General features: G+C 63.0%; 35 protein-coding genes. 26 read left to right on the top strand and 9 right to left on the bottom strand.

Features of this window, described 5'->3' with window-relative positions:
* Nucleotides 1-58: 58 nt before the first annotated feature.
* From ACFXN1_RS14340 to ACFXN1_RS14400, 13 genes are all read left to right on the top strand, one after another.
* Nucleotides 59-1,123, top strand: coding sequence for a C40 family peptidase (locus ACFXN1_RS14340; RefSeq protein WP_379463590.1), 1,065 nt, complete (start codon nucleotides 59-61; stop codon nucleotides 1,121-1,123).
* A 264-nt stretch (nucleotides 1,124-1,387) separates the two neighbouring features.
* Nucleotides 1,388-1,930, top strand: coding sequence for a hypothetical protein (locus ACFXN1_RS14345; RefSeq protein ID WP_379439943.1), 543 nt, complete (start codon nucleotides 1,388-1,390; stop codon nucleotides 1,928-1,930).
* Complete coding sequence (locus ACFXN1_RS14350; protein ID WP_379439945.1) at nucleotides 1,927-2,493, top strand: hypothetical protein; 567 nt, start codon at nucleotides 1,927-1,929, stop codon at nucleotides 2,491-2,493. Before ACFXN1_RS14345 ends, ACFXN1_RS14350 begins: the two co-directional genes overlap by 4 nt.
* The gene (locus ACFXN1_RS14355; RefSeq protein ID WP_379439946.1) at nucleotides 2,490-3,479 is read left to right on the top strand and encodes a hypothetical protein; all 990 of its coding nucleotides are present in this window, start codon (nucleotides 2,490-2,492) and stop codon (nucleotides 3,477-3,479) included. Before ACFXN1_RS14350 ends, ACFXN1_RS14355 begins: the two co-directional genes overlap by 4 nt.
* Before the next feature lie 61 nt (nucleotides 3,480-3,540).
* Entirely contained in the window at nucleotides 3,541-4,416 is an 876-nt protein-coding gene (locus ACFXN1_RS14360) for a hypothetical protein (RefSeq protein ID WP_379439948.1), read from the top strand.
* Between the two features lie 283 nt (nucleotides 4,417-4,699).
* Nucleotides 4,700-5,608 carry a hypothetical protein gene (locus ACFXN1_RS14365; protein ID WP_379439949.1) on the top strand — a complete coding sequence of 303 codons (909 nt, stop codon included), beginning with the start codon at nucleotides 4,700-4,702 and terminating at the stop codon, nucleotides 5,606-5,608.
* A gap of 55 nt (nucleotides 5,609-5,663) precedes the next feature.
* Nucleotides 5,664-6,599, top strand: a complete 936-nt coding sequence (locus tag ACFXN1_RS14370; protein WP_379439951.1) for a hypothetical protein — start codon at nucleotides 5,664-5,666, stop codon at nucleotides 6,597-6,599.
* Nucleotides 6,600-6,657: 58 nt separating this feature from the next.
* Nucleotides 6,658-7,584 (top strand): hypothetical protein, encoded by a 927-nt coding sequence (locus tag ACFXN1_RS14375; RefSeq protein WP_379439952.1) that lies wholly within the window; start codon nucleotides 6,658-6,660, stop codon nucleotides 7,582-7,584.
* Nucleotides 7,585-7,884: 300 nt separating this feature from the next.
* Nucleotides 7,885-8,691 (top strand): hypothetical protein, encoded by an 807-nt coding sequence (locus tag ACFXN1_RS14380; protein WP_379439954.1) that lies wholly within the window; start codon nucleotides 7,885-7,887, stop codon nucleotides 8,689-8,691.
* Entirely contained in the window at nucleotides 8,688-9,974 is a 1,287-nt protein-coding gene (locus ACFXN1_RS14385) for a hypothetical protein (RefSeq protein ID WP_379439955.1), read from the top strand. The genes ACFXN1_RS14380 and ACFXN1_RS14385 overlap by 4 nt, the downstream gene beginning before the upstream one ends.
* Before the next feature lie 64 nt (nucleotides 9,975-10,038).
* Nucleotides 10,039-11,889 (top strand): type IV secretory system conjugative DNA transfer family protein, encoded by a 1,851-nt coding sequence (locus ACFXN1_RS14390; protein ID WP_379463591.1) that lies wholly within the window; start codon nucleotides 10,039-10,041, stop codon nucleotides 11,887-11,889.
* On the top strand, nucleotides 11,886-12,773 hold the full coding sequence (locus tag ACFXN1_RS14395; protein ID WP_379446252.1) for a DUF4913 domain-containing protein: 888 nt from the start codon (nucleotides 11,886-11,888) through the stop codon (nucleotides 12,771-12,773). The genes ACFXN1_RS14390 and ACFXN1_RS14395 overlap by 4 nt, the downstream gene beginning before the upstream one ends.
* 152 nt (nucleotides 12,774-12,925) lie before the next feature.
* Complete coding sequence (locus tag ACFXN1_RS14400; protein ID WP_379446251.1) at nucleotides 12,926-13,327, top strand: hypothetical protein; 402 nt, start codon at nucleotides 12,926-12,928, stop codon at nucleotides 13,325-13,327.
* Between the two features lie 6 nt (nucleotides 13,328-13,333).
* Here ACFXN1_RS14400 and ACFXN1_RS14405 read toward each other — a convergent pair whose 3' ends face one another.
* Nucleotides 13,334-14,533, bottom strand: coding sequence for a helix-turn-helix domain-containing protein (locus ACFXN1_RS14405; protein ID WP_379446250.1), 1,200 nt, complete (start codon nucleotides 14,531-14,533; stop codon nucleotides 13,334-13,336).
* A 734-nt stretch (nucleotides 14,534-15,267) separates the two neighbouring features.
* Here ACFXN1_RS14405 and ACFXN1_RS14410 point away from each other — a divergent pair.
* The 3 genes from ACFXN1_RS14410 (at nucleotide 15,268) to ACFXN1_RS14420 (ending at nucleotide 17,540) form a co-directional block, all read left to right on the top strand.
* Nucleotides 15,268-15,690, top strand: a complete 423-nt coding sequence (locus ACFXN1_RS14410) for a hypothetical protein (RefSeq protein ID WP_379446249.1) — start codon at nucleotides 15,268-15,270, stop codon at nucleotides 15,688-15,690.
* Between the two features lie 133 nt (nucleotides 15,691-15,823).
* Nucleotides 15,824-16,045: a DUF397 domain-containing protein gene (locus tag ACFXN1_RS14415; RefSeq protein WP_379446248.1), complete on the top strand. Its 222-nt coding sequence runs from the start codon at nucleotides 15,824-15,826 to the stop codon at nucleotides 16,043-16,045.
* Between the two features lie 230 nt (nucleotides 16,046-16,275).
* Nucleotides 16,276-17,540 (top strand): IS3 family transposase gene (locus tag ACFXN1_RS14420; protein ID WP_379446247.1). Its coding sequence is split into 2 segments (ribosomal slippage): nucleotides 16,276-16,555 and nucleotides 16,555-17,540, totalling 1,266 coding nucleotides; the frame shifts between segments, so codons are not numbered across the junction.
* A gap of 219 nt (nucleotides 17,541-17,759) precedes the next feature.
* Here ACFXN1_RS14420 and ACFXN1_RS14425 read toward each other — a convergent pair.
* The 4 genes from ACFXN1_RS14425 to ACFXN1_RS14440 form a co-directional block, all read right to left on the bottom strand.
* Complete coding sequence (locus ACFXN1_RS14425; RefSeq protein WP_379405354.1) at nucleotides 17,760-18,977, bottom strand: IS4 family transposase; 1,218 nt, start codon at nucleotides 18,975-18,977, stop codon at nucleotides 17,760-17,762.
* Between the two features lie 69 nt (nucleotides 18,978-19,046).
* Nucleotides 19,047-19,286 carry a hypothetical protein gene (locus tag ACFXN1_RS14430; protein WP_379446245.1) on the bottom strand — a complete coding sequence of 80 codons (240 nt, stop codon included), beginning with the start codon at nucleotides 19,284-19,286 and terminating at the stop codon, nucleotides 19,047-19,049.
* A gap of 969 nt (nucleotides 19,287-20,255) precedes the next feature.
* Nucleotides 20,256-21,836, bottom strand: coding sequence for a tyrosine-type recombinase/integrase (locus ACFXN1_RS14435; RefSeq protein ID WP_379463593.1), 1,581 nt, complete (start codon nucleotides 21,834-21,836; stop codon nucleotides 20,256-20,258).
* Nucleotides 21,837-22,027: 191 nt separating this feature from the next.
* A complete protein-coding gene (locus ACFXN1_RS14440) occupies nucleotides 22,028-22,285 on the bottom strand; it encodes a helix-turn-helix domain-containing protein (protein WP_379444653.1) in 258 nt (85 codons plus the stop codon).
* A 447-nt stretch (nucleotides 22,286-22,732) separates the two neighbouring features.
* On the opposite strand from ACFXN1_RS14440, the gene ACFXN1_RS14445 reads away from it, so the two are divergent.
* The 3 genes from ACFXN1_RS14445 (at nucleotide 22,733) to ACFXN1_RS14455 (ending at nucleotide 26,235) form a co-directional block, all read left to right on the top strand.
* The gene (locus tag ACFXN1_RS14445) at nucleotides 22,733-24,436 is read left to right on the top strand and encodes an IS1634 family transposase (RefSeq protein ID WP_379444654.1); all 1,704 of its coding nucleotides are present in this window, start codon (nucleotides 22,733-22,735) and stop codon (nucleotides 24,434-24,436) included.
* Between the two features lie 124 nt (nucleotides 24,437-24,560).
* The gene (locus ACFXN1_RS14450; protein WP_379444655.1) at nucleotides 24,561-24,704 is read left to right on the top strand and encodes a hypothetical protein; all 144 of its coding nucleotides are present in this window, start codon (nucleotides 24,561-24,563) and stop codon (nucleotides 24,702-24,704) included.
* Nucleotides 24,705-24,852: 148 nt separating this feature from the next.
* Complete coding sequence (locus ACFXN1_RS14455) at nucleotides 24,853-26,235, top strand: serine hydrolase domain-containing protein (protein ID WP_379444657.1); 1,383 nt, start codon at nucleotides 24,853-24,855, stop codon at nucleotides 26,233-26,235.
* Here ACFXN1_RS14455 and ACFXN1_RS14460 read toward each other — a convergent pair.
* The 3 genes from ACFXN1_RS14460 to lysS all read right to left on the bottom strand — a co-directional run bounded on the left by ACFXN1_RS14460 (nucleotide 26,216) and on the right by lysS (nucleotide 29,257).
* On the bottom strand, nucleotides 26,216-26,968 hold the full coding sequence (locus tag ACFXN1_RS14460; protein WP_379444658.1) for a hypothetical protein: 753 nt from the start codon (nucleotides 26,966-26,968) through the stop codon (nucleotides 26,216-26,218). The two genes, ACFXN1_RS14455 and ACFXN1_RS14460, sit on opposite strands and share 20 nt — an antisense overlap.
* Nucleotides 26,969-27,022: 54 nt before the next feature.
* On the bottom strand, nucleotides 27,023-27,415 hold the full coding sequence (locus ACFXN1_RS14465) for a multiprotein-bridging factor 1 family protein (protein ID WP_379444659.1): 393 nt from the start codon (nucleotides 27,413-27,415) through the stop codon (nucleotides 27,023-27,025).
* Nucleotides 27,416-27,559: 144 nt separating this feature from the next.
* Nucleotides 27,560-29,257: a lysine--tRNA ligase gene (gene lysS, locus ACFXN1_RS14470; protein WP_379444661.1), complete on the bottom strand. Its 1,698-nt coding sequence runs from the start codon at nucleotides 29,255-29,257 to the stop codon at nucleotides 27,560-27,562.
* Nucleotides 29,258-29,574: 317 nt separating this feature from the next.
* Between lysS and ACFXN1_RS14475 the strand changes: the two genes are divergently transcribed.
* The 7 genes from ACFXN1_RS14475 to ACFXN1_RS14505 all read left to right on the top strand — a co-directional run bounded on the left by ACFXN1_RS14475 (nucleotide 29,575) and on the right by ACFXN1_RS14505 (nucleotide 45,578).
* On the top strand, nucleotides 29,575-30,207 hold the full coding sequence (locus ACFXN1_RS14475; RefSeq protein WP_379444662.1) for a hypothetical protein: 633 nt from the start codon (nucleotides 29,575-29,577) through the stop codon (nucleotides 30,205-30,207).
* A gap of 227 nt (nucleotides 30,208-30,434) precedes the next feature.
* Complete coding sequence (locus ACFXN1_RS14480; RefSeq protein WP_379444664.1) at nucleotides 30,435-30,650, top strand: helix-turn-helix domain-containing protein; 216 nt, start codon at nucleotides 30,435-30,437, stop codon at nucleotides 30,648-30,650.
* Entirely contained in the window at nucleotides 30,640-32,712 is a 2,073-nt protein-coding gene (locus ACFXN1_RS14485) for a restriction endonuclease subunit M (RefSeq protein WP_379444665.1), read from the top strand. The genes ACFXN1_RS14480 and ACFXN1_RS14485 overlap by 11 nt, the downstream gene beginning before the upstream one ends.
* A gap of 176 nt (nucleotides 32,713-32,888) precedes the next feature.
* Complete coding sequence (locus ACFXN1_RS14490; protein WP_379444666.1) at nucleotides 32,889-34,106, top strand: restriction endonuclease subunit S; 1,218 nt, start codon at nucleotides 32,889-32,891, stop codon at nucleotides 34,104-34,106.
* Nucleotides 34,106-38,293: a protein kinase gene (locus ACFXN1_RS14495; protein WP_379444668.1), complete on the top strand. Its 4,188-nt coding sequence runs from the start codon at nucleotides 34,106-34,108 to the stop codon at nucleotides 38,291-38,293. The genes ACFXN1_RS14490 and ACFXN1_RS14495 overlap by 1 nt, the downstream gene beginning before the upstream one ends.
* Entirely contained in the window at nucleotides 38,293-39,984 is a 1,692-nt protein-coding gene (locus ACFXN1_RS14500) for a hypothetical protein (protein ID WP_379444669.1), read from the top strand. Before ACFXN1_RS14495 ends, ACFXN1_RS14500 begins: the two co-directional genes overlap by 1 nt.
* Nucleotides 39,981-45,578, top strand: a complete 5,598-nt coding sequence (locus ACFXN1_RS14505) for a hypothetical protein (RefSeq protein WP_379444670.1) — start codon at nucleotides 39,981-39,983, stop codon at nucleotides 45,576-45,578. The genes ACFXN1_RS14500 and ACFXN1_RS14505 overlap by 4 nt, the downstream gene beginning before the upstream one ends.
* 481 nt (nucleotides 45,579-46,059) lie before the next feature.
* On the opposite strand, the gene ACFXN1_RS14510 is transcribed toward ACFXN1_RS14505, so the two are convergent.
* A complete protein-coding gene (locus ACFXN1_RS14510; RefSeq protein ID WP_379463592.1) occupies nucleotides 46,060-46,290 on the bottom strand; it encodes a tyrosine-type recombinase/integrase in 231 nt (76 codons plus the stop codon).
* Nucleotides 46,291-46,356: the final 66 nt, after the last annotated feature.

Here is a 46,356-nt window from a genome sequence, read left to right on the forward strand (position 1 = left end):
GAGGAGATGACCGTTGAATCTGTCGAAGTCCTCAGCAGCGGCCGCGTTGTCGCTTCCCATGCTCCTGATCGTGTTCGTTGCGGTGATAGTCGGGGCTACATCCATGTCGTCCTGTGCGACGGCGGTGTCGGGCAGTGGATTGCAGAGTGCGACACGCGTACAGGTCGACGGGTTGACCGAAGCGCAGCTGCAGCTGGCTCGCAACGGGGTCGCGATCGGCAAGCAGCGTGGCGAGCCCGAAGCGGTGATCCTCGCAGAGCTCGCCGCCCAGGCCACCGAATCCACCTTGCGGAACCTGGCGAATCCGGCGGTGCCGGATTCGCTGAACTACAGCAACGACGGACTGGGGTACGACGGAGATTCGGTGGGTCCGCATCAGCTGAGGGCCAGTGTGTGGGGTTCAGTCGGCATCGCCACCCTGATGAACCCGACGTATCAGATCAACTGGTTCTACGACCAGGCCGACCGTATTCCCGCCCGCGACCGGATGGCACCCGCCGACGTGGCGCAAGCCGTCGAGGTGGCCAAGGTCAATGCGTATGCGGGACAAATGGATTTGGCGCGAAACCTGTACGCCAAGTTCGCCAACCTCGACCCGGCCTCGCTGTCGACTGCTCAAGCCGGTCAACCGGCGATCGGATGCGGTCTCAACGGCGCCGGCATGCTGCTGCCGGGGGCGAGCAGCGACTTCGGTTCCGCGATCATCGCCGCGGCGCAGAAGTGGATCGGAACTCCCTACGTCTGGGGCGGCGGCGACCAGAACGGACCGACCGACGGCGGCTTCGACTGCTCGGGATTGACCCTGTATGCGCTGTACCAAGCATCCGGTGGACGCTTGCGGCTGCCGCATTTCACCCAAGCCCAGCAAGACCACCCCGCCGCGCAGGTCGTTCCTTTCGACCAGCGCCAGCCCGGCGATCTGATCTTCTTTACCTCCTCTGGCGAGAGCTCCTCGCATCATGTCGCGATCTATTACGGGCGCAACGACCAAGGTCAAGATCTGGTTCTGCATGCCCCCCAGAGCGGGCAGACGGTCACTATCGCCCCGTTGTGGCACGGCGACCGCCTCGATGTACGCCGCTACTCGATTCCCGCCGACTCCGGTGTAGGTTCTCATGACTGATTGCGCTTTCTCACCAATCTTGCGTCGGCTCTGCGCCATTCAGGTGCGCAGATCGCAAACCGACAGGTCAGCAGCTCGTCATGCGTTGCGCCAGGACGAGTGTGGCCGACGAGGACACCTGCTCGTTGAGGAATGCGCAAAGTCGATAGGAATCCCCGTCGCAAAGTCGATGAGAAACCTCGGCGAATCCAAAGGTCGTGAAGCGCCTGACCGCAAAGTCCGGCGAGAACCTACATCCGGCACTCGTGAAGGAGGGAAAGGCCTGTGACACAACCCAACCCGTCTGCTGCGAGCCGTCGAGTCTCCGACGGCACCGAACTCCCATCTGCTCGACCCGACGCCGGCGGGCGAGATGTCCGGCCGGGCAAGAACACGACGCCGGAAGAGCGCTTGGCTGTCTTGGCCGCGCGCGGACCGCATCTGATGCTGTGGTCGGCGGCGACGCGCCACACCTTCACTGTATGCCGACCCGACAGGGCCGTCATCTGGCACGCCCGATTCCACGCCGACCTCGTCATCGATGACGAGATGATCGCGGCTAAAGTCGCAGCACTGCAGGCGATTTGGATCGCCGCGCGCGCTCGTCAGGAATGGGGCGCCGACATCGCCACGCTTCGATTGACCGTGGCGCAGGCCGGTGTCGAGCGCGGGGTGCTCGAGACCGCCGCGATCAGCAGCGGGCTGATTCTGGACCTCGTCGTCGATGCCTGCGCCAATCCTGCCCTCGATCATCCCGAGGGGCGGGTCATCGACTGGTGGACACGCGATCTCGGTGCCCTGATCCACAACCCCCAGGGGCTGATATGACACCCGAACTCTCCAGTCGACAGGCCGTGAGGACAGTCGCCACGGCGGTCATGTGCGCGATTGCGGCCGTGCTGCAAGGATGCGCCCACACGGAACTGGGCGAAGGTTCGAACGGGACTGGCTGCGGCGCAACCCAATTCGCGAAGCCCTTCGACCAGGTCGATGCCTGCTCGCCAGCACAGGTCACCCTCGCCGCGATACAAACGACGTTCAGCTACCGGCCCGCGCAGCAGGCCGACCAAGGTTCGTCCTTCCGGGCCGCGGCCCCGCTGATGGACGATGCGCTCGCTGCCCGCTGGGGCACCGGCGCCACCGTGCTCGCCCCCATCACGGCCTCGCAATGGCAGTCGTGGCGAGACATCGACATCACGATCACCGCGACCGCGCGGCTGGGTACCGATGACCATCCACCCGATACCAGCGTGAGCTTCGCGCGGGTCGTAGCAGTCACCCTGTTGCCCGATCATGCGGTGGGGGCGATAGCGCTGACGGTCTTTGTCCGGGCTGTCCGTCTGGATTCTTCGGCGGGATGGCGTGTTTCGGCGTTGGAGGTGAGGACGTGAGCGGGGGAGACCCGGTCGAGGAGGGCGGGCAAGCGGTCCGGACCGGATTCGTACAGGCCATGCAAACCTCGGCGATGACGATGAATCTGCTGCAACGCCGCGGCGCCGAATCGAGATCGGCCGCCGAGTTCGAGCGCCGGGCCGAGGAATCAGAGATCCGGCTACAGCAGAACCGCGAAGTCCACGATCTGAAGGTCGCCGGCTATCAGAACCGCGCCGCCCACGAGTCCGAAATCCACACGCTCGAAACAGATTTCAAGGCACGCCAGATCGAACGCGCCGAAGAGCTGCACCTGCTGGAACTGCGGATCAAAGAGCGGATCATCGAACGCGGAGATGCCGACCTCGACCGGCGCGCCGCCGACAGTGCAGCCGACCGCGCGAACAAAGACGAACTCCATCACCTGCAGCGTCAGAATCTTCTCAACCGCGGCGTCTGGGAAGAACAACGCCACGACCTCGACGTCGAGTACAAGCGCCTGCTCATCGAGATCCGCCGTCGTGCAGCTGGTTTCACCGAAACCCTCAACACTCAGGATTCGGACCACGCCGCCGGTTTGCGGTCGGCCGCAGCGTATGCCGCCGCCCACAGTTGCGCCGATCTGTCCGAGGAGCACCGATCACACGCGCAAGCCTTCGACGAGCGACTCACCGAAGACACCAGCATGAACCCCGCCGACCTGCTCGACGCACACTCCGATGACATCGCCGCGGGATCGGCGATGACCCCGGCCGTTTTGCGTGCGACTCGCGGCCTGACCGAAGAATTGAACTTCTACATCGTCGTCAACCACGCGGCCCAGTCCGATCCGACGGGGCCGGTCGGCGAGGTCGTGGACGGCAGCGTGATCGACGCGGCGATCGAGGCGGCCGACGTGCTCGATGTCGAGGTGGTCGAAGAACGCGGTGCGGACCCGGACCCTGTCGTGCCGCCGCAGGTGACGGCGACGCCGCCGATAGCGCCGGACCAGGGGATCGAGCCATGAGCACGAGTCCAAGGGCCGCGCGCCAGCGGTATGCGAGGAGATCGTCGGTCGGGAGCAGGCGATGAGCAAGCCGACCCGGATGCAGATGAAAGTCCTCAAGGCCGTTCACGGTCAGGCCGCGATGGCGCGTGTGATGCGCGATCGCGCGAGGGCCCGGCAGCAGGCGACGGGCAACCCGCCGCCGAGTTCGTGGTATGAGGATTTCCACGGACATGCGCTGCTGCGTCAACAACTCGAAAATGCCGCCGCAGCAGCGGCGATCCCGACGGTGTGGGTCGAGCAGTGCCGCCATCGCGGTGATCTCGGGATGCGATGGCGAGCCGATGTGCACTGGCGTGACCCGGAGCGGGTCGACCGAGAACATTCGTTGGCCGAGCTCGAACAGCAGGTCCGGCATGTACAGGAGATGGCGGCTGTGGCCGCCATGTACGGGGAGCGTGGCGCGGGCGCCGAGGTCGGCACCGCGCAACTGTTCGACCGCAAGTTGCGAGTGCTGGCCCAGCATGCCCGCGCCATGGCCAGCGTGCTCGACCTTTCAGCCGAGGAAGCCGATCGTCTGTGGGGAGAACGCAGCTGGGCATCGGCCACCGCAGCTGTGCGGGATTTCGATGCCGCCGCGCTGGTGACGCGGTGGCGGGCTCACGCCAGTGCCGACACGACCGATTTCGCCCTTCAGGTCAAAGCGCTCGGTGACGCCGGCCTGCCACCGGAGCGCGGCGTGTGGGAGCGGCTGACTCCGGCCCACATGATCGAGGAAGTCCGAACACAGCTGTTAGCGACTCCCCGCGAGCCGGGGGTGGAGCCGCAACCCGGCGCGCAGATCGGTGCAGCGATCGACGCCGCGGGAATCCGTAGCGACGCGAACACCTCGTTCGAACTCGACACCATCCCGGCGCCTGCCCCTGCGGCCGAAACAACGCCGGGAATCGAACCATGAACGAGCCTCCAGACTAGATCCGCACGGCGTCAGCAGAACTGGCTGCTCCGAGCGCCGCGCAGAAGATGCTGTTGCGGGAAATTCGGAACACCGCCAAACAGTGCGCGGACATGCTCGAGGCCCATCGCATCGTCGGTGAGGTCACCGGCACCCTCGCACCTCAATCCTTCTACTCCGCGCTGGAAACGCAGGGACCGCAACCCTGACTTCCCCGAGTGCTCTGGGGTGATCGATCGATGAAAACCATTGCATTGCACGGCAGTACAAGTCGAGAGGAATCTCAATGACCGAACCGAATCCGCCTACGGCGATGGCCGGGGAGCCGCGCTGGCGGCTGCGTTTGCTCGATCGGATTCAGAACCTTGCCGCCAATCGTGCGCGTGTTCTTCAACAGGGATATCAGATCACCAGCATGAACGGGGATGCCCAGGTGCTGGCGTGGCGGACCCAGCTGCATCTGCTGGCCGACGCCCGCGCAGAGGCGGAAGCCCACGCCCACGCGGTGGGCATCGCCGACGCGCACATCGAGGATGCCCGGTTGCTGGGGAACCGAGGGTTTCGCGTGTATTCCGATGCGCGGGCCGGAAATCCGGTGCGTGACAAGATGATCGACGGTGTCGCCGGCGACACTTGGCAGCTGCAGCATATGGCCGCCATCCACATGGTCGGCGCGCTGGGGCCCAGTCCCGTCGGTGCCGGGGCGGATTCGCAGGTGGCCGCTCAATTCGAACGCAACGTGGCGGCGGTGTGGATGCGCGCGTCCGTGGTCTCGCACGCCATCAGCTTGACCGCTGAGGAATACGCGGGAATGTGGGCTACCGACGTGCCCGGCTGGCAGCGGGTGCTGGCCGCCACTGTCGACACTTACGACCACGCGGGGTTGGAACAACGCTGGCGAATCTATGCCTGGCCTGGTCTGGGCGAGGAAGCGCACCGAGACCTGCGCGTGCTCGGCATCGACCCCGCCGAGGCGTTCGCCCCGGACCCTATTCCCTTGCCGCACACCATGTATGAGCAGGCGTCGGCGGCACTCGATGCCGCCGACCATACCGTCATGGCCCTAGTGATCGATCATGCGGTCGACACGGCCCTGCCCACCGAGGCCGCCGAACTGGCGTGGACCACCGAACCGGCCGAGGGTTCCGGCGGATCGGCGCCACCTGTGGATCCCGCCCGTGGAGTCGAGTCATGAGCCGGGGCGCCCCGCACCGGGCCACACCGCCGGTGAACGCAGGGGGTGGGAAGCGATGACGGGGCCGAACCCGCAGTCCCGCGGGCGGGAGATCCCCGGGGACCAGATCGCGCTGCTGCAACGCATCCAAGGGCTGGCACTGCACAGCGGCCGGTTGCTGCAGGCGATGTATGAAGGCGGTGGTGACGCGCGAACATCGATGCGGGCGATCGCGGAAATCAATGCGCTCGACCGTGACCGGGATCTGACCGAGATCAAGGCTCGTGCCGCGGGTGTCCCGGTCGAATGGATCGATCGAGTCCGGACTCTGGGGCAACGTGGTTACCCGTGGCGCGAGGGTCAACCCTTGCCCGATCCCGCGCCCCGCGGGTGGCGGCGCACGATTCGGCGGGTCGCCGACGATGTCGAACAGCTCAAGGACATGGCTGCCGTCCACGCCGCCTACCTGCACACCCGACCCGTCGGTGAGCCTGTCTCGGAGATGGAGCAGGCGGTGACGCAGCAGTTGCATCGCAACATGGCCGCGTTGTGGATGCGTGCTGGACGTACTGCCGAATCGATCGGCATGAGCGCAGGTGAACGGGCCGTGTTGTGGACGGTGGCGCCCGAGGAGTGGGCGCAGCGGGTAGGCCACTACCTCGGCGGTGAGGACCTCGGTGAGCTCCAGACGCGGTGGCGCCGATACGGCGATGCTGCCATCGCGACCGCTGCCCGCAAGTCTTTGGGCAAGTTGCGGCGCGCGGGCGAACACGGCCCCGATATTCCGCTGCCGGACATGCCGATGCGCCCACCTCAGATGCTGCACGAAGCCCACGCCACCGTCGCCGATCTCGACTCCCCGGGCAGCGCGGAGAACAGCGCGATCACCGCCGCCGTCGAGGCCGCACTGCCCGAGGACGTGGCGGCCGACTGGTCCACTCAGGACCACCCGCTGCCGGGCACGTCTGGGCATGGGAGCGAGCAACACGTGAACAGTGAGCTCGAGCCATGACAGACGCGATGCGAATTATGTTGTTGTGTAACACTTTACGTGTCGAGCGGTGGTCACGATGACTGGCCCCGATCGGGAGTCGCCGGCGGTGGCGATCGAGCGGTGGAAGATCGATCTGCTCCGGCAGGTCCACGACTTCGCCGCGGAGTTCCGGCGGATCGACGCTCTCGGGCCCCAAGGCTACGACGGCACCGACGGCGATGCCGAGAAAGATTGGCTCGATCACCTCGACGCGTTGTCCGCTGCGCGGGAAGCAACCGAACGCATCGCGCTGTCGGCGGGGATCCCGCAACCCTGGATCGAACGAGCCCGCACCGTCGGTGCCGAGTACTCGCCGACACCCGCACCGGACATGTCAGAGGAGCCGGTGGGGGAAGCCAAGCAGTTCTATCTCGACATGCTCAGTGTCGAGGTGTGGAACCTGCAACGCATGGCGTATGTGGCCGCCGCCCGGGAACTCCGTACCCGGGAGGGCGCCTACGAATTCGGGACAGACCCGGTCTCGGGCACCGAATACCGCAACAACATGCACCTGCTGTACCTGCGGGTGCAGGCGCTGGCCGACGCCGCGCAACTGAACCATCACGACGCCGAGACGCTGTGGGGTGCAACGGAAACCGCTGGGCTGCGGCAGGTGACAGCGGTCGCGGTGAACAGCTGGGACAACCTGAGCTTGGAATTCGCGTGGCGGCAGTACGCGCGACCCAACCCCGCTTCCGCGGTCCCGCCCTACCTCGGCGACGAACGCTCCGGACGTCGGCTCGCGCGCAGCGCCGTGAGCCCACCGACGCCTGAGCAGCTCATCGCCGACGCCGCGCACGCGTTGCGCGAGCACCCCTTCTGGCCGCCGACCCCACACTGGGACATCGAAATCGCCGTCGACGTGGCGCTGCCGGCCGAAGTCGACTGGCATTGGGGTCCCCAACCGCCTCCGCCCGACACCGCGGCGGGTCAAACCCCACCTACGCCCGGGCCCGAACCCTGACTCGACCCTCATCTTCTGCACGGGTGACCATGCACGCCGCATGAGGACACCGCAGGATATCTGGCTCGTGGTGGCGCTGGCGCCGACCACTGCGAGAACTACTCAGCAACTTCTCCGCGAGGAACATTAGGCGACCGCGAAGGCGGAAACATGGTGTCCGACAAATACTTCGACAATTCTGCTGACCAAGCAGCATCTGGAAAGCTCCCACGCACGTCCGGATCGTCCTGGTCCTTACGTGTACAGGACCCGACCCCGGCGACTACGCCCGCAGGGGATCGGTTGGCGGGTGTGCGTCGGATGTATGGATCGAAATTCGATGTGCCCCAAGCCTTGCGTGAGGGCGCGATTGCTCACCGATTCGGCGCCGGCGACATCGACGCCGTCCACGCCGCGAAACTCAAAGCCGTCCAGAACGCCGCATTCCTGCGCGCGGCATGGATGACCAACGCTGTCGCCAACGATCTCGACATCGGCGATCCCCGACCCCGCTGGGCGATGTTCGTCAACGGGATCGCCGAAGACCTGCACGCGGCACGCATCGACGCCGCGCAGGCAGGAGTCGATTCTGCCGATATCGAGCATGCCGACAAGGTCGGTGCCAGCGGACTCGCCTGGGAACAGCAGCCCGCTCACCGGCTGTTGGGCCGTCTGGAAGACCTCAGTCACGAGCTGTATCACCTCGGCAGCCACAACGCCGAACAAGCCGAACGGATCCGACACCTCACCCAGCGGCTGGACACCGCCGAGGCCGCTCTCGATGCCCTCGGCGACACCGTGGCCCAGCAGGAGGTCTCGCTGCGCGAACTGCTGGGCGAAGTCGTCGACCACCACTGGAACACCAGCCGCCCCGAGGTGGTGAACGCGCCGGGATCGCTGGCGAGGTTGCGTGAGGCCAACACGATCCTCTCCGCCGCCAACACCGTCGACGCTCTCGACCTACCGCAACCTCGAGACAGAGGCGCGCCAGCGGGCGCCGACATCGGTACAGCGGTCGAGGTCGCCATGGCAGGCACCGATCCACCAAACAGCGAGGATCCGGCCCTTCCAGCGCCGCCGGTCACCCCACAGCCTTCTGCCACGACCGAATCGGAGCTCGAGCCATGACCTGGATCGCTGAACCGGTCGGGTACGCCAATCCCGCCTACTACTCCGATTCGGCCGACCGCATCGAACGGCAACTGCGCGCCGATTTCGCCAAGTACTACCAGTTGCGCGAGATCGCACCGTTCGGTGACACACCGGAGGACACCGCCGAAATGACCCAGCAGGCAGACGATCTCGCGATGCGGTGGGGACGCCACGAATCACCGCAACGCCGCCGGATGTGGGAGACGCTGCAGGCCGCGGTGATGGGCTGGGAAGTCCGCCCCGACCTCGCGCGCCGCAACTTCGACCAACTCGCCCTCGCGCGAGCGGCCGGGGATCTCACCGTCGACGACGCCCTGTGGCGCAGCCTTGCGCAGGCCCGCGCGATCACCGGCCACGGCACCGATCTCCCCGTCGCCGGTTCCACCCAGGACGCGGTGCACCGATTCCCGAATCTGGAGCTCGAGCCCGCACTCACCGACCACACGCACCGAGCCGGACCCGAATCCGATTCGCGCACTGCCGTGGAGCGCACCCTCGGCGCACCCCGTGATCGCTCGGCCGACTCGAACATCGCCAGCCTCGAGCAGATCCGAGCCATCATCGCCGCCACCGACGTGGCTCTCGGAGTCGAAGAAGACGCCGGTGATCTCGATACCGGCCGTGACGCCCGCGCCGTGCTGCTGCCCCGCGCTGTGCGTGAGGCGCCGATCAGCTACAACTACGCCCAATCCGGGGTGTGGGAGCTACGCCAGGCCGCGCTGCTGCGCGAGGTCCAAGACCTCGCCTGCGAACACAGCAGCCTCGCCGACGACTTCGACGGACACGACGATCAAGCCCGCATCACCAGACTCGAAGCCTTACGCGACGCGCTGGCCTTGGCGCGCCGGGACGCGCTGCGCGCCGGCGTGCCCGCCCCCGATGTCGACCGCGCCTATGTCCTCGGCCGCGACGGCACCTACTGGAGCACCGAACCCTCCCACCCGCGTCTGGGCCGCATCGCGCAACTGTCCGACGAACGCGACCGCGCCCGCGCCGAGGCCGCCGCCCTACGCAGCCGACACACCAGCCCGCCACAGCACCCCGACGTCATCATGCATCCACCCTCTGAAACAACCAACGGCACAACAGTTTCCACCGACGCCCTAAACCCGATATCCGCTGAGGGCGGCGCTCGGATCGTCGAAGCCATCGACGCCGTTCTCGCCGACACCGACGCCGAGAACTGGACCGAAACCCATCCCGTCACACACGACCCCACCTCAGCGAGCGCGGAGACCGAACTCGGGGTGCAGCCATGAAACCGACTGCACAGCAATTGATCCCACGGTGCCTGATGCGTGAAGCGGGGTCGGTGTCATGCCGGTGAGAGAGACGCGTCGCCGCAAGACCGGCGGCCTCGGCGAGGAAGCATGGCTGCTGTTGCTGTTCCTCGCTGTTGTCTTCGTCGCGCTTCTCGGCTGGGCTGCCTTGTCCGCGGGGAGCTTGATGGCAGGGCTGCCGGTGACGGCGAATCCGGTCGCCGCGCTGCTCGAGATCGCTCTCGGGCGACGGACCTGGCCGTGGCAATCCACGTGCATCGCAATCATTTTCACTGGCGGTGCGATTGCCGGAGCCCTCTCGATTCGGAAGCGGGTGCCCGCGCGTGCCGGTCTCGACTCGGCGGCGCGAACGATGGCCCCACCACGCGCCATCACGCTCGCCCGAGCTCGAGACAACCGCACTGCCGCGACCCGCCTGCTCAAGGACGCACCTGCCGACATACGCCAGCGCCCGGGGCCGCCGCTGGGGCGCACCGTGATCGGCGATGTCGACCTGTTCGTGCCCGCCGAGCTGGGGGTGTTCATCGCCGCCGGTCAACGGACCGGCAAAACCATGGCTTGGGCCATCCCTGGGCTGCTCTCGGCGTGGGGGCCTGCGCTGGCCACCAGCAACAAGCCAGACCTCTACCGGCACACCAGATTCGGGCGCGCGCAGCGTGGCCGCGTGTGGCTGTGTGATCTGCAAGCAGTCACCGGGCGCGCGGAATGCGAGTTCTGGGTCGATCTGCTCGCCCAGGTCAACAGCCTGCCCGCCGCACGGAAGCTGGCGGCCTTCTTCGTCAGCGGATCCTCCGGCTCCGCAGCCCAGCAAGCCAACGCGAAGGTCGATTCGTATTTCGATGGTGGTGCGCAGGAGTTACTGGCCCTGTACATGTTCGCTGCGGCGTGTGTCGGCGGCGATCTGCTGCATGTCGCCGAATGGCTCTCCGGCGACCAAGACCAAGCACCCGCGTTGATCCTGCGCCACCACGGCCACCATCGGCCCGCGCAACGGATCCTCGACGCGCAAAGCCTGTATGCCCGGCAACGAGATGGGTTGTACGACATGGGCAGACGATTCCTCAACGTGCTCAGCGACGCCGACTACGCCCGCATGATCACCCCACCGGCCCGCAAACACTTCACCGTCTACGAAGGCGAAGACACCATCGTCATCGACATCACCCACGAACCCGACACCCACGCACTACCGCAATTCAAACCCGCCCACTTCGTCCACAGCAACGACACCCTCTACGCGCTGTCGATGACCGGCCCCGACTCCGCCGGACCGCTGACCGCCGCGATCGTGGGACAGATCCTCGAAGCCGCCCTCGCCGTGGCACGCTCACGCCTCGACGGCCGGCTCGCGGTACCGCTGCTGGCGGTCCTCGACGAAGCCGCCAACTGCGCCCGCATCGGCGAACTGCCCAGCTACTACACCTACTGCGGCGGCTGCGGCATCATCCTCATGACCATCATCCAAGTCCTCGAACAAGGCGAAGACCTGTGGGGCGTCAACGGCGTGAAAACCATGCGCGCCCAATCGATCGAACTCTACGGCGGCAACATCGCCGCCGTGAACTACCTCGAGGAATGGTCGAAAATGATCGACGAACACGACGTCGCCGACCGCTCCCGCTCCATCGGCCCCGGCGGAGTCAACCGGACCGTGTCATGGCGCGCCGAGCCGATCCTCAACGTCGCCAAACTCGGCGCACTACCTAAAAACCGCGCCCTGATCCGGCTGCCGGGCCACGAACCGATCCTCGTGCGCAAGATCTTCTGGTGGGACCACCCAGAATTCGCGCCGATCGTCCACGCCTCCCTGGCCGAGTTCGAGCCGACCGTTTCACTGGTGAAACAGCCGCGAACGCCCAGTGAGAACGGACGGCAGGGAGGTACCCCACAGTGACCACGACATCGTCCGGGCCGGCCTCATCTCAGAGCGGATCCGGCAAGAAGGCGCCCAAGCCCCCCGCATTTCCCGACTTCGTCGCTTTCGGTGAGAAATGGCTGTTCCCGTTCGTCACGGTCCGGCTGGCCGAAGCCAACCGCGAAAACACCTACACGTGGTGTGCGCAATGGTGGCGGCATCGTCCCGTTTCTGTGCGAATCGCGCACCTGCACAACGCATTCGAAGCCTCACGCCGCAGCCAATCCGGCGGCGCCATCTCGAGCCTTCTCCTCAGCCACATCGACGCCCACATGCGCATCATCCTCGACGCCGCCAACGGCCCCCTACACCGCTGCACCAGAACCAAACACACCGCACTGCCGTCACCGTCCGCGGAACCAGTACCGCCAGGATGGTTCGGGCCGCCACGACGTCCCCCGTCGAGGAACAATGACGGCAAAGACCGTAAGGCCAAACCGCCACGCTTCGCCCACTACTCCACCTTCGTCGACCGATGGCTCCTACCCGTGACCGCGGTACGTGTGGCAGCGAATCATCGTGAAGGCCAATACACGTGGTGTCGGCAATGGTGGGCACACCACGGAGCGGCGGTCCGATTCGCCGCCCTGCACGCCGTGTTCGAAGCAGCGCGCGTCACCGAAGACCTCACGGCCATGAGCACACTGTTCGTCTCGCACATCGACCCGCACATGCGCGTCATCCTCGATGCAGCACAGGGGCCATTACATCGATGCACCCCAACCCGGCACGTCCCTCAGCCCGGACTTCCCTTCGATGCTGTGCCGACGGCATGGTTCGGACCACCAGGAGAAAGCCTTTCGATCGACGAACTCGGATTCGGACCCGACTTCCGGGCACTACGCCATACGGCACCGACCTGACGTCTGCCACCAACGTGAGTGGAACGAGGACAAGCGTACGGTGATCGCAGGCGGGACTGCAGTGATCAGTAGCGGCTACGAGAACCGTCCCATCACAGCGCTCAGGCTCCCTTGGTCCTCCGCATCGCCCTCATCCCCGTATCGTGGTCGATATGGGCGGCATGATCACCGTTGAAGCTCTTCGGGAAGCGCTCGAGCATTCGTGGTCTGCGGATACCAGTAGCTCCGGTTCCTGGAGCGAGCACAACCGTGCAGAGGGGCAATGCGCGGTGACGGCGTGCATCGTCCAGGACTACCTCGGTGGTGAGATCCTCAACTCGGTCGCGACCCTGCCTAGCGGCAAGATCGTGTCGCACTACTTCAACGTCATCGATAGTCAACGTCTCGACCTCACAGCGCAGCAATTCCCCTCTGGCACAACGTTTAGCGAGCCGGCACCGAAGACCAAGGGGTATCCATCGACCCGCGACTACTGCATGTCGTACGAGGACATGGTGCGCAGGTATCGCACGCTCGCGGAACGAACCGCGCGCCACCTGTACGAGACGGCCTAATATGTGTCAGAGCGCAGTCCACAACTCGAGGAACGCGCGCACCTCGGGCACGGCGAGGTGGGGCCTCACATCGGACGCGAACTCGATGATCGCGGTCTGCAGCCGCTCCGAACCCACAGTGCTGACTTCTTCGAAGTTGTCGATCAGCAGAGCGCACCCGCCGGCAACGTCGCCTGCGCGTACGTAGTTCTGCGCCAGGCGAATTTGCCAGGCTGTCCGCTCACGTGGGTACAACGATGTTCCCTTGATCGCCAGCGTCAGATAGTTCGCCGCCTCTGCATAGTCGCCGATCCTCATAAAGGCCAGTCCCGTTAGACCGCTCAGTTGCGCCTCGGACAAGAAGGTCAGATAACCCGGGTCAAAGCCGCGGGTCGACTCAAATGCCCGACGAGCGCGTCGAACCGCCGCCACCATGGCGGCCCGGTCCCCGAGCACGCTGTACGCCTCAGCTTCGCGGATCGCGGCCAGCGCACGTATCTTCGGGCCGCCCTCGCGCCGGGCCGCGAGTTGCGCGGCCTCGGCAAGCTTGACACCTTCCTTCGGACGCGAGCCCTCGCGATACGACAGCAAGCAGGCGTTGATCCAGGCGTGTGCGGCGGCGATGCCGTCGCCGGCGCCTGTCGCGGTCTTGGCGGCGTCGGCGTAGTACCGGTTCGCTTCGGTCCATCTGCCTGCGTCGTAATGAATCCAGCCTGCGGCAGTCATCATCTCAGCGCTTGCGCTCGTCAGTGCCTTACCGACCTTGTCGGTGTAGCTGCCGTGGTCGAGCAGGTGCTCGACGTACCGTGCCTCATTCATAGCCAGCTCACACAGGCGGTCGCCTCCAATCATGAGCTGAATCTTGTGAATCTGGTTGATACCCCGAGTAATTCGCTCGACATCGGTCAGTCCAACGGCGACGCTGTAGCCCGTCGCTGCTGGGGTCTGCCTATGACCTACGGACACGGTCGCGCCCGCCCTCCCTTTCAGGAAAGGGCGGCGCTCGCCGTCGGCCTCCTCGTCCGATTCGAAGATCAGCGCGGATAGTGGCACTTGCAACGCCCTCGCCACCCGTCGCAGAACGCGAACATCGTGCGCGGTTGGCCCGTCATGCTCGAGTTGAGAGACGCCGGGCTGTGTGAGGTGGATCAGCGCGCCGAGCTCGGCCTGAGTCATTCCGTTCGACACTCGTATCCGTCGAATGGCTGCACCGGTCGTCGTATGCATTCGGCACCCCGCTACGTCGGTGTCGCGTTCGTGGTCGACCCGAGATTGACCATTGAGCGCCAGCAAGTTTCGCTATCGCGCGTCACTCTATACCGATTTCCGTATATCGCATCTGGTTCTCAGCATGACGGAGTGAAGAGGCCTCCGTATCTGCCTTACGGTCGGTATCGCACCCGCTGCCAGGCAGTCAGGGCTCCCGCGTCGATTGGCTGTCGTGGTCTACCTGCCTACAGCAGTGGCATTCGCACAACGGGCACGCCGTTGGATTGTCTACAGCCGCACCCTGGCCCTCCAACAGCCGAACCCTCGATCGCGGAAGGGGCAAAGATTGGCGACAAAGCGAGCGATCGGATGTTTCCGATCGGACATATCGGGCTCACTCGAGAAGGTGGGGCGGGTTCCGACTCCTCAGTCTCCCCGCGCAATTCAGGAACACCTGTGCAAGACGTTCATGGCTGGACCTGGCGCCGACCGGAGGGTCCAATGAGCGCGCAGCCGAATCTCGTTGAACTGCCCGCGGATACGGACTCGGGAACGACCGTCGGTCTCTTGTCGCACAGTAGCCCTGGTTGCGCGCAGGCCGACCCACACCGGGCGATGCAAGTCCATCGCGCATGCCAGGTCAGCGTGTGCATTACGAAAACGATCGCGTTCTTGGAGCTGGCGCGCCGTGGTGCACTCGTCCCGGACTCTTGTCGGGTCGGCAGCTATCTGCACGCGCTCGAGGCCGTCCAATGAACATGTACGTCTTCGAACCTGCCACCGACGTCGACCTCAGTTCAGGCAAACCAATCCTTGCCCTGGGGTGGGTCTGGGCGCGGCACAGCGAAAACCTCAACACCGACACCACCAACGTTCGCACCTACATAGGAGGCAACGGGTGGCATGTTCCGCCGACGAGCTACATTTTGCCTCTGCCGGATGTGGTTCAGATCGGCACGTTGGTGCGGCGCGAGAAGGCGCTGAACCAGCTGATGCTCGCCTGCGGCTACTCCGAGGCACAGATCCTCGTTGTGCCCAGCCGTATGCATGTGCCTGACCTCGAAGTTGCCTCGCGCGTGATCAACATTGCCGACATCAGCAATGACGAAATCCTGCTCCGCCGCGCCAGTTCCAGACCCTTACGTCGATCACAGGGAGATGCAGGGCGGCCATGACCGGATGGCCGACGGCCAGGTCGCCGCCCAGACGCGGCGAGGCGCACGTTCGGTCGTCGCGAGACCGGTGCGCCCGCCGCTGAGAACCAGTTGTCATCGATTCCCTAGTCCAGTGTGAAGGAGAACGACCACCATGGACACCAACTCCGAGAATGCAATCGATCTCGCGGCCCTGACGTGGCGCAAGAGTGTGCACTCGAACCCCTCGGGCAACTGCCTGGAGGTCGCCGAGCTGCCTGGTGGCGGCATCGCGCTCCGCAATGGCCGCTATCCGGCCGCTTTCATCACGGCGACCCGCGGTGAACGCGATGCATTCCTCGCCGGCGTGAAGGACGGCGAGTTCGACGCCCAGTAGGTTCCGATATCGGGCACCGCCCCAGATCCGCTGACATCGACTGGGGCGGTGTGCGCATTCCAAACCCAGATCGCCGACGCCGAGTGTGGCAATCCGACAGGAGCGCACCAACTGCAACTTAAGGCCTGTACCCAGACGGCGACTGCGGCCTTCTCCCACCCTTGGACTCGTAGCCAGTGAATCGCCCCGAGTTTCATGCCCACTCCTTTTCTTGAGAGGATGGGCAAGAGATGCCAGCGAAGTACGACGAAGCGACCAAGGCCAAGGCTGTCCGGCTGGTCGTCGATCACCGTGACGACTACGACAGCGAAGGGGCCGCGATCAAGGCGGTGTCGGCTCGGCTGGGCATGACGGCGGAGACGCTGCGGAAATGGATCCGACAGGCCGCGGTCGATCGGGGCGAGGCCGAAGGGACCTCGACGGAGTCGGCCAGGATCATTCGTGAGCAGAAACGGAAGATCGCCGAGTTGGAGCAGACGATCGAAATCCTTTCTGCAGCAACGTCTTTTTTCGCGCGGGACAAGCACCCGCGACACCATTAGTGTGTGAGTTCATCGCCGAGCACAAGGCGCGGTTCCCGATCGCGGCGATGTGCCGGGCGCTGACCGCGCGCGAGGTGAAGATCTCGACGAGGACGTTCCATGCCTGGGTGAAACGTGCCCCGTCGAAACGGGCGTTGTGGGATACCGCCCTCACGGAGATCCTCGCCGGCTATTACGAGCCCGACGAGAACGGCAAACGTCGGCCGGAATGCCTGTACGGGGCGGAGAAGATGTGGGCGCACCTGCGGCGCGAAGGCATCCAGGTGGCCCGGTGCACGGTGGAACGGTTGATGCGGGCCAACCGGTGGCGAGGTGTGGTGCGGCGCAAGAAGATTCGCACGACCGAGGCCGATCCGGCTGCGGCGCGGGCGGCGGATCTGGTGGATCGGCAGTTCCGGGTGCCGGCACCGAACCTGCTGGTCGTGGCCGACTTCACCTATGTGCGGCTGGCGACGGGCGCGTTCGTGTACACGGCGTTCGTCATCGATGCGTACGCGGGCCGGATCCTGGGTTGGGAATGCTCGACCAGCAAGCTGACCGTGTTCGTGGAATCGGCGATCCGGCAAGCCGCCGCGCTGCGGACCCGTGAAGGTCATCCGCTGACTGATGCGATCCATCATTCGGATGCGGGGAGTCAGTATACGTCGGTGAAATTCGGTGAGACACTGATGCTTTCAGGACTCAGACCGTCGATAGGGTCGGTTGGCGATGCCTTCGACAATGCCCTCGCCGAGACCACGATCGGGCTTTATAAGACCGAAGCGGTCCGTGATGATTCCCCGTTCCGGCGAGGCCCGTTGCACCGGCTCGCTGATGTCGAGCAACTAACCCATGAGTGGGTCGGCTGGTTCAACGAGTCCCGGCTGATGCACCGGCTCGGCCGCAAACCACCGGTCGAGTACGAGGCCGACTACTATGCCGCTCTGACCGAACAACCGGTCGGAGACAGATAACCGGGTGCGCATGAAACCCAATGCCGTTAACTTACGCGCTGGTGTAGCCGGATCTCGGGCGGCTGGTGATGGTTGATGTTCTTGTGCGCCAGTGTTTTTCGTTTGAACTTGTGGCGTCCGGCGCGTTTGAGGACCCGGGGGTAGCTGCGTTGGCGCCGTGGCGGGTTGGGTCGTTCGAGGATCTCGGCGACAGCCCTTGCGATGCCGGTGGCGAGCCGGTCAGGGGGAAAAACCCGCTTGCCCGGTGACGTGTCGCCGGACAACGCGGAGAGCGCGGACGAACGACAGCCGTAAGGGATCGTTTTCACCGAGATCGGCGGCGTGATGCATGAGTTCACGGACGGCGTAGTGGGTCGTCAGAAGACCCCAGATCTCCTGGCGCACCATGGCGGGGCTCTGCGAGCGCAGCAGTCGGTAGCTGCCCCGCTGGCGGGTTTCGATCTCGGCGAGGCTGGTCTCGAACTCCCACCGGCGGTGGTAGGTGGCCGCCAGCTCGGCTGCGGTCGCCTCGTCGGGATCGAGCAGAGTGGTGATCAGCCGGATCGGGCCGGGGGCGTCGCTGTCGCGGTTGGCGATCTCGTACTCGACCACCCGGACCTGCACGCCCTCGGGGACGGTGTCCAGGCCGCGGGCGCGGTGGCGGCGGATTCGCTGGCGCTCGACATCGGTCATCAACCGCGACAGATACGATCCGTCCGGAAGGTCTTGCACGACATGCAGTTTCAGTCCGGACTGCACCCGCCACAACAGATCCGCGCCGGTGTCGGCGGCCTCACGCCAGAACTCGTGACTGAAGAACCCGCGATCGGCGAGGACCAGCATTCCCGGCTCGAACGCGGCCAGCAGCGGACGGGTGATCTCCCGCTCGTCGGTGGTGACCGCACCGATCTCGGCATCGACGATCGCGTGGGTGGCGCACTCGGCCAACCCGACGACCTTCACCTTCGGATACGGATCCTCCAAGCTCTGATGGGTCTTCCCGCGCCCGAACACTTCCTCGTTGTCCGGTGTGTCGGGAATGTCCATCTGAACACCGTCGACGGCCATCACCCGCCGCCCCGCCAACCATGCGCCCGCGGTGCCCGCGCCGGCCAGCGGGACCGCGACCCGCCGATACAGCTCCCGGACCGGTTCCTCACCGAGGCGGGCCCGGGCCTTGCACAACGCCGGCGACGTCGGCACCTGCCAGTCAGCATCCCACGACCGCAGAAACCGAAGCCCGTCAACGAGTTTGCGCAGCACCTCTTCGTAGGCGTCGTCGAAGAACAACGTCATCGCCAGCACGAAGTAGACCACCACCCGCGCCGGCAACAGCCGCCGCCGCTTCTCGACCCGACCGGTCGTAACCAGCACCTCGTCGACCAGATCCGGATGCACTACCCGGGTCAGCACACCCAGCCCGATCCGGTCGGTCAACCGGCCCGCCACCTCCACCACGAACCAGCACCCTACCCCGAAACAATTTGCTACACAGCAACTCTCGCGCCGCGGTCCGACGGGCTGCCGTCACCACGCCCACCAGCGCAAACGCCGTAAGTTAATGGCATTGGCATGAAACCCGGGGGGATTCACAGCCCAGTACCCATCGTCGTACCCGACAGGCCAGTCCGTCATGCCATCAAAGGACGGATCTTGGTAGGTCTTGTGGTGGTCCCCGGGCGTCCTGGCGCCCTTGGGGTGGTCGCCGTCCTTCACCCCGTCCTTGAAGCCTTCCGCGAAACCACGCTGGTAGTCATTCCGGCTCACTTCGACTGCCCTCCTTGGCTTTACGACTGTTCTGCCCGTCTGGAGTCCCGGTAGTAACCCGGTAAGGCCAACGGAAATGGAGGCTATCCATGGCCGTAGAGCATGTCCGGCAGTGTCGGGGTACCGACCTCGCATGGATGCGAGTTTCTCGCGCCTGACGCGACCGGTCGACGCCGCCAGGTGAATCACGGCCGATCAGAAACGAGTTGGATTCCCGCGGCGACCACAGGAACCTCGTGTTCGGAGCGCATAGGTCAGATCAGCAGCGCGGCAGCGTGCCGCTCCGGAACAAGCCGTTGCCATCCACGTACCCGCCGTATGTCCAGCCGAACCAGTCTATTTCGGTGCCGATGTTGCCATACCACTCCGCGATCGTCCGGTACCGATGTTGCCCGCGTTAATTGACTGGCCAACGGTCCAGCACGTGGCATAGATGCCTTCGTGGTTTCCGGGGAAGAGGTCCGGTGCGCCGACTTCGCCACCCGTAGTGTTGTACTGGTTGTTGGTTGTAGACACCTACGCCGTATGCCGTATCGAGGTAGGTCCACGAAGCGGCGGCCGCAGAAGCCATCGAGACGATCATCGCGCTGCAGGCGAGTAGGGTGGCCGCGGCGAGCACGGTAACCAGTTGCCCGATCCTCGTCCGCACGCCTGCGTGTCGGCGGCGGTTGGGTCGCATTGGGGGGTTCGCTTGCGTCAACGGTTTTCGCATGGGATTCCTAGGTTCGCTCGATGCGTCCGATGTGCTCAGTCACCGAACTGAGTTGGACGGTAGGGCGTTTCTAGCCCACGAGCACTTGCACGAACCGCGGCCTATGTCCGAAATTCCCTGGCTGAGGCAGCTTTCCGGTCCGGAACATCTTCTACCGGTCCGGTGATGTAGTGATCGATGACTTTTTTCCAAGCGATCGAGCCTGGTCGGGAGTGATTTTACGGCGTCTGAGGGAGGGCTCGGGCGCTCCGGCTTGCCTAGAGCTTGCCAACCGGCCGTGGTCTGCGTTCACCTGCTGGCCCGAAGAGGGCGGCTCCGGCCGCCTTCAACTCGTGAGGATGGGCGTCGGAGTAGATGCTCAATGACATGGCTGGATCGTGGCCGTGCCACGCTGCGACAATGTGTACCGGGATATCCGAGGCGAGCATCAGGGACACCGACGTGTTCCGCAGCCCCTTCAACGGGATTCGGCGCAGTCCGGTGCGCTTGCGAATTCGCTGAAACTCGGCGGAATACCAGTCGGGCCGGACCGGGTTCCCGTTCTCGTGCACCGCGATCAGCCGATCGTCCGACCAGGATGCACCCATTGCCAGGCACTCCGCTTTCTGCCGGGTCTTCAACGCGCGCAGCGCGGCCTCTAGATCTCCGGGCGGCGGAAGATCGCGACGGCTCCGGCGAGACTTGGGCAAGTTCTCCTCGGTCTCTCTGCCGATGGCGACCCGCCCCCGGCGCACCCGCAACGCGGTGGCATCGAACCGGTGCCACCGCACGCCCAGCACTTCCGAGCGGCGCATCCCGTAACACGACATCAGCCAGCACGCGGCCAGTCGTTCGCTGGCGATCGCAGCTCGGAAGACTTCGACCTCGCTCATGGTCCAGGACTTCGCGTTGGTTTCGTCGTCATCGATGTCGGTGATGTCGTCAGCTGGCCGGTCCACGAGTGCAATGACGTTGCGCGGCATGGCACCCTGATCGACATAGGACTGAACCATCATGCTGAAGGTGGTCAGCGTCGACCTGACCGTGACCGGCTTGACGCCCCGATGCGCCACCGCGGTGGGCGGTGGCGCCAGCACGTAGACAGCCCGTCGAGGGCGGGTCACCCGGCCCGCCCGGACGAGGCCGGCGAGGCAGTGATGTACGTCCCTGCCGAACTCGGCCTTGAGTTCTGCGGTCGAGATGCCTTCCGGGTGGCGTGCGATCACCGCTGCGACCTGCGACACCAGGCTGTCGGGCCGAGGCTGCCGGGGGGAGCGTCTTCCCTCGGTCAGCATCCACTCCACGAGAGCATCCCCGTCCTGCTTGGTGAGGTGCGCCAGCTTCTTAGGGCCGAGTCGGCGGCGTACCGGTTTCAGGTCTTGGCGGCAGCGCTCCAGTGAGTTCCGCCGGATTCTCCGCCGATCGGCCAGCCACTGGTCACACGCTTCGTCGACGGTGATCTCCACGAGCTTGGCGTAGGTTCCGCGTGCGACTTCTGTTGTGATCCGACGATATTCGCGCCGTGCCTCGGCTAGGGTCCGATAGGTGGACTGCTGTCGGTTGCGAGTACCGTCAGGTTTTGTTCCGATGTCGACCTGGAACCGATAGGTCACCGTGCCGTTCTTCGCGATGTGCTTGTTGATCGGCTCGGCCCGGCGTTTCCTTCTGGTCGGCGGTTGTGTGCCGGGCATACTGGGCCTCCTCTGTGCGGGTGGATTGCGGGGGTAGATGGGCGGTGTCGACTCAGGCTGGCGACAATTCGAATGACCAGCCGGATTCGGCGAATTTCGTTTGGCTGCAAGCATTTCGGAGCCCGGAGGCATCGACGATGCGCGGAAGGGGTAGGAGTGCGGGTGCACCAAACACGCAAGGTCGCGTGCCGTTGTTTCGCCTCGCAGTCCGTTCGTGGGGACAGGTATGAGGCCGCGGGATTGCCGTTCGACCGAGCGGAAGTGAGACCTTCGCGTTGTCCAGACGCAGGATCTGCACTGCGTGGTAGACGAGCGCGGCGGCGGACGGCGGAATGCTGCGGCGGCCAGTCGAAGAAGCTCTACTGTGCGCCGATGTCCGGTTCGTCCTCGACACGTAGTGCCTCGCGAATCCATCTGGATGGAATGCGCACTCGGTGGCCGACCCGAATAGCGGGTAGCTCACCCGATTTGACTGCGGCATAGACGGTGGAACGTCCGATCCCGAGGAGTCTGGCCGCGTCAGGTATCGATATCGTTGGCTCGGCCAGCAGGCGTCGCAACGCTTCTCCAACACCCGTGTCGGTGGCATCGCGTTGAATACGAGGGTGTTTGGACATAAAAAGCTCCTGACAGGCTTGTTGCCCGGTCAGTCCCTCGCGATCTTCAGGATACCGTCCTGCTCTGTCAGTTTCGTTTGACCTGTTCCGCTGCCGATGGGGAAAGGTTGTCGCTCGGCGGAATTCGCGAAGTCACCCTGCGTTGTCACGCGGTGATCACATCAGTCCTGTTCGCGGCGCTGGCCCCACGTAGCTCACCCGGCGACCTTCGGTTGCCCGCTGGTGATGGCGCGCCGCGGATGGTCGACGACACTCGCACAGGCGACTCACCGCCGCGGGTTTGGACAAGCCCGCGTTCCGCAGAATTCGGGGGTTCTGGAGGGTGGTGAGGGTACGAATCTGCAGGTCGCGGGGTCTGGAACCAGAGCTTCGGGCTGAAACTTCCTAGAGACGCGATTTTCTGATTTCAGCCCGTTGTTCTGCTGATTTGTCGTACAGTCTGGAGTTGTGTACGTGAAGACGACCAAGCGGGACAACAAGTCTGGCGTGGTCAGGTATCTGCATCTGGCCCACAACGAGTGGGATCCGGACAAGGGCCGGGCGGTGCCGAAGGTGCTGTTCACCTTCGGCCGCGAAGACGAACTCGACCGTGACGCGGTGAAACGCCTGGTCGCGTCGTTGTCGCGGCTGCTGGATCCGGCTGAGGCGCTGGCGGCGACCGCGGCCGATTCGGGGTTGACGTTCTGCTCCTCCAGGGCGTTCGGTGGGGCGTATGCGCTCGATCACCTATGGCGGTGGCTGGGCATAGATGCCATCATCGGCGGACTCCGACAGCCCAAACGCGGTCGGCACCGCGATGTTTCGGCCATCGAGCGGGTGTTGTTCGGCCTCGTGGCCAACCGGGCGTTGTCACCGTCGTCGAAACTGGCTGCCGCGGACTGGATCAGCCACGACGTCCACATCGATGAACTGCCCGAGACCAGCGACGACGCCTGCTATCGGGCGATGGACTGGCTGCACGAGGTGCACCACGACCTCGAGCATCGGGTGTTCGACCGGGTCGCGACCTTGTTGAACCTGGAAGTCGATCTGCTGTTCTTCGACACCACCTCAACCTATTTCGAGGTCGAAGACGCCGACGAGCCCCTCGCCCGTGACGAGAAGGGCTGCCCGACAGTCGATCCCGATACCGACAAAACGATCGGGTTCCGCACCTGGGGCAAGTCCAAGGATTCGCGAGACGACCTGCCGCAGATCGTGATCGGGATGGCCGTCACCCGCGACGGGATCCCGGTGCGGTGCTGGTGCTGGCCGGGCAACGCCTCGGATCTGGTCCTGATCCGGCAGGTGAAAGACGACATGCGGGATTGGACGCTGTCGAAGATCGTGTGGGTCACCGACCGCGGCTTCTCGTCGGCGGAAAACCGGCGCTACCTGCGTCAAGGAGACCATCACTACATCATCGGCGAGAAACTGCGCTCCGGATCCGCCGAGGTCAAGACGGCAATGTCGCGCCAAGGCCGCTACCTCGATGTCGCCGAGAACATGCGGGTCAAGGAGGTCCGGGTCAGCGAGACCGAACGGTTCGTGATCTGCTTCAACCCCGAAGCCGCCGACCGCGACGCCGCGACCCGCGAACACCTGGTCACCGCGCTGCGCGAAATGATCGACGGCAGCGACGAATTGAGCGACTTCAAACGCGGCGAGTTGCGCGGCAAGATCGCCGGCAAGCCCGGGCTCAACCGGTTCCTGCGTGTCACCGCCACCGGGAAACTGCGCGTCGACGCCGCGAAGATCAAGACCGAAGCCAACTTCGACGGCAAATACCTGCTCCGATCCAGCGACCCGAACCTGTCCAGCGAAGACATCGCGGTCGGCTACAAGCAGCTTCTCGAGGTGGAACGCGGCTGGCATGACATGAAATCCGTCCTCGACCTGCGACCGGTCTACCACCGCCTCGAAGAACGCATCCGCGCCCACGTCATCCTCTGCTGGCTGGCGCTGTTGCTGGCCCGTATCGCCGAAACCCGCACCGGCACAACCTGGCCCACCATTCGCCGAGAGCTCGACCGCCTGCACGTCGGCACCTTCACCGGCCCGGCCGGCACCTTCCGCCGCCTCACCGAGGTGTCCAAACCCCAACGTGACCTGCTGACCCGCCTCGGCGCCCCCACACCCAAACAGATCGTCGAACTCACCCCAACTCCCTGACCAGCACCGATACCCGCGCCTAGAGACACGCTCTCCAGGCGCGTATCTCCATGTCACCGCAGCTCAGACCATAAATCGTGACTCCAGACACCCGGAATTCTGCGGAACCCCGGACAAGCTGGCAGTGAGTTTCGACCAGTATCACTTGGTCCAGCCGACCGCCCCCTACGTCGGTGAGGTGTCGTCGACCATCCGCGGATTGAGAGCGGCCCGCACGTACAACGCGTTGATGATCGGATCCCGGGACGCGACCGCGGGTGAGGGCTAACTCATTGCCAACCAACGAATTTCGTCGCGGTCGCGCATTCGTCGAGTTGGCGGCGCGGCTGAGCTTCTGGTTCGAAATACTGCCCGGCACGTTGTGCACTGTGGGCTTCCAGCGTGTATCGAGGCGATGTTCCCGCGGAAGTCCAACGATGCGGACAAAGAATCTGTCCGCATCCACCAGATCACGGCTGTGTGAGATGCTGGTCGGTGACGGAAAGGGGCCCATGGACACCGACTTCCAGTCCAAACTGGCAGCTCGCGTCGCACATGAACAGAGCGCCAACCATTTGCCCAGCCTGACCGTCGCCGCCGGACTAGGTGGAGTACTGCTCGCAGAAGCGTCGGCGGGGTTCGCTGATCTGAAGAACCTCGTGCCGGCCAACATCGACAGCCGCTACCGAATCGGCTCGATTACCAAGACCTTCACCGCTGCCCTCACGATTCTGCTGTGCCGACGAGGCACTCTGGATCTCGACGCCCCGGTCGGGCGGTACCTTCCCGGAACGCCGTTCGATCACCTTCCGCTGCGGATGCTGCTCTCGCACAGCAGCGGACTGCAACGAGAAGTCCCAGTCGACATGTGGGAGAGCATGCAGGGGCCATCGAAGAGCGAGCTTCTCGATGCCTTCGGTCGCGTCGAATTCGTCGCTGAACCAGGACAACGATGGCACTACTCCAATCTCGGGTATGCGGTCATCGGGCAGATCATCGAGCAGGTCACCGATCAGTCGTGCGAGGCAGCGATCGAACGAACCTTCCTCGAACCCCTCGAATTGACCCGGACCAGCTGGACCCCCTCGACCGATGCCGTCCTTGGATATCGCCTCGATCCATACACCGACAGCGCTCATCGAGAGCCGGTCATGGACCAGGCCGCTGCCGGGGTCGGCGGCCAAATGTGGTCCACCCCAGCAGATCTTCTGAAGTGGGGACACGCCTTGTGTGGAGGAGAACCGACCGTCGTCCCGTCCACCGTCATCGACGCCATGCACACGTTGCAGATCATGGTCGACACCCAGACCTGGAAACGTGGATGGGGACTGGGGCTCATCCTCGACCGGCACGGAGATCGTGTTCTCGGCGGGCACACCGGGGCAATGCCGGGATTCCAATCGGCCCTGAGCGTCGACCGCCGCAGCCGCACAGTGGTCGCCGCACTCACCAACGTCACCCGCGGCATATCGCTCAGCGACCTCGCCGCCGAGGTAGCGCTCGATGTGATAGCTGGCCGAGCTGAGCCACCGACACCAGCGTGGCAACCCGCACCCCCGTGCCCGGAAGACGTGCGAGATCTGCTCGGCATCTGGTGGTCCGAATCGGACGAGATAGTCCTGCGGTGGTGCCGCGACGGCCTACACGCTCACCTCGCATCCGATCCCTCAGCTACCGATACGCATTTCATGGCTGAGGGTCCGGGGCGCTTCCGCGCTTCTGCGGGGCGTCTGCAGGGTGAGTTGCTCGTCGTGACGCGAACCTCGACGCAAGTCGAATTGCGTTGGGCGACTTACCCACTCACCCGATCGCCACGATGAGGTCGTGGAGCCGCTCGCGCGTGTCGTCAAGACTGGAGGTGGCGCGGTCGGTCGTTCGGATCTTCCGATCGACCGACCGGAAGACTCGGGCAACGCGAGGAGTGATCGGCCCGTGCTCCGCATAATCGAGCGTCCGACCGATCCCGGCAACGGCATCGTCGATCCTGCCAAGCCGTAGGTTGGCATCGGCGCGTTCGAGTTGCCAGATGATGTTGTTCCTGACAAACCCGGTCGGCCCAGCACCCTCCTGTTCCTCGAGCGTCGCTACCGCCTGGCGGGGGTCACCAAGATCCAGCAGACACGATCCGCGATGTCCCGTCAGCGCCCCCGCATCGAAAACCGCGAGCCAATCGGGATCCGATTCCTCTGCTTGATGACACGCAAGCTCGGAGTCTGCCGTGGACAGCATTCGCCGACAGAGGTCGGCTTCGCCCATTCTGGCGTGTGCCCGCGCGGCGATGGTCGCGACGAACGCCGCCAGACGCCGATTGCCGCTGCGATACGCCCACGCCAGTGCACCATAAGCCTGCTCTGCGCCCCGGGCGGGTTCGCCCGTCCACGTACTCATGAATGCCGCGTTGGGTCCACCGATATACGCGACGAGATCGAGAGCTCCCGCGCGTTCCGCCGATTTCCGCGCGTCGGTGAACAGGGACTCAGCCTTGTTGCCTTGGCCGCGATCGAACATCATCCAGCCCGCTAGCTGCTGCGCTTCGGCCACTGTGCGCAGCAAGGTCGCTCGTTGGCCGACTGCAACTTTCGGCGCGAAGGTTTCGGCGGCTCGGGCCTACCCGACTACCTCGTCCAGTCGATCTGCTGCCATGGTGTGGTCCGCGCTACGGACCTGTCCGATCAGATTCCGTAGCCGTTCATCGGCCACATCCGGTGTGAACGATTTCAGCTCCGGAAGCTGCGAATCACCAGGGGTTTCGATGAAATCCGCGGCGAGGCGCACCAATTCGCCTCGCGCACCAAGCGCTTCATCGAGCCGTCGTACGAGATCCGGATGGGGTCGGCGCTGCGCCTTCTCGATCTTTCCGATCAGGTCACCGCTGACAAGTACCGTCTTGCCGAGCTCACTCAAGGACTGGTGGGACATGGTCCTGCGGTCACGCAGCTCGGCACCGAACGCGGCAGCTGCCGACGAACGAGGATCGAGTTCACGAAGCGCCTGCCCCACGAGGGGATTATGCGCGGGCCACAGCGCCTCTGCACGAGATATGTGAGCCTGAATCGATCCACCGACCGCCGCTCGATTCGGCGCCGATGCTCCGCAAACTCGCGGCGTCGAGACATCGGTGCGCTAGCTACGGCCGCTTCGACATCAACTGGGGGTGAGCAGAGTACGTGCGCGGTCCGGGCCAAGCGACAGCAGTAGGGTCGGCAGTCGCGGCCCCGTGTCACGAGAAACCAGCAGCTGATAGAGCGCCTTGAAGAAGGTACGCTGCTGCTTCTTCAACTCCGGTGTCGGTTCGGCATCTGCGGGCAACCCGACCATCAACTTCGGTACCGCGTACACCGTGGTGGTGAGATCGGGAAGCGTCCAGTTCTCGCCCATCCGGTCCACGAGCATCGCGACGCCGTCACGGGTGGCGGCGTCGAGCCCGCTCCACGCGTCGGCATTGAATTCCGTTCGGACGATGGTTCGTTCGCCTTCGGGCAAGGACTCGGTGTATCGGACCGCGTTGCCCAGACGGGGTTCCAGCTCGGCCAGCAGCGCTTCGTCAGTCTCCGGCAGATCCTGACCATTGCCCTCGGCAGTGAGTTGTTCACGAAGCAGGCGTGCGATCTGAGCGGTATTGCCGGCGGTGATATCGACAAGGGCAGACAACAGCCGGAATGACACCGGTCGAGCCGACTGCTCGACCGCACCGACGTGGGTCCGCACACACAACTCATGCAGATGCGTCTCCACCGGAGAGGCTTCTCCCGCAGCAACTTTCGCGCTATAGCGGTCCCACTCGTCGTAGAGCCGGACAATTGCAGAAGGCGACAAGTCGATGGTGAATCCGTTAGAAGGCAGACGGCGCGCGTACAGCCACCGCACCATCGGCGGTTCGAGAATCTCCAGGATCGTGTCGGGTGTCGCCGCGCCCCCGGCGCTGCTCGACAACTTGCCGCCGCCTCCAGCGGGCCGAACGAACGAGTACACCGCCGTCGACGGGGCTTCCGCGTCGTAGAGCGCCCGGATAATGACTCGACCGGACGCGAACGAGCTGGTCGGAGCGTGGTGGTCCTCACCCGCGGGCTCGAACTGAACACTTTCGAACGCCCAGCGCATCGGCCAGTCCACCTTCCAGACCAGTTTCCCGGAAGGATGACTGCCGTCAGCGAGGCTGTGCCCACCGCTGTGTCCGCACCGGCACGTGTACGTGATAATGGTGCCGTCCCAACCGGCCACCTCTGTTGAATCTTTCCCGCACACTTCGCAATACGGCTTGTACGGGTAGTAGGCGCCGCGTCGCTCCTCGACGGAAGTCTCATGGCGGCCTTCGGTTTGAAAGGTCTCCAGAATGTCGAAGACCTCGCCGCGCCGATCAAGCGCCACACGAATCTGGGCGTTGTAGGTCCCGGCCGGGTACGCGGCCGACTGCCGCACCTCCCGCATACGGACACCCAGGCGTTCCAGCGCATCGGTGAACCGCGTCATGTGCCGTACCGCGTATGACTCGAACTCTCCGCCTAGATCGGGAACCGCGGCCAGGGGCTTGCCGACATGCTCGCCCCACTGCTTCGGCACCCCCGCCGGCACCTTTCGGAACCGGTCGTAGTCGTCCCACGAGTGGTGGTGAATCGCGTCAAGGCCCCGGGCGAGCAGCTCCTCAGCGACCAGGTGCGCAGTCATTGCCTCGCGCAGATTGCCCAGGTGGATGTCACCAGAGGGGCTGATACCGGACGCGCACACCAGCTTGGTCGCGCCGGTCTGTTTCGCGTGCTCGATCACGGCATCGGCGGTACGGGCGATCCACGACGCCTCACTGGTGGCGTCACGAGTGTCTGGGGTAGCGGGGCTGGAGAGCACCGGTACACGCTACCAGCGGTGACCAGCCGATATTCGGCCGTGTCCTACCCCGTGCGCGGCAGTGGGTTTTAGGAGATAACCAACTCGGCATTGACAGTGAAGGTATCGCTCCACGCCTCCGGGCGTACCGAACTCCCGATCTGTCGGTCGGTAGGAGCTGCGGTACCTCGCACGATTCACGAGCGACCTGCATAACATGCAGGTCGTTGATGGATCATTGAATCTGACACTGCCGCAGTGGATTTCGGTCTCTCTTCGCAGGAAGCTGTCGGTCTTCTGTGTAAGGATATCCACCAGGCGATGGAGGAGGAATCCAGGTGGTCGATGCGACAGCTCCGTTCGAGTTCGTTGAGCCTATTCTCGACGAACTAGGCTGGACTTGGTTTGACAGCTACGGCGAGCGCGCATGGTTTCGGTACGCGTGGAGTCTTCTGAATCCCGAAGGTATTACTGTCCCAGATCAAGAAGGGTCGGGCACTGATGCCGCCATACGGGCGGTAGCACTGTGGGCGATCACGAAGGCCTTCTTCGCCCAGGCATTCGATGAAGGCCACGTGGACGACTGGAGATACTCGATCGCAGGGGTCGTTGATGAGGAGCCTCTGATTGACCGGTCTCAGCTGATCGATCGGCTGAGGATGGAATACGGTCTCTCAGAGGATCTTTCGGTGGGCGTCGCTTCCAAAGACGACGTTGAAGAACTGGATGATGAGGTCGTAAACGAGTTCTTTCAAAAACTGGTGGTGGATACGGCCTGGACGATCGGCGCTGAACTTCTGAAGGAACTCGACGAGGCGACTCTGTTCGCGTCGCTGTGGTGCTCCCGATCCGGAGGCGCTGTCTTCCCGCTCGGGATGGCGGCGGTCGGCGAGATTGTCAACGGTCCGAGCGCCACGTGGCAAATGGTCGGTGTGTACGGCTGGGTCAGCGACGGCATGTCGATCCTCTGACGAGCGGCCTCGATACGAGCCGCGGCCCCTGGAGCTCCAATCGCGGACCGGCAAGACTTCCACGGTTCTGGGCTCAGGCCCGGTACGACCAGGTCGGTACCTAACCGGCCGTATCCAGGTACATCTGGTCTAAACCCGGTTAAACCGGGGTAACTCATGCCGAAACCCAGTCAGATCGTGTTTAATGGGAGTACGCGCCGAGTAGGCGAAGTACAGGAGGGTCGCGCATGGATGATCGATGGCTGTCGGTGGACGAGGTTGCCGACTACCTCGGCGTCAGCAAGGACACCGTGTACTCCTGGGTCACAACCAAGGACATGCCGGGGTACAAGGTAGGCCGCTTCTGGAAGTTCAAGCGTGATGAAGTTGACGCCTGGGTTCGCGCTGGTGGCGCGGCCAGTGGATCTGACGACCTTGAGGAGACAGCCAATCGTGAGCGATAGCCCCGGGATGTACGAGATCGACCAGGCGGGAGACAGTGAAGTTACCTCGCTAGAGGAAGGTTGGATCCTCGACTACATCACTGGTGATCCGGTCAAGGATAGCCCCAAAGAGCAAGTGCGCCAAAGGATTGCCCGCGCTCTGTTCCACGAGTACGGTATCTCGGTCGAGGACATGGTTCCTGATTACAAGATACGAATCGACGGGCGGCTCAAGAAGGCCGATATCGCTGTCTTTCCTCCTGGGCTTGAGAAGACCGACGAGAACCTGAGGCGAATTGTCATCTGCGACAAGGAACCCAAGATGGGAACCAAGGGCGCGTACAAGATGCGGGATCACGAGCAGGCGAAAAAGGAGTTTGGCCTGTTACATGCTGCGATGGCGGAGGCAAAAGACTGCCGTTATGGCTTGTGGACCAACGGTCTTGAGTTCTTCTTCTTCGAGAAGGAGGAGACTCGGTTCGATGTCAAGTTCCGACCCTTGGGCGACTGGCCGATGGGTGACGACACCATCGGTTCGCGGACTGTCGCATCGAATGCCCAGCTCCGACGCGCTGATCGCGAGATGCTGCTCACTGCCTTTCGGCGGTGCCACAACTACATCCACGGTAACGAGGGGATGCCCAAGGACGCTGCGTTCTGGCAGTTCCTGTACCTCATCTTCGCGAAGATGCACGACGAGCGGCGTGGGCGCGACCAGCCACCGCGCTTCTGGGCTGGCATGTTCGAGAAGGAGGTCAACGGGCACCGGCAACTGGTCGATGAGCAATTCGACTCCGATGGCCAGCGGGCCATCCGGGCCCGCGTCGAGCCTCTGTTCGATGAGATCCGGGAAAAGTACACCGGCAGCATCTTCCGCGGCAATGAGCAGATAACGCTCTCCGATCGCGCGCTCGCCTTTATGGTCGGTGAACTCGCGAAGTACGACTTCGGCCGAACCGACCTCGACGCCAAGGGTGCCGCATACCAGGAGTTGGTGGGCACAAACCTGCGTGGTGACCGAGGACAGTACTTCACCCCCCGCGGGGCTATCGACCTCATCGTGGCGATGCTCAATCCCAAGGAGGGTGAACGCGTCCTGGACCCAGCTTGCGGCACAGGGGGCTTCCTGGTCTCCACGCTCAAGCACATGGACCGACGGTTCCATGAGGAGGAGAGGATCGAGATCGGGGAGGAGTCAACGGACGACTTCTTGTCCATCCGCGATCGTTTGATTGCGTACTCGCGGACCAACCTGTTCGGGGCGGACTTTGACCCGTTCCTGGTGCGCGCCGCCCAGATGAACATCGTGATGGCCAGCAACGGTGAAGCGCGCCTTTTCAACATGAATTCGCTGGAGTTCCCAGCCGGCCATCTCGCGGGCGCCGCTGAAGCTCGCGGCGTGGCTGACCTCGGCACAATCGATGTGGTTATGACGAATCCGCCGTTTGGCTCGGATATCCCGATAACCGACCCGAATATCCTGAGGAACTACGACCTCGCCCACATCTGGGAGCGAGCTGACGATGGTAGCTTCCGCAATACCGGTCGGCTGCAAGGCAGTGTAGCTCCGGAGGTTCTATTTATTGAGCGCTGCTACGACTGGTTGCGGCCCGGCGGGCGTATGGGGATCGTCCTGCCCAATGGCATTCTCGGGAACTCGGGTGACGAGTACATCCGATGGTGGATCCTGCGGCATTGCTGGGTGCTCGCGAGCGTCGATCTTCCGGTCGAGGTATTCATCGTCGAGGCCAACGTGAACATCCTCACCAGCTTGCTTTTCCTCAAGAAAAAGACCCAGCAGGAGTTGCAGGCTGAGGATCTTGGCTCGCAGTCGGACTACCCGGTCTTTATGGCTGTGGCAGAGAAGGTCGGCTTCGACAGGCGCGGCAACACGCTGTACAAGCGCAGTCCGGATGGTGAGGAGATCGTCGAAGAGGTAGTGCACCGTGAGCGTGTGCGGGTGGCGGACCGATCTGTCCTGCGTGTCCTCAAGCGAAAAGAGAAGATGGTTGACGATGACCTTCCTGTGATCGCCAGAGCGTACGCAGACTTCCTCGCTCCTCACAGGGGGGCAGAGGCGTGAAAGTTAAGACTGTGCCTAGCTCGTGGCTGGGCCGTGACGGTCGTCGCCTTGACTGTGGTCCTTATACGTCCGGCGTAGTTGAGACGCGCGAACGCCTTCGGTCATTGCGATGCCAACCACTTCAAGCGGTCACCGCTGGTCCGCATGGAGGAGTGTACCGCCCGCCGATTTTCGGTATGAGGTTCGCGCAGAACACCGTGGAGGATGAGCGGTATGGTGTCCCCTTTCTAACAAGCACCACCATGCTCCAAGCCGACTTGTCTACCTTGCCACTGATTAGTCGAAAGATGGCCGAGTCTGCAAAATATCGAATACTTCGTATTCAGCATGGAATGACCTTGATTTCGTGCTCGGGCGCCATTGGTCGCATGGTTTACACCCGAAGTGACATGGAGGGGATCTGGTCTTCACAGGATGTGGTGAAGATACTTCCCAACTCCAGCGAGATTCTTTCAGGATATCTTTACGCCTACCTCTCGTCGCCAATTGGTATCGAGTTGGCAAAATCGGGAACCTATGGTGCGCTCGTACCTCATATTGAGAGAGAACATCTTGTCAGGTTGCCGATTCCGCGGCTTGGCGACGAAGTTGAGCAACTGGCACATGCTCTCGTTGAGAGGGCTGCGGAGTCTCGAAGCAATGCTGCTGCAATGCTGAGGCAAGCGCAGGAAAAAGTTCGTAGTCTGTTCCCATCGGGAGCGGCTAATACGCATTCGGTCTGGGGAGTCGTCAACGCTTCACGTGTTCAATCACGGCTCGATGCCTATTACTTCAGCGAACGATGCATGATGGCTCGTCGCGCATTCGACGACGCTGATGTAGACGACCATTGCACTCTGGGGGAAGTGGCAGAGGTATTCATTCCTGGAATATTCAAGCGTCGTTACGCGGACGATCCAGAATTTGGATATCCGTACATTACAGGGGGTGACGTCTTTCAGATTTCGCCGACCTCTGATCAGTATCTGCTCCGGCCGATAGCCGACAAATATCGGCTGAGGGTTTCGAAGCGAACGATCCTCATACAGGAAGCCGGGCAACTCGGGGGGCTGATCGGGCGCAGTGCCCTAGTGGGTACCTACCTGGATGGATTCGCAGTATCTAACAACATGGTTCGAGTAACTACGAACGACGATTTGGATACTGGCTATGTCTTTGCGCTTCTGTCTACGTCTGAGGGTGTTCGGCTGATAGCTCGGGAATCGGCAGGGTCGAGCATTCCTCACATAGATGTTAATCGGGTACGCAACATCAGAATTCCCTGGCCGAGCATCGAAGTTCGGCGTGAGATCGGGGAGTTGGTCACGCAAGCTCAGACACTTCGTGACCAGGCATGCGTCGACGAGAATGAGGCACGCGCTATTGTTGAACGAGTAATCGAGGATGCCAGCTGATGGCTAAGGTGATCCCAATCGGCGAGCCAGCCAACGAAGCGGAGCGGCGAACAATCGCGCATTTGCGGGATCACCTGCCGGACGACTACCTAGTGCTGCACAACTTTGAGATCCATCGTGACGGCGAGGCGTTCGAGGTTGACGTGGCGATCGTAGCGCCACATGCGGTGTACTTGGTTGACGTCAAGGGTACACGCGGCTTGGTTGATGTCTATGGGTCCAAGTGGTACCCGGAACGTCGACAGCCGTACACATCGCCATTGATTAAGCTGCGCGCGCACGCAAGAAGCCTCAAGGGGATTATTGCTGGTAGCCAGCTCAACCGGCGTGACCTGGAGGGCGTTTACGTCGACGCTGCAATCGTGCTGGCGGCACCCGACGCAGTGCTGCAGGATCCGGGTGGCCGTGATGCACCGAACGTCACTACCCTTGCGAAGTCAGCGGCATTCTTCCAGAATTCTGGCCGAATTCCGAACAAATACAGTAAGAACATCCGGGCCATGCACAACATGGTACTCAAGGGGCTCCAGGGCGCTGCGCGACCACGTAGTGGGCCCCTGCGGTTCAATAGCTGGGAGATCGAAGAGCGCCTGGGCGGCACGGACTCCTACATCGAGTACCGTGCCTATAACGGGTACGCGGGTAAACGCTCAGGACACGTGCTTTTGCGCGTATACACGGCCGATCCGTATCTTCCGCCTGGTGAGCGTGCTCAGCAGCGCGGCCGTATTGCCAATGCCTACAATGCACTGAACCACATGCCTGGTCACCCCGCCATTATCGGGGTGCGTGATTTCTTTGCGAGCGAGCACGAGGACAGCTATGTCCTCGTTACCGAAGACATACAGGGGCCCGCTCTCCGTTTGCATATCGACAAAGCCAATCTGGCCCTTACCTTGGATCAGAAGTTGCGTATCGCCGATGAATTGCTGCACGCGCTGGGACACGCACATGAGCACCAGGTTGTCCATCGGAACGTCACTCCCAGCACGGTGCTTCTGGGCACCGATGGCCACGTACGCATTGTCGGATTTGACTTCGCTCGGGCGGGGATCGATCGCTCAAGGAGCATTGCTGCGGAGATTGTCGATGAGCTGGAGGCGGAGTACCAAGCACCAGAAGCATTTCGCGAGCCAGCCAACGCCAGTCCGGCCTCGGACATTTTCAGTGCAGGGCTGGTGCTGTATGAGTTGTTCACGGGCGAGAAGCCGTTCGCTGGCCCGACCGAGGTTTTCGATCAGAGCGGGGTCTTTCCAGTCAAACCGTCGCTGGTGCGCGGCGAGCTGCCCGAGGGCTTCGACGAATGGCTGCAGAACCTGTGTGCCTTCGATCCGGATAATCGGCTCACCGCGAGGCAAGCTGTCGCCGAGCTGGCTATCATGCTCGCTTCGGGAGGTGCCGATTCGTCTGACAAACCAGTCTCGCCCCCTGCACCAATGCTGCCTGAGACTGAGCCAGCAACGGCGACCGATTACAGCCGTCTGACGCCTGGAACACTGTTGGCGTCCAAGTTCCTGGTTGAGAAGCGGATTGGTGCTGGTGCGTTTGGCGTGGTGTACAAGGTTATTGACACTCTCGGTGACGTGCCTCGTGCGGTGAAACTGATTATCAAGGACCGGCACTCCACTCTTGATCGGCTGAAGAAGGAGTACCGCGTGCTGCTACGGGTGCCTGAGCACCCGAATGTTGTCCGTGTATTCGATGCTCAGTTCTCCGCCACCGGACACCCGCCACCGTTCATCGTATTCGAGTACGTCGAGGGCCAGAACGTCGGTGACATGGTCGCCGAAAGGCTCTTTTCTGCTGAGGATGCCCTCGACCTTGCCAAACAGACCGCTGAAGGTCTCGCACATCTGCATCGGCACGGGGCCTACCACTGTGACATCAAGCCCAAGAATTTGCTGTGGACCGACCGCGGCGTGCGGATTATCGACTTCAACGTGTCGGTACTCGCCTCCGCAGATGACGGTCATGGTGGGGGATCGCGGCGCTACCTACCCCCCGACATCGACCTGTCGGCGGTGCCTCAGCCGGGCGACCTCGCCGACCGTGACCTTTACGCCTTGGGCATCACTCTCTACGAGGCGGTGACGGGTCGCTACCCGTGGGATGCCAGCGCGCCACCGCCAGGTACACCGGCCGTCGATCCGAGCGAGCTGTCGGGCCTGGCTGACCTTGCGCCGGAGCTGGTGAGCGTGATTCTGAAAGCGATTGCGCCCAAGCGCGGCGACCGCTTCGCCTCGACGGCCGAATTGCAGGTGGCGCTGACAACCATCAAGCAGGCGCGCAGGCAGCGCCCGCAGGACGATCACAGTGATGCAGGCTCTACTGCCTGGACAAGTGGCGACCTGGGCGTAGGCGGATCCGTTCAGCCAAACACCAACCCCTACGTCACGCGCCTGCTGACGTTGTACAGCCAGAGCAAGCACAGCAACGCCGGCACTCGTGGATTAGACGCGTTTGGTGAGCAGACGTATGTCGAGACCGCGCTTGACCGAGACCTTGAGCCCGCGGTGCTGAGCGGCGAATTTCGGCTGGTGGTGATGACTGGCAATGCCGGCGACGGGAAGACGGCCTTTCTCCAACACCTTGAGAAGCGTGCCGAAGATGAGGGGGCGGATTTCGATGAGCCCAGAATCAACGGGCGCCGCTTCACGCTGCACGGCCGCACGTTCTTGACCAACTACGACGGGAGTCAGGACGAGGGCAACGACGCCAGCGACGATGTGTTGCGTGAGTTTTTCGGTGTCTTCGCCGGGACTGATCTCAGTGCCTGGACAGCTGGGGAGACCCGGCTAATCGCGATCAACGAGGGGCGTCTGGTCGACTTCCTGGCCTCGGAATCGGCCCGTTTCCCGGCGCTCGATCGCATCGTGCGCCAAGGGCTTGTCACCGGTGTTCCTGAGCATGGTGTGGCTGTAGTCAACCTGAATCTCCGCAGCGTTGTACGGGACACGAAGGATATCGAGACCGAACGGCGGCTGGGCGACGACGATTCTATTTTCGCCCGTACTTTGCGGAGCCTTACCCAGGACAGTTTGTGGGAACCGTGTGCTGGCTGCGATTTGCGCGACCGCTGCTATGCCTACCACAACGCGCAGACCTTCCAAGACGAGGTCGCTGGACCGAAGGTCCTCGAACGACTCAAGACCGCATACGTATTGACGCATCTGCGCGGGCGTTTGCACATTACGCTCCGGGACCTACGGTCGGGGTTGGCGTACATGCTCACCGGAGGCCGGGAGTGCCAGGAGATCCATGAGCTGTACCGAGTGGGTGACCGGGAAGCGATTCTCCAGGGTTTCTACTTCAACAGTTGGATGGGTGGGGACAGCGCAACAGCCGATCGCCTGTTGACGCTGCTGAAAGGCGTCGACATGGGACAAACTGACGACCCCCGGCATGACCGTTGGCTCGACTTCGTCTCACCAACTGCCGATCCGACGCTGTTTCGCTTCGACAGGCGTGGTGGCTACGATCGTGACGTTCTTCGCCGACTGTTCGATGACCTACCCCGCGAGTACGCGGGACGGCCTGTCGGCCACCGCGCGCGCGCCCACCAGCGGTACGTGGCGACGGCACGCCGTCGAGCGTACTTCGAGCGCCGCGACGGTGGATGGCGGCAGATGCTTCCCTACCGCTCGGCAGGCCGGATGATCGCACTCGTCAATGGCGAGGCCGTTATTAACGAAGCCTTGCCCCTGGTGTTGCGCGCCATCAACCGCGGCGAGGGGCTGAGTGATCCCGACAGATTCGGTGGGGATTTGGCGCTCCAGGTGCGCCAGGTTGAACGCGGCACGGTGCGGAGCTATCGCATGTTCCCGGCTGATCGATTCTTCCTCGCCGTCGACGACGAGTCCAGACGTGCTCGGTTCGTTGAGCACATGCCGACGGGGCTGGTGTTGCGTTATGAGGGCCCAGGTCGAAACAGGGCGGAGCTGCGGATGAACCTGGACATATTCGAGATGCTTGAGCGTCTCAACCAAGGTTACCGACCTAGCTTGGAGGAGCAACAGGGCTATTACCTGGACCTCACAGTTTTCAAGAATCTGCTGGGTTCGGAGCCGTACCAGGAGGTGTTGCTCACTACAACAGGCCATGACTTCTACAAGATCACTCGACATCAGGACGGCCGCCTGGAGATGACCGATGTGGCCACGGTGCAGACCCCGCGGAAGGCAATCTGATGGCACTCTCGAAACGGGATCGGGAGTTCCGCCTACGCAAGATTAGCTACCTTGAACTCAAGCAGCTCGATATGGATCGCGTGCTGACGGCGTTGTTCGCTCGTCTCGCTCACAACGGGTATCCCAGTCGACTGGGACGTAACTTTGACGTGACCACTGAGGCCTTCGTCGAGGAATTCCTCGAACATCCGGAGTGGTTTTCCGGGTTTCAGTCGCACCGGGACATCCTGGCACGTTGGATCGAGACCGACCTAATGGACATGGTGAACCGGGGCAAGCCGGATCAAGCCATTGCCTCGCCGCGGCCCTTGCACGGGTTCACCTATCGGTTCCGCAACAAGCAGTCGCGTTCTTACGGCGGAGCGCAGCACCTATACGAGATGCTCTACCATGCGCGCGGTGGTGCCGGGCAGAAAGCCATCGAGCACCTTCACTACTTCTTTTTCCAGGGGCACGACAAAGTCACTGGGCTTCCCGACAACGGTGCCACCCTTGATGTGGAGACCCAAGCCCTGCTGCGCCTGGTCGATCAGGTCAGTGATACCGCTGACACGCGTGTTCCAAGGGAGAGTTTCCCGCCATTGTGCGTCGGTTCCGCCGACCTGTTGGCCGAAGATGTGATGCGCCTTCTGTGCTACCAAGGATTCATCCCCCGCTCCGTAATGGTGGAGTATTTGAAGGTCTTGCTGTCCTTCCACCTCGCGCTATACCACTTGCGTCTGTTCAAGCTGTTGCCTTCGCTGGTTCGCCGCAAGGGGGTCGACCCGACCTGTGCGGAATGCCCGATGAGCCCAAAGAGCATGGACGACCCACACGGCGACTGCCAGCATCGGCCCGGGCTACTCGTGGACGTGGCCAGTAGGCCTGGGACGCCGACGGCTGCGCTCGCTGAGCGAAGCGCTGACGCTCACTACCGACGCATCCCGTCGTTTGTGAAGGCGTACTTCATCACGCGCAAAATGGATGAGTTCGCAACCGATCTCGTGCGCAGGGGGAAGTTGACGAAACCTACGAACGGTGACTTCTCCGTGGGCGAGGTCTTGCAGCTGTTGGGGCCAACACACACCAACGAGCGCGAGGTGTACTTCGCCCAGCGTGTCTACAGTCTTACCCAGGATTCCAGTGCTTCGGCTGACACCGATCTTGACCCCGAGTTGCGAGCAGTTGTTGAGATGGGCCTCAACGAGTTCGACACCTACATCGAGATGCTTGTCGCATTGCGCGGCCGCTTCCACGGTAAGTATGTCGCCCAATGCATGGACTCGCTGCTGATGAAGAACCGGCCCGGTGCATTGGTCGCTGGGCCTCGCGCAAAGGGCGGCGGCAACATGCGCTTCGTGCTCGACAGCCGCCTGTTGGAGGTCCTACTGCAGCTCGCGGTGCTCCGGCCGGGTGGAACTAGGGGCTACCACACCGGGGAATTGCGAGTCGATGGAGTGTTGACATTCCTGTGTGAGCGTTACGGGTTGTACGTTGACCGGCTGCCGCCTGGCGACGGGTTTGGTACACCGTCCATAACCGACCGACGGGCCCTTCGTGCGAACCGTGACGCGTTTGTCTCCCGGCTCCGAGAAGTGGGGTTTTATCGCGACCTGTCTGATGCATACGTCACGCAGACAGTGACCCCGCGCTATCAGATCGACGCAATTGGCGCCGTGGCGGATGCCATGGATGAAGGCGGTAAGGCATGAGCCAGGGCTTTCGAGAACTCCAGCCCTACGACCTGTCCGATGCACTGGAAAGCATCCTGTACCCCAGTCTCCGGGACTTGCTCCGGTCACGCGGTGAAGGCCACTGTATGCGAGTCACCGATCTGGACACCGACCTCATGGCCCGCCTATGTGGGCGGCTTCGCGCCGAGGTGCCGAATGCGGAAGTCGTGATCCTCGGCGACGGTCGTAATCCGGCCACGCCTTCAAGCCTTACGGTGACCAGTACCAAGCTCGTCGAGTTGCGGAACCCTCTGCCGAACGGAGAGCAACGGCCGCCTTTGCTTGTGTTCACACCTAGTGATGTGCGTGCAGCTGCTGAAGACTCCTTCGGCGCGGCAACGTTTGAACAGGTACAGCTTGGCGACATCTATGGGAAGGTTCGTACAAAGCTGCTCCAGGACATGCCAACTCCGATCCGGGGGGCGGTGGCAGAGGCGTTGGCTCGGCTCACCGACAGCCACCGGCCCTGGCCGTTTGCCGATCCGGTGGCGGTTGCGCGGTTCTTACTGACAGCCGCAGTTAACGGCAACGACCCAGAAGCCGTCGGGGCGGCGCTATACGAGCTTGCTCTGATACCAGACTTCGAGCTGTTCGCACGACCGGAGAAAACCCCCGATCGTGTCGCTCGTAATCGGGAGTGTGTACAAACGCTCACATGGTCGAGCAAGTCTGAACGTGGACGCGTGCACGACCTCGGCCTCGCCAATCGAGCTTTTCGACTCCAGCTCGGAATCTTTGCGGCCGAAGTCGGGCTCGACGATCCTCGCGCCTGGACTAGGCGCATCGTTCTGGACAGGAGTCTCTGGAGCCTGGCATTCAACAAGTGGGAGTTCGAGGACGGCGGCGAGGCGCCAGACGCTATTTGCGTCGCTGACGTCGAGACAAACCTGCCCGTGGTGGGCGACGAGGAGTCTGACGAGCGGCTGCGCCAGCTTGCCGGTCAGCGTGTCTTGCCAATCGGCAAGAATGGGGTCGGAAAGTTCAACGTGACCTTCCGTGTCGATCCAGTGCCCACGAAAGTTCGAAACCTCGCGGCGTTTTCCGTTCAAGTCATATCCAAAGAGCACGGACCGGTCGGCTTTGCCCGAAGCAAGCGAACGTGGACCACGAACCGCGCTGACGCGACTGTCAGTTTTACGAAAGTCAACAAAGTCGCCTGGGAAGAGGGATGGCACTTTATTCGCGTGCTGGCGAAGACTGCAGACGGCGACCTTATTCCCCTCGAAGACACCCACGGCAACCCTTTGCCGTGGGCCGCACGTGGAAGCGAATTTGTCCCGCGTCCCAACGAAAGCGACCTGTTCTACGTTCTCCCTGATGGTCAGGCAACAGATTACGAGCTGCCTCAGCGTGCGCTTCAACGCGAAGAGAGCCTGGTCCATGCACAAACACGTCTTCAGTTCTCTGCGCTTCTCGATAGCCGAGATCCAGATGGCGTGGCCGTAGTATCGGTGGCGTGGGCCGAGCGGAGCCAGACGGCGCGAGCTGCTGGCAGTGAGATGCTTGAGGTCAAGTTTGGCCGTGACGGCACGATAAACGTGCCAATCAGTCAGCCTCTAAAGGTTCTAGAGCAGAGAATTCTGGCAGCCGCCGACGGACCTATCAGTTGGCATCTCCCGATCGGCCCTGCTCACGCCGGACAGGCCACAGGGCAGGTCGCCCGCTGGCCGGATGGAGAGGCCGTCGTCCGATTTCTTGCCGCTCGAGGCAGGTATTTCGACGCAATCCGAGCCGGAACAAAAGAACTTATCACGCAGGCTGCCGATCTGCGTGCACTCCAATCGTTCATCGTCGAGTACGCCGATGCCTATCGAAGTCTTGTCCAGGACTTGCTTCGCCGCGCCGAAACGGGTGGGGCTGAGACAGCTCAGCTGGCGCTCGCGGACCTGCGCAATGTTCTGACGATCGACACTGTCACACTGGCGGTTCAGGACCATCGGGGCCGTCGGCGCGACGCAGCGATCGTGGCACCTACGCATCCACTTCGCGCACTCTGGCTCGTCTCTTGGGCGGAGTTGGCGCATCGATGGCTCCAGCACTCGAAGTCGGCGCCGCGGGAGTTTGTCGTGCCGACTCGAGACGCGCTCCTACGTTCCCTCACTCCGGTTAGCTTTCCGCCGGTTCTGCCGACGGCGCACGGTCGGATCCTCACTGCAGTCGACAACTTGCACCCGTTCTGGACGTTGTATGCGCCGTCACATGAGGAAGAGCCGCAAAGTCTCATCGGTGAGGTTTGTGACGCGCTCTCATTGCCTGGGTTCGCTCTCGGCGGCGCATCCATCGACGGCGCTTATGTAGCGTCCCGGGTCGAGCGATACCTCGTCCAGCATCCCTACGTGCGGACACTTGTAGTCAATGCGTTTAACGCTGGACATGCACGCATCCTTGCGGACATGCTGCTTAGCCTGCAGAAGCAGGAGACCTTCGCCGGCGTCCGGTACGACATCCGACTGTTCACATCCGACCCGGGCGCGTCTGGCATTGGTGACGCACTCGGCGACCTTCTTTCCCAGGCAGCGGAGGTGACAGCGAGCGAGGCCGATGCGTTCTCTACTCCCACCGAGACACACCTTCGCCCAAAGCTGGCGCTGGCCGTCCACCACCTCTCTGAGTTCCGGAGCTCTCCAGACGCCTACCCAGCACACCTTTCCATGCTGTTCGACCTGTTCCCAGCAGAAGAGGTCGGCGCTGTTCGGGCTTTGCGCGAGGAGGCCGTGGCGCCGATCCACGGCCTGGTACAGGACTTCCAAGTCGACTACCGGGAGGACGAATCGGCAGTTGCGTGGACCCGGCAGCCTAGGCATGGCCTCGCGGCTCCGTTGGAGGGCGCGGAGGAGTTGACCGACCTGCTTTCAACTCTCCCCTCGTTGCTGTCCAGCGCAATCGCCACTGTTTCCACCGGGCAGACGGGTTTGTCGCTGCGGCCTTTGGTCACACTCGCGCTAGGAGCCGAGGACCGCGGTCTCCTGTATCAAGTCCACGAGGTCAGCGACTGGGTTCTTACGCTCGACCGAAATATGGGAATTGAGTTCTTCGACCACGGTGGAGTAGCCGGAAGGCCCGATTACCTTATCGATCATTCCCCGGCTATAGAAGGTGGAGGACATCGACTGGTTATCACCTCCCGCTCGGTCACCGAACTTGAGGCCATGCTCAAGCCCGCACTTGAGCAACACCAGCTCAAAGCAGATGGGCGGCACGCGGTCGCGATTCTCGATCAGCTGCGGTCGTTGTCCGGGCGCTTGGCACTCAAGCTAATCTCGTCGCCCACACAACGCGCCGAGGCTCTAGGCCTCGCGCTCTCCCGCATGTATCTGGAACACCAGGGGGTGTTTAGCAATCAGGTTGTTGTGCCCCTCGATGCTCACCTGGACCTGTACAACGCGCTCAAACGTAACGCCGATGAACTTGACGAGGAGGTCACTCTCCGCCGCACCGACCTTGCGCTGTTCGACCTGGATGCTGGTGCTCGTACGATCACTTGCCGCTTGGTAGAGGTGAAGTGCTACCGCCAAGTTGGAGACCTCGGCGCGTACAACCAGCTCAAGGACGGCATTGTCGAGCAGATCACACAGAGCGAGAACGTGCTCAGCCACCACTTCGATCCCGATCGATGGCCGACCGACCGGCCCGATCGGCCGGTCAAGACTCGGGAGCTTGCCCTACTGCTCGAGTTCTACCTCGACCGCGCGGTTCGGTATGGGTCTATGGCCGAGGCCGCAGTCGAGGAGGCGCGTTTCTTCCTTCGAACGCTGGATAACGGATATCGGCTGAACTTCACCCGAGCAGCATTGATCTTCGACTTCGACAAGCCTGGGACGGAGCCTGCCGAGCATGAGTCGGACATCGAGTTTCACCGAATCGGCGTGGATCTCATCCAACAACTGATCGACGCCGCGGCCCCCGCGCCGACCGCCGAAGTCGATGGGATATCCACTGCCGAGGGTGGTGTGGCTGCTCCTGCTCGCGGCCAGGCCCGAATCGGCCGCCGACGTGAACTTGCCCCGTCCGTCCCGACGCTGGACGAGGCGGCGTTCCTCGGACGAGAGCGGGACCGCTCAGTCTCATGGGACGAACTCCGCACTCGGCAGACCCTAGGCGAGGAGGACTCGGCCCTCCCGAGCATGCGAGCGACGGTCGCTAGTGCTGAAAATGGTGACACCAACGCCGGAGACGGCGCTCTACTGGATGTTGACGACAACAAGCGCACAGACGATCCGCGACCCGCGGATGAGGCAAACACAGCAGCGACAGAAAACCCCAATCACGAGCCAGAAGCTGAGATCCCTGTGCATGCAAAGTCGGACGCTTCGGAGGTTGCGCGTTCACCCGAGCGGGCCGGGCGGCAGACCGGGTCCCGTACCACCTCAAAGCCTGATGTGATAATCGGGGTCAGTGACGATTCACCGCAGTATGGGATCCTGGGCGAATCCTCTGGTCGTACTGTTGCTGTCGATCTGAACCAGACACACACCATCAGCCTCTTCGGCGTCCAAGGCGGGGGAAAGTCCTACACGCTGGGCACGATCGCCGAAATGGCCTCGACATCGATCCCGAACATCAACCGTCTTCCCCAACCTCTAGCCACGGTGATCTTCCATTACAGCCCAACGATGGAGTACAAGCCCGAGTTCACCTCTATGGTTGCGCCCAACACGGACCAGGAGCAGATCAAGACGCTGAAGGAGCGTTACGGTGCCGAGCCGAAAGCGCTGACCGACGTGCTGCTGCTCGTCCCGGCGGACAAGCTCGACGAGCGGCGTCAGGAGTACCCTGGCATCGAAGTCCATCCCTTGAAGTTCGCCGCGGCAGAATTGCAAGCCAGTCATTGGCGCTTCCTCATGGGCGCGGTCGGTAACCAGGCCACTTACATGCGCCAGCTCAACCAGATCATGAAGCGACTTCGCAGCAATCTCACGCTCGCCAGCTTGCGCCAGGGAGTCGATTCATCGACCATGCCTGACCACCTGAAAGACTTGGCACGGCTGCGCCTTGACCTGGCGGCGACCTATATAGACGATGACGTCCGCCTCAGCGAGCTCATCCATCCCGGTCGCCTCGTTATCGTCGACCTTCGCGACGAGTTCATCGAGAAGGACGAGGCGCTAGGTCTATTCGTGGTCCTGCTCCAACTGTTCGCCGCCGCGAAGCACGATGGGTCGGCCTTCAACAAGCTCGTCGTGTTCGACGAGGCCCACAAGTACATCGAGAGTCCCGATCTGGTCGCCGGCCTCGTCGAAGTTGTCCGGGAGATGCGGCACAAAGGCACCAGTGTGCTGGTCGCCAGCCAGGACCCGCCCTCTGTGCCTGTGTCCCTGATCGAGCTGTCCAGTCAGATCATCCTCCACAAGTTCAACTCGCCAGCCTGGCTAAAACACATTCAGAAAGCTAACGCCGCGTTGGCGGGTCTGACGCCGGACAGGATGGCACATCTGCGTCCCGGCGAGGCGTACGTTTGGTCAAGTAAGGCGACCGATGAGGCCTTCACTACAGGAACAGTTAAGGTCCGCGGCCGTCCTCGTGTCACGCAACACGGCGGGGGAACGAAAACAGCCGTAAGGGAGGATCATTAAGGGCTTTGATGGAGTATGCGCGATACGAGACTTGCAAAGTCGCGCTCTGGGGCCACGATTGGCGCATGTCTAATGCGCCGCGTCGACACCGCCACACGGCTGACTGACTCTGCATCCTTCGTTACGGGCTTCGTCTGATGGGTGCGCCGCAGTGTGCGCCCACGTACGCCCTCCCCGTAGCAATGTCCGGGTTATTCGCCGACATTGGCAACGGATTTGGCAACCGGACGCAGTGAAATCCAGCGGGCCGGGTGATATGACGCGGACAGCGCGGACGAACGAAACCCCGCTGACCAGCACAGAATGGATTCCCCGGAACGCAGAGGGACCGCGTGGGACGGGTCCTTGTTGGCTCATAACCCAGAGGTCGCAGGTTCAAATCCTGTCCCCGCTACTAGGGGAAACGGCCCGGAACCAATTGGTTCCGGGCCGTTTTCGCGTTGGTTTGGCATCATGTTTGGCATCATTAGCCAACTCAGTTTCATGGATGTTGCGCCGTCGCAGGGATTTCGCGGCGTCCCAGCATGTAGCTGGCGGCGCGGTCGGCGGCGGCTTCGTCTATGCCGGGCAAGACGTGCTGGTAGGTCTTCATAGTGAAGGCCACGTCCGCGTGACCCGCGCGTTGGCTGACCACCTTCGGGCTTACTCCGGCCATCAGCGATGCCGTGATGTAGGTGTGGCGGAGGTCGTGGTTGTGCCGATGTCGGCACAAACATGATTATGCCGACCTGCGGGTTGTGCCGATCGGTGGCGAAAGCTGTTGCGGTATGGCGTGATC

Source organism: Nocardia sp. NPDC059154, from assembly GCF_042755705.1.
Lineage (GTDB): Bacteria > Actinomycetota > Actinomycetes > Mycobacteriales > Mycobacteriaceae > Nocardia.

Bases quoted from the DNA above. Each gene is read 5' to 3' on its own strand.
- ACFXN1_RS14380 (WP_379439954.1), top strand. From the start codon at position 7,885: ATGTATGGATCGAAATTCGATGTGCCCCAAGCCTTGCGTGAGGGCGCG.
- ACFXN1_RS14490 (WP_379444666.1), top strand. From the start codon at position 32,889: ATGAGGTTCGCGCAGAACACCGTGGAGGATGAGCGGTATGGTGTCCCC.
- ACFXN1_RS14455 (WP_379444657.1), top strand. From the start codon at position 24,853: ATGCGGACAAAGAATCTGTCCGCATCCACCAGATCACGGCTGTGTGAG.
- ACFXN1_RS14480 (WP_379444664.1), top strand. From the start codon at position 30,435: ATGGATGATCGATGGCTGTCGGTGGACGAGGTTGCCGACTACCTCGGC.
- ACFXN1_RS14370 (WP_379439951.1), top strand. From the start codon at position 5,664: ATGACGGGGCCGAACCCGCAGTCCCGCGGGCGGGAGATCCCCGGGGAC.
- ACFXN1_RS14365 (WP_379439949.1), top strand. From the start codon at position 4,700: ATGACCGAACCGAATCCGCCTACGGCGATGGCCGGGGAGCCGCGCTGG.
- ACFXN1_RS14360 (WP_379439948.1), top strand. From the start codon at position 3,541: ATGAGCAAGCCGACCCGGATGCAGATGAAAGTCCTCAAGGCCGTTCAC.
- ACFXN1_RS14495 (WP_379444668.1), top strand. From the start codon at position 34,106: ATGGCTAAGGTGATCCCAATCGGCGAGCCAGCCAACGAAGCGGAGCGG.
- ACFXN1_RS14400 (WP_379446251.1), top strand. From the start codon at position 12,926: ATGGGCGGCATGATCACCGTTGAAGCTCTTCGGGAAGCGCTCGAGCAT.
- ACFXN1_RS14415 (WP_379446248.1), top strand. From the start codon at position 15,824: ATGGACACCAACTCCGAGAATGCAATCGATCTCGCGGCCCTGACGTGG.
- ACFXN1_RS14375 (WP_379439952.1), top strand. From the start codon at position 6,658: ATGACTGGCCCCGATCGGGAGTCGCCGGCGGTGGCGATCGAGCGGTGG.
- ACFXN1_RS14505 (WP_379444670.1), top strand. From the start codon at position 39,981: ATGAGCCAGGGCTTTCGAGAACTCCAGCCCTACGACCTGTCCGATGCA.
- ACFXN1_RS14340 (WP_379463590.1), top strand. From the start codon at position 59: ATGCTCCTGATCGTGTTCGTTGCGGTGATAGTCGGGGCTACATCCATG.
- ACFXN1_RS14500 (WP_379444669.1), top strand. From the start codon at position 38,293: ATGGCACTCTCGAAACGGGATCGGGAGTTCCGCCTACGCAAGATTAGC.
- ACFXN1_RS14385 (WP_379439955.1), top strand. From the start codon at position 8,688: ATGACCTGGATCGCTGAACCGGTCGGGTACGCCAATCCCGCCTACTAC.
- ACFXN1_RS14410 (WP_379446249.1), top strand. From the start codon at position 15,268: ATGAACATGTACGTCTTCGAACCTGCCACCGACGTCGACCTCAGTTCA.
- ACFXN1_RS14440 (WP_379444653.1), bottom strand. From the start codon at position 22,285: ATGTCCAAACACCCTCGTATTCAACGCGATGCCACCGACACGGGTGTT.
- ACFXN1_RS14405 (WP_379446250.1), bottom strand. From the start codon at position 14,533: ATGCATACGACGACCGGTGCAGCCATTCGACGGATACGAGTGTCGAAC.
- ACFXN1_RS14350 (WP_379439945.1), top strand. From the start codon at position 1,927: ATGACACCCGAACTCTCCAGTCGACAGGCCGTGAGGACAGTCGCCACG.